The organism is Helicobacter sp. MIT 05-5294 (genome assembly GCF_000765675.1).
GTDB lineage: Bacteria > Campylobacterota > Campylobacteria > Campylobacterales > Helicobacteraceae > Helicobacter_D.
The window spans coordinates 57672-105625 of sequence record NZ_JRPA02000007.1; the positions used below are offsets into that span (position 1 = coordinate 57672).

Here is a 47954-nt window from a genome sequence, read left to right on the forward strand (position 1 = left end):
TGCCCTTTACTCACCGCGTCATTGACATCTACCAACACTTCAAGCACGATTCCTGAAATAACAGAACCGATAGAAACTTCGTGCGTTGGCGAAAGTGTGCCATTGGCACTAATGCTTGTGGAAATATCTCCTTTGGTTGCTTCTTGTGTGGTATAAGTATAGCTTGGCTCTCGTGTTTGCCACCAAAAAATCAACAAAGCACATACAATCACGAATCCTAAGATCCCACCCCAAATCACAAAAAGTTTCCGATAATTTTGCTTGGGATTTAGGTTTTTTAAAATTTCTTTGGTAGATTGCATAGTATTCCTTATGGTTTAGATGTATCTTGCGCCAATGTGAGATTCAAATCTCCCCCAAAAGCCTTATAAAGTAAAATAAAAGATTTTAGATTCTCTGTTTTGGCGGTATTAAGCGATTTTTTGGAGTTATTCAAAGACGCGGAATTAAGCGCGTGTTCTAAATCATCAATCAATCCAACCAAATGGCGACTAGCAGAAAATTCAAAATATTCTTGCGCATTATCCGTTCTTTGTTGGCTGTTTTGGAGTTGCAAATCCGTGCTTTTGACATTGAAACTTGTATTTTCAATCTCGCTTAAAGCGGTTTTAAGCGACTTTTGAAGCGTCAGATAGGATTCTTGTAAAATTGCGTCTTGCAAAAAATAATTTTGTGTGAGTTGTGTGCGATTGAGAATTGGTGCACTAAGAGAACTTGCAAACTGCCACGCGAGATTGCCACTTGCTTGTGCGTTAGAATCCAAAATATCATTGAGATTCGCGCTAATGGAGAGAATCGGAAACAAACTTGCCTTTGCGTTGGCTTTGGTATAGGCTTGAGCATACAAGCTAAAAAGTGCGGCTTTAATATCAGGGCGCGAGAGTAAAACATCTGCAGGCATAGAATCCAAATGCAATTCTTTGGCAATATTGGGAGTAACTTGCGATTCTATTTCAAAAGGAATCTCTAAAGTATCCAACAAAACCAAAAGCGCGTTTTTGTTCTCTTCTAAAAGGCTTTTTAGGGATTCTAGGGTGTTTTGCTCATTGGTTAGCATATCTTGCTTTTCAAAAAGCTCCGTGCTATCTAGCAAACCATTTTCTACTTTGAAGCGTGTAAGCTCTAAAGCATTTTGGTAATGCACGACATTTTCTTGCGTTAAAAGAATGTTTTGTGTAATCTCCAAAAGACTTAAATAAGTCGTGGCAATCTCCCCTAAAAGCGTGATTTTCGCATTTTCTAAATCTTGCAAGGATTTTTCATAAAGCGATTCTCTGGCATTTTTGCTGTGTTGCAATCTACCAAATAAATCAATCTCCCACGAAAGCGTCGCACCCACGCTTGAAGTGTAGCTTTGGGTTTTTTGCATTGGCGTTGTGTTAGTGCGTGTATGCGATTCATTGGCGTTTAGATTCCCATCTACACTTGGAAAAAGCGCACCCCAAGCACTTTTAAGTTGCGCTTTGGCTTGTAGAATCCTTGTATTCATAATTTGCAAATCCAAATTTTGATTTAATGCAATATCAAAAAGCTCGTTCAAAGTAGAATCTTCAAACAGGGCTTTGATTTGCTCTGTGGGGTCAAGTTTGGTTTCAGTTTGGGATTCGCTTTTAATGCTAATTAAGGGAGTATTTTGAAAAGTCTGTGGCAAGTCTTGCGTGATTTCTGCCTCTTTTGGTAGATTCGCAGCACACCCCAAAAATATCCAACCCATTAAGAAAACAATAAAACCTCTTAATGGAATCCTATGCAGAATCTTTTGCGCCAAAATATCTCCTTAAAAATAAAGTTGGTATTTTATACAAGATTTCTAAAATGAATGTGAATTTTTACCCGCGATACAAAAATACTTAAGGATTCTGCAAAATTTGCTGGGTATTAATCTTAAAATCAAAATATTTAGAACGCAATTTGGATTCGGCAATCGTCGTGAATTGTGAAGCGGCGGCGTTAAAGTTCTTTTCTTGCAAAAATAAGATTCCATTGGCGATTCTTGTTTCGTAATTTGTCGGTGCTTCTAGTTTGGAAAGCTGCAAAAGCGTCGCAGCATTTTCAATATGCCCCGCACCAATTGCCGCTACTGCACCCAAAAAGAGTGTTTGCGTATCTTGCTCTTGAAAATCATCAATCAAGCTATTATAAAGCGTGAAAGATTTTTCAAATTCTTGCAAATACAAATAAGTTAATGCCAATGCTTGAATCACGCCTCGCGCGTCCTTTTGCTCGGTGATAAGCCGCGTATCTAAATCTTGCTGGATATAGTGCAAAGTCCCGATAATATGGGCGATTTCAATATACATCTCACGCACCACAGACGCTCCATAATAAATCGGGTCTTTGTTGATTTTAGGGTCTTGGTAATAGTTTTGCAATTTCAGCGCAAGAGATTTTGGCTCATCTTGAAAATTCAGTGCAAGAAGCACTAAGAGGTTGCTAATAGGATCATTAGGATAGAGATTCTTCAATCCATTTGCGGATTTGACAAGCAAGGTTTGGTTATCCATCTGCACTCCTTGCGCGAAGTCTAGGGCATAATAAATTGCGACATTGCCTTCTTTCCCCTCCAAAGATTGCAAAGGAGTTGGAATCCCATCACGCGTGAAATTCAACAAAGCCTGAATAAACTCTTGTTCTTGCTCATTTCCTTGAAAATTCACAATCTCCTTGCCAATCTCACTCTCCAATCTCCCTGTATCGCGGTAAGTAAGCTTAGCAGTGATTAAAGCAAAGATTCCCGCATATAAATCTTTTGGATTGAGGTGAAAAGAACGCAAAAAATGCCGATAAGACGCGTCAAAATCACCCATTTGAGCATAATTTAATCCCAAATTATAATGCAAAATAGAATGGTTGGGATAAGCATTAACGACTTCTGTTAATAGGGCATTCGCGTTTCTAATATTGCCATTAAGTGTTTCTAAAATCGCGTTTGCGATGTTGCGATTCATTCTTGAAATCGTCTGCCCGCGCACAAGAATTTCTTTTGCTTCTTGTAGATTTTCAATGCGAATATTAATGCCACCCTCTTGAATCACACTAAAGGCTTCTTTGGCGTCAAAGACTTTATAAGAGGCAAAATAAAACAAAAGTTTGTAGGCATTAATCTTCTGTCCTGTGAAATTATCCCAAAAACGCCTCTGTGCCACATTAATATCAAAAAAATCGTCCCGAAGCGCAATTTTAATCGGATAAGGATTCCGCTCTAACGCTTCTTGATTTTGGGAATATTTATTGGCAAGACGCGCAGCTTGGCTATATTCTGCTAGTTGGAGCTTGATAAGCATAAGGGCGATGTCGGATTCTAAAGTGCTACCAAAAGTATCTATGCTTTGCATTAAAAGCTTATTTGCCTCGTTATAATCCCCAATACGCGCATAAAGCAAAGCAAGGTTAAACCAAGTCTTAGGATCAGTGGAATTTTTGCTCAAAGATTCAATGGCTTTGTAGTTGTTGTTAAAATACACATACATTGCCGCAAGAAGCTGATTTGTCTCCTCTTGAAAATAATCAGAAGAGCTATGTGTCAAAGAAGAAAAAGCCTCCAAATAATTACCCAAATAGAAGTTTGTCAAAGCATAAAGATGAGAATAAATCGGTAGATTCCCCGTTCTTGGCAGATAAGTTTGCGCAAGTTGCAAGTAATATTGGTATTTCAAAGGTTCTTGCAGATACAACGAACAAATCGCAGCATTTAACGCACTAATCACTCGATCTTCTCCCAAATCAATCGCTTTTTGGAAAGACTCCAAAGCCTCTGCGTAGGATTTTTCTTCCATTTGCGCGACACCTAAATTATAGTTAGAAAGCCCTTCAGAATAGTTAGAAATCTTGCCATACAAATCCAATGCTGCTTGTTTATTGCCACTTGTATAGAGGAAGTTTGCTTTTTTTATCAATGCTTCTAAATTTTCCGCGTCTGTGATAATGTCTGCCCCTTTGTTAATGACAAATTCCATAGGAGGCAAGGCGTTGGTTTGTGTTTGTGGTGGTTTCACATCGTGGGTTAGAATCCAACCAATCAAGAAAATAAATCCAAGAATTAAGAATCCAAACAGAATCGCCAAAACAACACTTAGCTTTTTGTGTTGATTAAAAAACTCTAAAAGTTTTTCAAACTTGCCTTGTGGCTTAGATTCTTGTGGTTCTTTTTTTAGAATGTCATCTAAAACACTAAAATTAGCGTCTAGCTGAATGACTTGGTTGTTTTCTTGGTTTTCTGGCATTTTATTACCTCAAATAAGATTCTAAAACTAAAGGAATCTTAATGCTTCCATCTTTTTGTTGATAGTTTTCCATAATCGCTACTAATGTGCGCCCAACAGCCAAACTAGAACCATTTAGAGTATGCACTAAGCAATTCTTTTTGTTGGAATCTTTATAACGAATCTTCGCGCGTCTTGCTTGGAAATCACGCGTATTAGAGATGGAGCTAATCTCACGATAGCAATTTTGTCCGGGTAACCATACTTCAATATCCACCGTATTACTTGCACTAAACCCCAAATCTCCACCGCAAAGCTGAACCAAACGATGAGGCAATCCAAGCGAAGTTAAAAGCTCCGAAGCACACGCAATCATACGCTCTTGCATTGTATCGCTTTCTTCTGGCGTGGTTAAAGCGACTAATTCCACCTTGTCAAATTGGTGTTGGCGGATAATCCCACGCGTATCGCGCCCTGCACTTCCTGCTTCTTTTCTAAAGCAGGGCGTATAGGCGGTTAGCATTAAAGGCAAATCCTCTTCATCTAAAATCTCATCGCGATAGAGATTCGTAAGCGTTACTTCCGCTGTGGGTATCAAATAGAGTTCGTGTCCTTTTTTGGCGTTTTTATCGCAAGATTCCTCTTCTTCAAATTCTGATATTTTAAACAAATCATTTTCAAACTTCGGCAGTTGTCCTGTGCCAAAAAGCGTTTGTGCATTGGCGATTGCTGGAGTGCCAACCTCGCTAAAGCCTCTTTTGGTATTAAAATCAAGCATATAACTAATCAATGCACGCTCTAGCTTCGCACCCATTCCCATAAATACGCTAAAGCGACTTTTTGCGAGTTTTACGCCGCGCTCAAAGTCAATCCAACCATTTTGCTCGGCTAATTCCCAATGTTCTTTAGGCTTAAAGTCAAACAAAGTAGGTTCTCCGACCTTTTTAATCTCCACATTTTCGCTTTCATCTTTGCCAAAAGGCGTTTTAGAATCCGGAATATTAGGGATATTATGCGAGAGTTCTTGAAGTTTGCCTTCCCACAATTCTACTTCTTTGGCATAAAGTGCAATCTGCGCCTTAAGCAAATCACATTCGGCTTTAAGAGCCTCAATATCGCCCCCTTCTTGCTTGATTTTAGCAAACGACTTTGTCTTTGCATTTTGCGCCGCTTGTAATTCTTCTAAAGCAGACTTTTTTTGCTTGAAATTTAAGCTACTCTCTCTTAAAGTATTTAAAAAAACCGCGTCAATACTGCGTTTAGATAGCTTTTCCATCACTTCATCAAAGTTGTGAATGAGAAGTTTTAAATCAATCATAACAGAATCCCAAAATTAAAATTAAATGCTTAGATTCTACACTAAGGCTCGTTAAAACACACTAAAATTTTACAAAAATCATCAAAAATTCCACAATAATAATGTATAATAAAAAATTATGCGTAAGGTTTCTAGGTTGGGTTTTAACCTTGTTAATTTTATAAATATTTTGGAGTAATGCTTGAATTCAGTTGGAAATTTTGCAATGGTTCTTGGGATTTTAGGTTTCGTGTCAATCGTAATTTTAGCAATCACTGCCTTTTCGGTAAGTAAAAGTGGAGACAAACTCACATCGTTTGAAAAAAAGATTCTATTCTTCGTCGCACTTTTGCTCTGTCTTGGAATCAATTTGCTTTATATTTTTTCCAATTTAGAATTATTTTTTGCATTATTTTAGACTTTTTGGCTTTTCCAAATACCACTTTGAAAGATTTTCCAATACACAAAGCCACGCACAAAAGTTTCTAAGCTAATGCAAATATAAATATAAATTGCGGGATAACCCATTGTGGCAATCACATAACAAGGCAACACGCGGAATCCCCAAATCATTATGGCATTAATTACAAGGGTGATTTTCGTAATCCCCGCCCCGCGCAATGCGCCATCAAGAATACAAATAAATGCAAAGGCAATCTGTGAGATTCCAATAGGAATTAGATAGTTGATACTTGCGCGGATTGTCGCCAAATCCTCACTAAAGAATCCCGACCAAAAGGGCGCAAAAACACTCATAAAAAACCCAACAATCCCCATAAAGATTCCACCAAGTAGCAAAGTATTTAAGGTAGAATATTTTGCTTCTAATGGCTTTTTAGCTCCGAGATTCTGCCCCATTAATGCCATTGCGGCAATCATAAAGCCAAATCCGGGCATAAAGGCAAACCCCTCAATCCTTGTCGCAATCTGATAACCTGCCAAATCATAAGTCCCATAAAGCGCCACAAACTTCGTCATTACAATGATTGCAAACAAGGTAAAAAGACGCTCACAACCGCTAGGAATCCCAATAACAAAGGCGCGTTTGATATAATCTAAATTGATTCTGCCTCTAAGCGAAATGGGGCTGTTTTGATAAAACAACAGACAAACAAATAAAGCCGAAGTCTCAAAAAATCCGATGACTAAGCTTCCAAATGCCGCTCCAAGCACACCCAAAGACGGGATAAAAAAGAATCCAAAAATCAACACATATTTCACAATGGGATTCAACATTGTAATGAAAATTTTAATATAAAAAGGTAACTTCGTCGCCCCTGCTGCCGAAAAAGAAGAAATGCTCACTTGCTTGAGCAACAACAAAGGCAAACTAAAAAGCAAAACTTCTAAATATTCGCTTCCGATTTTATGCGCGTGTGCGTCGATTCCAATCCATGCGAAAAACAAATCAAAGCTAAAAAACGCCAATAAAGTCAGGGGAAGCGAGAGACAAAAAGCGGCGAAGCTCAAACTCACAATCACTTCATTTGCGGCTTTTTTGTCATTTGCCCCTAAAAATCTTGAAACCAAAGCACTATTGCCGACAAAAATAATCGTCGTGAAAGCATAGATGAGCATAATGAAGTTTAAACTCACTCCAACCGCAACAATCGCACTTGCTCCAAGTGTGCCAATCATCAACAAATCAATTGAAAGATTAATAATATCCAAAAGCGAATTTAATCCAGAGGGAATCGCGATATTTAGGATTCTACGACTACGCGCTTTGGAAACAAAACGGATTTTATCTCGCATTTTCCTCCTTTGATAAATGTTTTGGGACGCAAGATTTACCTATGCAAACCAATCTCCCTATAAATTTCGCTTTAAAAGGAATCCTACACAGAAATATTTAAATGCGCAATCGTGCCATCTTCCTTAGTTTGTATGGAATCTGATTCCTGCGATTCTTCAGAATCCTTTTCCTTTTTTCTCTCTTTTTCTTCTTTGGGTTCTTTGCCATCGCCCTCACGCTCATCGCTAGTTTCTAGTGTTTCTTCTGTCGGGCGCACTTCTTTGATTTCATCTTGCTTATCTTGCATTTCTTGCAGATTCACCATTGCCTGAAAATCCAACTTCACTTGTGAATTTGCGTGTTGCACAGACCCTACTTGCGCATTTTGGTGGATATGAGTGATATTTCCAATAGGTGAGACTGCCATGGCTAATCCTTTTTAAGCCCAATCGTCTGCTCTTTGGCATAAACGACATTCGCGCCTGAAGTGATTTTGACAAATTTTCGCTTTGTGAAATCTATTGCATAGTTTTCGCCAATATCTTTTGTAAAACCTATCAAAATTTGCGCGGCTTTTTGTAGGATTATATCAGAAATTTTAGCCTTTCCGCAATGGATTATGCAATGCGAACTTGGAATCCCGCGAATATGCAGCCAAATATCCTCTGCTTTTGCCGCTTTTAGCAATGCGATATTTTCTTTTTCATTCTTGCCAATAGAAACTTTAATGCCATGAATAAAAAAACTTTCAAACTGCTTTAATTGCGCTTTGGATTCTTTGGCATTGGAATTTTTTTGCGCATTAGAATCTAGAATCTGCAAATCACTCAAATTCGTTACATTTTGTATCATTTTAAGCAAATTTTCATAGAATACAATTTTTTCTTTAAGATTCTGCGATTGTAGATGAATATTTTTCGCCTTTTTGGAGAGTTTTTTGGAGTTTTCAAAGAAAATTTGCGCACAATGGCTTAAGCAATAAGTTTTAGGAGGAAATGTGATTTTTTCATTCTCTAGCACAATCTCCCTGCCTTTAAAATTTGGATAAAGATAGAGATTTTGCAAAATCAACTGCCCAAAATGCGCTTCTTTTTGGGCATTACTCTCCAATGCTTCTTTGTCTTCTAAAGATTCTAAATGCTTTTGGAGTTGGGTGATTTTTTGCATAATTTGCGCACTAGATTTTGTAATCCTTGCTTGAAGCTCTTTTGTCTTTTGCTTTTTGAAATTCTCTTCAAGCGCGTTCCATAACTCTCCCTCGTCCTTTAAAATAGGCGTTTGTGTGGGCTGTGGCAATGCCAAAAGAGGCTTTGCGATTCTCACTTCGCGGAATGATTGCTCTTTGGTAATATGGCGCAACGCATCTAGCACGATTTGGTTAGAATCTAGCAAAATCAGATTCGTATTGCGTCCTGTAAATTCGGCTTGTAAGATGATTTGCGAGGTTTTATAGCTATTTTGGGTTTGTAAAAAAAGTTGCAAAATGCGATTATTGCCATCGGTTTTTGCTTTCAAGATGAGGGCGTTAAAGCAATATTTTTGCAAACTTGTATCAAAAGGGGCTTGATAGTTTTTTGAAGCGATGAGATTTTCATGAGTAGTAAAAATCGTGCTTTTGCCCTTGCTTAAATCCATAAAAAACAAATCGCCATTAATGTCAAGCTTAAACAAATTATCCGCGATTCTGTAAATGGAGCGCAATTTCAAAGGGGGAGTTTGGCTTAAGAAATTGGCAAATTTTCGTAAAGTAGAGAGATTCATACTCTTATCTTGCTGTGATGAGTTTTAGAAAAAAGCGCATTTATTTTCCCTTGACGCGTTTTGTGGCAAACTCCAATGCCTCTTTGGTGATTTCATTGCCGCTAATCATTCGGGCAATTTCGCGAATCCTGCCCTCCTCATCAAGCGGAATTACCTGTGAACCTTGCACACCTTTTTGCACCAAAAAATGCGTATCTGCGAGACTTGGCATATGGGATTGGTGCGAGATTGCAAACACTTGATAATGGCTTGATAGCTTTTTAAGAGCTTCTGCGACGCCTTGCGATTCTTCTCCGCTTAAATTCGCATCTACCTCATCTAAGATGATAATGGCTTGATTTTTTTCTTGCACACTTTGGGTAAGCAAAAGTGCAAGACGGAATCGGTTAAACTCCCCAGCACTTAGGTTTTTTAGTCCTGTATTTAGAGAAATCTCCAAAGATTCTTTGCCACAAATCGTCCAAGATTCCACTTCTTGGATTGGAGAAAACACCACTTTAGCCTTAGGCATTTTAAGAGAATTTAAAGCCAAACTTAAAGTCTCGCTAAAACTTGCCAAATGCTTTTCTCTCGCCCTAGCCAACGCATTTGCGTTTTTTTCTAAAGATTCTTTGGTGGCTTGAAACTGCACTTTGGAATCTTTTAGCAGAGAATCCAAGTTTTCGTATTTTTCTAATTCTTTTTTCTTGGATTCCAAATACTCCAACGCCTCTTCTATGCCGCCATATCTGTTCTTTAGCGCACTTAATGCTTCAATGCGATTCAAAACTTCTTCTACATTTGCATTTTCTAGCTCCCCTAACCTCTCGTTTTCTTGTGCACACAATTCTTCTAATTCATTTAAGGCATTGGTGATAAAATCATTTTCCTTGCCAATGAGATTCAAAAAATGTGCAACACAATGGCTTTGATTCAAAAACCCCTGCACTTCTTGCAAACTCTCGCTGATTTTTTCTTTTTTGGAAATTTCTTTTTTAAAAGCCAAAAGTTGCTCGTATTCGTCTTTTTTGGGATTTAGGGATTCTATCTTGCCAATTTCAAAACGCACAAATTCTTTAAGTTCTGCGACCTTTAGCGCTTCATCTTGTAGCTTTTTTAATGCAATTTTTGAATTTTGAAATTGCACAAAAGATTCTTTATAGCTTTGGAGAAGCGAAGGATATTTGGAATCCCTAAAAGCGCAAAAGCTATCAAAAACTACAAACAAACTCTCTTCGCTAATAACTTCAGACTTGGTGCTTAGGTGTTTTAAAAAAGGGGCGAAGATTTCTTGAATGCGCTTTTTGGGGATATTTTGCGCATTTAAAAAAAAGCGAATCTTATCTTTTTTGGTGAGCGTTAAAATCACTTCTCCCTCTTCTACTAACCCTTCAAACTCTGGCGAGATTCCTTGTAGCTCCAAAGTCGCCTCTAATACTTGCGCATTGCACTCACGCAAACCAAAAAGTGCTAAAATGGATTCCATTAGCACAGATTTTCCTGCGCCACTCGCCCCACTAAAGACATTGAAATGCTCACTTGGGACAAAACGCGTCTCTAGGAAAGCAGGAGAATTTTTGATAGCAATTTGACGAATCAGCAATTTTTGCATCATTCAAAATCTCCCCAATGGAATTTTTCTTTGAGAATCTTAAAATAATCCCAATGCGCATTATGAATCAATTTAACGCCATTGCTAGGCACACGAATAGAGATTTTTTGACCGAATTTTAAAGGCTTACTTTCTTGCCCATCAATAATCACATTACAACGACCCTCTTCGCCAAGCTCCACTTGCACTTCAAAACTACTTGGTAAAATCAGCGGACGCTGTGTCAGAGAGTGCGCACAAATAGGCGTCAAAAGAAGATTGTGAGAAAAAGGATAAACCACCGCACCCCCCGCGCTAATGTTATACGCGGTAGAACCTGTGGGAGTTGCAACAATCAATCCATCACCATAATATGCGTTAAAGTATTCCCCATCAATGTAGGCTTTGAGATAAATCATGGAGGTTTCATCAAGACGCGTCAAAATAATATCATTCAACGCAAAAAAACTCGCACTAGAATTTGTCTCATCTTGTATTTTGCCCTCTAGCATAATATGGTTTGCAATACGATAATCTCCGCTTTTTAAATGGGGCAGAAAGGAAGCGACTTCATCTCTTTGCAAATCTGTAAGAAATCCTAAATGCCCCATATTAATCCCTAAAATAGGCTTACCGAATGCGAAAGACCTTCGCGCAGTAGAAATTAATGTGCCATCTCCACCAATAGAAATGAGCGCATCGCATTGTTCGCATAATTCATTGAAATTCAATCCGCGCATACCAATCATTCCCGCACTTAAGGAATCCAAAATAACACGGAATCCCAAATCCAAAGCGAGACTTTGAAATTCTAAGAAATAGGCTTTTAGTTCCGGTGTGGAGGGGCGCAAAAAAACGCCCAAAGTGTGAATGGAGGGATTGCAGCTCATTTTATTCCACAAAATAAGCTTTGATACTATAACCGCGTTTGTTTTCTAGCTGTAAGCTTGGACCCTCAAAAACAACCGCATTAGGAAGTTTATCATTAATCGCACGAATCGCATTCCAAGCACGGAAACTTGCCAACCCTTCTTGTTTAAGCTCTGGAGATAATCCACGATAAGGATTCGTATCTACGATTCCTTGCACTTCAAAGGCGACCACGCGTTTGTCTGCTTGTAGCTCTTTATCTACTTTTGTCGCGATAGAAAGTAAGCAGCTTTGCGGAATCTCCCACGACCCAATATTCATAGAAAAGCATTCCGTGATGATTTGCTTTTTAGGTTTAATCGTATAACGCAATCTTGTAGTCGTGCTAGATTCCACACTACGCGCATTTTGCATTTCTTTGACAGAGAGGCTTAAGCCATCTACGGATTGTGCGAGAGAGGCGAGTTCTTTTTCTTTTTGATAAAGTGCCTCTTGAAGCCGCGCAATCTCCTCATCTTTTGCGGTTTGCACTGCTTGGGTTGTAAAGTCCCCCTGCGATTCTATGATAGGTGCTTGAGTTGGCTTTGTTTGGAATCCCAAAAGATTCTGCACTTTGTTTAGCAACGCTTCCCCGCTAGGCTGTGTTAAAAAATAATATCCGCCTCCAAAAATCAAGGCGACAAGCACGATTAGTAAAAACAAATAAGCCAAAAAACGACCTTTGCTACTAGATTCTTCAATATCTCCTAAAGAATATTCAATCGGCTTACTTTGCTCGGATTTTGGTGTTGTTTGGGATTCTGCTTTGGGTTCTTCTTTAAACTCTTCAAAGGTATCAAAAATATCTTCGGGAATCGTGGCAGAAAAACTATCAAGATTGGAATCAGTTTGGTTTTGTGTTGTATTAGACATTTGCACTCCTTATGCCACGCGTTTGAAATTAGACTTTATATTTTCATACGCTTCGTTGATTAAGCGGAATTTCTCCGCATAGCCATCAATGATTTTTTTATCCTGCCCATAGACATTATCAGGGTGATAGATTTTAGCAAGTTCTATGTAGCGATTCTTCACGCATTCAAAATCATCATTATAACCACAACCAAGAATCTTATAACTCTTTTTTAAGATTTTTTCTTCTTTGGTTAAATACTCATCAAAGCATTCAAAGGTATTGTGTGTTTTGAATGTTTCATAATCAAAATCTAGCACGATATTATGAATGACTTTCACCGAAAGTGCGCCAATGAGCTTTTCCCAAAAGTAAGGGCTACTAGAATCCAAAAAAACTTCTTGCTTTGTGAAGCTTAGCACAAAATCTTGAAACAAAGAAGTTAAATAGCGTCTTGCCAAACGGCTAGGACGATTGAGTTTCAAACAAACTTGAGAATTATCAAACGAACTTTGAATAATTTGCAAAGAAACGATGATATGCTCTAGCATTGCGCGGTGTTCAATCATCTTAATACGAATCGGAAGATAGCTACTATCAATAATGGTTTGAAAATCCTCACTGCTTTCTTTGGCTTCCTCTTGCATTGCGACATGGTATGCCCAATTCAAAAAGTAGTCCTTTTTATAACGCTCCCCATCATCAAGAATAAGCACCGAGCTTGAGAGACGATAGGCTTTGGAAAAATGCTTATAAGCAAAATCCACCGCGCGTTTTAGAAATTGCGATTCTTTTTCAATGCTGATTTGAATGTATGGCTCTAGGAGCTCTACTTTCATAAACCTTCCTTAAATCTTTCCTAATTTACGCCTTTTTTAGGCTTTCAAAACACACTAAGCAATTCCGATTCCACTTTTTAATTCTGAAGCATTAATGCGCTTTAATTCGTGTTTAATCGCTTCAAGATTCTTTGTAATTTTAGCCATTTCTTGCTTAAGTTCAAAGGAAACTTGCGCAATAAGCTGGATTTTTTCTTGCGTGGTTTGTTCGTTTTGATTTAAAAACTGCGCGTAAGTTTTTTTGAGACAATTCATCGGACCAAAAAGCCTTGCTTGGAATTGTTCAAAGCAAAACGACTCATTCAAACTCTCACGCACATTTCCCAAAGTCGGATTAAACAAAGCAAATTCTTCTTGATTTTCGCTATGCTTAGCAATCGCGTTTTTAATCTTCAAATCCAAAGATTTAAGCGTCAAATCAATCGCATTATTGTAGTTTAGTGAGAGGAAATTGCTTAGCACATTTAATTCACTGCGCAAATAAGAAGTTGCCACCAAAGCATTTTTATTAAAATCATCAAGCAGATTCTCATAACAATTCTGCGCAAACTCGTGCATTGCGCTTAAAGCCTCACTTTGTGGTGCGACAAGATAGAGTTCAATCCTCTTGGGTGCTTCGTGTTGCCAATGCGCCAATTCTGACTTTAGAGATTCTGTGTTTTGCGCGATAGATTGGACAAACAAATCCAAGAAGTTCTTAATTTGCACACTTAATGCCTTGTAATTTTTCACCAACTGCGTATCTTGGTTTTGCAACTCTATGCGGATTTTCTCTAAGGGCAAAACCACGACTTCTTTGGCGATTGCAACCGATTTGCTTCCCAAAAGACGCTTTTGCGTTTGAGTGAAATGTAACGCGTTTTTCTCCAAAGCATTAAAGATTCTCTGCGCCAAAGTATCCAACCACAAATCCAATCCAATATACAAATCATTGAATCTTTTTTGTTCTTTTTCTTGTGAAATAGCGCAATTTGTAATGTATTTTTTAAGATTCTCTTCCAAAACCTTTTGGAGATTCCAATAACATCGGTTAATCTTATGGTATTGCAAATGCAACAAAATGTGCATTTCGCGCAACTTTTTAAGTGTGCTATAAGATTTTGCAAAACTCGCCTTAGGCTTAATGGTTTGGTTTAGAAAATCAAAAATCAAAGGCATATTAGAATCCTGCATCAGCTTAGCGGAATTTTGAGAATTTAGGGATTCCAACGCATCTTTGATTTTATCTTGCGTAGCTTGATAAGCTAAATTTAGGGATTCTAAAGTCTCTTGTGTATTTTGAGATTCCTTTGCCTCATCAGAAGCTTGAAGTGCTAAGCCTTGAATCCCTTGTGCAAACTCTAAAAGCTTTGTTTCAAGGAGTTTTTGTGGGGTGTTTAATCGCGCATTTAATGCGAGTTTTGCAGAAATTGGAATCACCGCAGAAAAAATCCCTTCAAAGGCGACTTTTGCATATTCTAAACTCGTTTGCACTTCTTTTTCGTCTTTTAATCTATCCTTTTGATTCAGCACACAAAGGCTTTTTTGGGCAAAATGCGTGATAAATTCCTTAAGTAATGCTTTTTCGCTATTTTTTCCCGCATTATCAATCAAAGTCAGCCAAATAATCCCATCTACATCTTCTAGGATTTTCATCGTCGTATGCGTATCATCGGAATTTTGGGAGTTAAAGCCCGGCGTATCTAGGAAATTAATTTCTTTTAGCGACAAAATCGGCGCATAAAGGCAAAAATGATGAATGTTTTGGGAGTTTTCGCGTGAGAGCTTATGCAAGAAATCCACATTTTGCAGAACCTTGCGCCCGTCTTTATAAAGAATCTCTAAAATATAATCCTCTCCATAGCAGATTTTGCAAACCTTTGAAGTAATAGGCGTAATGCCTGTTGGTAAAATATCTTGCCCCAAAAGCGCGTTTAAAAAGGTGCTTTTACCACTTGAAAATTGCCCAATCACTGCGATTTGCATTGGCTCATTTTCTTTTTGTTCCAAATTTTCAAAAAAGCTTAACGAATAATCGTTGGGATTAAGATGATTGAGACATTCTAAAATCAGCTTTTGTGTTGGAGATTTTTGCGCGATTTTTGCTTGTAAGTGTTCGCATTCTTGAATATATTGTTTAAGCATTTTCATCTCCTTGTATCGCGCTTTGCGTCGCATAAACTTGCAAGGCTTTAAAACATTGCAAAGATTCTTCTATCGCGCCTTGGGCTTGTGCTAAAAGTTCTTCTTTTTGAGTTTTTTCTTGTGTGCTTTGCTTGGAGTTTTGCAAGGCATTTTCCAAAATCTTCGCTTTATTATCCAAATCCGCCTTTAAACTCGCTTCTAACGCTTCAAGGTTGCTTTGGAAATTTTCTATCAGTTTGGATTCTAGTGCTTTGCTTTGCTTGATGATGAGTTCAAAAAACTCTACAAATCCTACTTCAAAATCCGCATTCAAAGCGACTTGAAGCTCGTTTTTTTGATTTTTGCCATATTTTTGCGCGGATTTGGCAATACGCCAAAAAAGCTTTAATGAAGTCTTTTTCAAGAAACTTTCATCAAAATGCAAATGAAAATTTCCTAGAAGATTGGAATCTTTCTCGCAAGATTGCATCGCGCTTTCAAATTGGCTTTGGAGTTGGGTGATTTTCTTGTCCAAACTCTGTGTGCAAAAGCGCAAAACATCACTCAAAGCATCCTTTAATCCCAAATCTAAAATATTCTGCAACCGCTCATTACTCGGCGTTTTGCCCTTATCATAATCATAGACAATATCCGCGAAAATTCTCTCATTTAAGACGCTTTTCGAAACTTCTAGTTTTTGATTCAACTCTTTTTGCAAAGTAATCAAATAATCTTGTAGTTGTGTGGTTGCATTTTCTAGGGATTCTTTGGTTTGCTGCAGAGTTTTTAAGCTTTGTTCTTGTTCTATTTTGGCTTCTTGGATTAGATTTTGAATCTCACTTTCTTTAGCAAAAAGCAAACTTTTTTCTAAAATACACGCGGATTTAATGCTTTCAAAAACGCGTGAAAAACCTTGCGCACTTAGATAAACCAAGTCTTTTGCTTTGGTGCTATTGCTTCCTAATAAAGTTTGATTCAAATAAGCAAGGAGTGCATTAAAGTTAGAGGATTCCAAACTAAAGCCCAATTCTTTTGCTTTTTGTGGATTGGTTTGCACGAGCAGCGCAGGATAACTTGCAAGTGCGATAAAATCTAGCCTTTGGAGCAAAATTTGCGCGTTTTGTTGGGACATATTTTGACTTAAACGCGCCCTAATGCTTTCTTTAGTGTAGTTTAGCGCGGATTCTAACTCTTTGGGTTCTAGCAGATCCGCGTGTGTTAGCAAAATCAAGATTCTTGAAATATTGGCATTTTGCAGAGTTTGCAAGATAAACTCCACATCAATTTGCGTCGCGCTTTGTGCGGCATTCATCGCGTGGATTAGCAAATCACAACCCAAAATGTAGCCTTTCGTGATTTCCTCTCTTTGGACGATAGGATCATCAAGCCCGGGCGTATCTACGATTTCCACTTTGTTTTCTAAAAACTTCAAAGGCGTAAAAAGCGTCGTTTCTTTGATGAGATTGCACAAGCGGCTTGAATGGTTTGCCGATGTGTATTTGGGCAACTCTTCTAAGCTGATTTCAAGACTTTGTGTGGAATCTCGCACATATTTTTCCAAAAACTCCTTAAACTCTGTATTCGCTAACAACTCATCAAGCGCGGAATCTCCGATTGTGGATTGCAAATCCTCCCATTCTGCCTTATTCCAAAACTTCACACACGCACTTGGATTCTTCGCGTATTTTAAAAGCGTCAAACTCGCAGTTTCTGGAATCGTAGAACTGCCTAAAATCTCTTGACCCAAAAGCGCGTTTAAAAGTGTGCTTTTGCCCGAGCTTAACACGCCTGTAACTCCGATAGAAAAATGTTGGTTTTTAAGCTTCTCCAAAAGAGATTCCAACTCTTCTAAGCTTGAAGCGAAGTTTGGCAAATCTTGCAAATTTATCCCGCCTAACTCCTCGCGCTTTTGCTCCAACAACCTTAAGCTATTTCCTAAAAAGTCTTGTAAAAACTCGCCTTGTAAAAAATTCTCCCAAGAGGTAGAATCTTGTTTGGATTCTTGATTAGAATCCTCGCTTTCTTCTTGGATTTCTTGCTTTATAATTTCTTCTAAATGGGCTTTTACTTGCTCCACAAATGCACCTTTTGCGATTTCTTTGGATTCTAATACATTTAAATTTTCTAGCACTTTTGCTAAAAGACTTTGGGTTGCTTTGGGTTGCTTTACAAAGGCTTTGTGGATACTTAAAAGCAAGGTATATTGCACTTGCAAGATTCCTTTAAAACTTAGAGTTTTACAATACTTTTCACAGAGATTTTGAAGTGTGGAGCTTTGCCAAAAGCTATTAAAGCTTTGACTATCAAGACTTAAGAAAATCGCGATAATCTCACTTGCTTGTTCGTTTTCTAAAATATGCAAATTCCCCAATGGCACGATTTCTTTAAATAGAGATTCAAAAAATTCTCCTAACGCATTTTTTTCTTGATTCATACTCGCTCCTTAAAAATCAAACGCATTTTATAAAACACCAATGCACTCAAAAACAAAATCCCGCTCAAAAACACACAAAGCACTTCCCAACCAAAATGATGATAAATAAAGCTTGGCATAGTCGTCCCAATCGTGCCTCCGGTATAATAAAACGCGAGATACAAGCCATTTGTGATTCCTTTTTTGTCGCTGATAGAATTTACAACAGCTGATAAAACCGAATGCACGATAAACATTCCGATACAAATCACAAAAACCGCGAAAAATAGCCACCAAAAGCTTCTTAAAAGCATAATCAAAGGCGCGATTCCAAAAATCACAAAGCCAAAAACAATTGCGCGTAAATCCCCACCAAGCAATCGTTTAATGCGCCCTGCCAAAAGCGCGGTGATAATGCCAATAAGATAACCAAGATATAAGAATCCAATTTGCGCAGGGGTTATATCGGGATTTAAGGCTTTGATTTCAAAAGGCATAAAATTCAATGCGCCTTGAAAGCAAAACAACACCAAAAAAGCCCCCATATAGAGGATTGCATACCGCTTGTCTTTAAGCAATTCTAAAACAATCTTTGGCGTGATTTTAGCATTTGCCATTTGAGAGCTTTGCGGGAGTTTATAGGAAAGAATCGCAACGATTAGCGTGGTGATTCCTAATGCGCCAAAAGTAAATTGCCACGAAGAAATAGAAGTGATAAACCCACCACCAACGCGCGAAAGCACACCACCAAAAACCGTGGAAGCGACATAAACGCTGACATATTTTTGTATGTTTTGCGTCTTTACGCGCGTTAAAGTCGTTAAAGTCGCAGTTAGAGCCGCTGGAATCGCAAGAGCCTCAAACAAACGCAGAGATAAAAAGGTCTGATAATCTTGTGCGAAACACAGCCAACATTGCAAGATTCCAATCAAGCCCAAAGAAACAAACAAGACTTTGCGCGTATCAAATTTTTCTAGCAAATAACCATACACAATGGGCGCAAAAGCAAGTGCAAACAAAACCACAGAAGTAAAAAGCGTAACTTGCGCGATAGAGATTCCAAACTCCTCCATAAAAAGAGGCTGCATGGGTTGCGTAATATAAAGGCTAGAAATCGTTACCATAGCACTTAACATTACGACAAACAAAATGTAATTTTTCACAATTTTTCCTAATTTTCCCAAATGGTTAAATATTCTTAGAACTTTTATAAAATTTTAAAGCAAATTTGCTAAAGATTTTTTGAAATATGCGTTCTTGCGCGGATTTCACTCGCGGAATCCATAATTTAAACAGCCCGCAATTCTACTATTTTCGTCATTGCGAACGAAGACGCAGCAATCCACAACTTCAACAACCATTCGCTTACTAGCCTACAATTCCACTACTTTGCCCTTGCAATCCTCACAATAACGCCCTAGCACAATCCTTTTGTTATTGTCAATAACAGATAAAAATCTTAAGCCTATAATTCTTAAAAATTCAAATTAATAATTTTATAAATTCAACTTGTATTTATAATTTTTTGCTAAAATTTCCGCTTGATATTTAATCTATTTTATCATCTAAAGTTAGGAATCTCTATGCAAAATTCTTTTAAAGCATCAAAATCTTACACGCAAGATTCTTTTTCAAGTGCACAAATAGAATCGTTTATAGAAAAATTATTAGGCAAAGAAAAATGCTTCACCTACGAGTTCTCCGCCCCTGCGAGTTTCAATCTCCAACCGCTTTTTGACAATCTTAAAAGCGAACATTTCATCGCTAAACTAGACGCATTTGTCTGCACAGATTCTCCATTGGGCAAACTCAAGCACAGCGCGATTCTTGCAAGTCTTAAGATTCAAAATACTTTCAAAATTCCAAGCATTACAACCATTTCTATGCGGGACAAAAACACCCTCGCCCTACAAAGCGACCTTTTGGGTATGAATAGTTTGGATTTGCGCCTTATACTAGCACTCACAGGCGATCCTTTAAGATTGGGCAACCAACCCCAAGCGAAAGGAGTTTTTGAAGGAAATAGTCTTTTGCTTCTTAGAATCATCAATGCACTCAACCAACAAAAAGATATTAATAGCGAAAATATCCACGGGGATTCCAAGCCCATTTATCCCTTTTGCGTTTTAAATTCTTATGCCAACAAAAAAGAAAATCTCTATCGCAAAATGCAAGAAAAAATCCAAAATGGCGCACAAGCGATTTTCACCCAACCCATTTATGACCCAAATATCGCGCAAGAGTTGTTGCAATGGTGCGAAGAAATCAACGCACAATGCCAAACAAAATGCGTTTTAGTCTTTGGATTTTTCCCGATTTTTTCTTATAAGACCGCACTTTTTTTGCACCACAAATTACCCGGCGTTTTCGTCCCTCAAGATTGGCTTATACAAATGCAAGAAGCAAGTCTAAAAGGCACGGAATCTCAAGTGGGCTTAGAAAAAAACAAAATGCTTTTCCAAACACTCTATAAATTGCACCAAAAATTTCATTTTATGAGTGCCAATAAACCGGATTTGATTGAAAAAATCATTTGCTAGAGAATAAAAATTTGTAAAAATTATTTAATTTTTCAAAGAGAATTTGCTACACTTCAGTTTTATTTTGATACCAAAACCCAACAAATCTTTAAGGTGAGAAATGAAGCAATCGTTAAAAAATCCGATAAAATCCTTTCTTAATGAATGGTTTTATGGCTTTGCATTGGTGCTTTTAGTGAGCTTATTTAGCTTTTTTCTCGCTTCTTTGCTCACGCAGTTTTTTTTATCTCCTTTGATTATTGGCGTCGTGTTTGGAATCCTCGCTTCCCCGATTTTTAGAAAAACCCAAAACAAATGCGAAAAAGCTGTTGTATTTAGCGCGAAAAAGCTTCTTAGGGCTGGAATTATTCTCTATGGCTTTAATGTAACCCTGCAAAGTATCGCATTTGTTGGCTTTAATGGAATCCTGCTAAGCCTCTTTGTTGTAGTTTTCATCTTAAGTGTTGGCTATTTTTTGGGGGTTAAGATTCTAAAGTTAGACAAAGAAATTGCGATTTTAGTGAGCGGTGGTAGCGCGATTTGTGGAGCGGCTGCGGTTTTGGCATTAGAATCCTCACTCAAATCCCAACCTTATAAAGGAATCATCGCCGTAGGAACGGTGGTTGTTTTTGGGCTTTTGGGAATGTTTTTATATCCGATTCTTTACTCGCTTGATTGGATTCCTCTTAGCCTCACGCAGGAGGGATATTATATTGGACTTACCTTGCACGAACTAGCCAATGTCGTAGGTGCGGGAGGGACAATCTCACAAGAAACGCAAGAAATTGCCTTGATTGTCAAAATGATTCGCGTTTTGTTGCTCGTCCCTGTTTTGCTCGTGATTCCTTATTTTCTACGCAAAAAAAAGGAATCCGAAAAACTACATATTCCTTGGTTTGCCTTTTGGTTTTTAGCAGTTGTCCTCACGCATTCTTTCTTCGCATTTCCCGATGAATGGGTTAGTTTTTTCCGATTTTTATCGGGATTCTTTTTGGTTATGGCGATGAGTGCCTTAGGGCTTCAAGTAGATTTGAAGAAATTTTTAGAATCCGGAGGCAAAGCCTTTGGATTGGCGTTTGTTTTGTTTGGCATTCTTATGGTTGGAGGATTTTTCCTTGTTTATTGTTTTGTTCCATTTATTTAGCACACAAGAAGTCAAAAAGGATTCCAATGGCTGATCGCCCTTTGTTTGTGCTTAGTGTAGCCTTGATTACTATTAGCATTATTTTTTCTTATTCGCTTTCTTCTTTTGCGGTTTTGTATTATGATTATGGAGAGTTTCATTTCGTTTTGCGCCAACTCACCGCTGGATTGCTCGGGATTCTGCTAATGTGGGGAATCTCGCGCTGCAATCCTGATAATTTTATTCTGTGGTTTGGCTTTACTTTGTTTTTTGGCGGAATCTTTTTAATGTTTATTATGCACTTCTTGCCCGAAAGCCTTGCAACAAGTGCTGGTGGAGCTAAGCGTTGGATTCGTTTGCCCTTTTTCTCACTCGCGCCTGTGGAGTTTTTTAAAATCGGATTCGTAACCTTTTTGGCTTGGAGCTTCGCGCGTAAATTTTCCCTTTTAGAGCGAAAAACACTCAAAGAAGAGTTTATTACTTTTTTACCTTATGTTGGCGTTTTTTTGGTTGCGGTTTATTTGATTGCTATTTTGCAAAACGACTTAGGACAAATCGTGCTTTTAGGAGCAACTCTAGCCTTAATGATGATTTTTGCGGGTTCATCTTTTAAGCTTTTTTTGTATCTTTTAAGTGGAGCTTTTGTGCTTTTTATCCTTGTCATTATTACAAGCACACACCGCATAATGCGTATTAAGGCTTGGTGGGCTGGAGCGCAAGACTTGATTTTATCTATCTTCCCGCAATCCATTGCGAACTCTTTGCGCGTTGAAAACTTGCCCGAACCTTATCAGATTCAGCATTCCCTTAATGCCATTGCCAATGGAGGAATCCTAGGCGAAGGATTGGGCAATGGCTTGATTAAACTAGGATTCTTAAGCGAAGTGCATACCGATGTGATTTTAGCAGGAATCACCGAAGAAGTCGGCTTCATAGGTTTATCTTGCATTAGTTTGATTTTTGTCGCACTGATTTTTAGAATCCTAAAAATCGCCAATCGTTGCGAAAACATTATGTATTATCTTTTTTGTTCGGGAGTTGCGGTGATTTTGGGATTCTCTTTCCTTATTAACGCCTTTGGAATCTCTGGATTGATTCCTATCAAAGGAATCGCTGTTCCATTTTTAAGCTATGGCGGAAGCTCTATTTTAGCTACAAGCATTATGGTAGGAATGGTGCTTTCTATCAGTAAAACTGCGAAAATGATATAAGAGATTTGGGATTGCGAGGATTCAACATTGCCAAAGCATTACGATAAACTTCTCGCAAGATTGCAAAAACAGCCCTTAAGCCAAAATGAATTTTTATCCCTGCTTTCCGAAGCTACGGGTTTGTTTGGCGACACAGAAAGTGAGCTTGAAATCATCAAAGGCAGCGGAATCCCATTACATTTCGCACACGATAAAGTCTATTACCGCCCTAATCTCACGCCCATAGAATCAGAAACCTTTTGTATCGTAGATATTGAAACCAATGGACATAATCCTCAAATCCACTCCCCCATTGAAATTGGCGCGGTAAAATTTAGCAATGGCAAGATTATAGATTCTTTTGAATCACTCATTTTTTGCGAAGAGATTCCCGAATACATCACCCAAATAACAGGCATTAATGCGCCAATGCTTGTTGATGCGCCCAAGATTCCAAAGGTTTTAGAATCCTTTAAATTGTTTTTAGGGGATTCTATTTTTGTGGCACACAATGTGAATTTTGATTACAACTTTTTAAGCCATTCTCTTTATCGTTATGGCTTTGGATACCTTTATAATACAAGGCTTTGCACGATAAAACTCGCTCAAAAAACCCTACAAGCCCCTCGCTATTCTTTAGGATTTTTAAATGAATTTTTAGGCATTAATAATCAAAATCTTCACCGTGCTTTGCAGGATTCCAAAACCGCTTTGGAAGTTTTTAAAATTTGCCTTACAAACTTGCCAACAAATCTCTATACAAGCAAGGATTTGCTAGAATTTATCAAAAAGGAGCCATCATTATGTCAGAAAAACAAAAGACAAAACAGCCTAAAACAAGATTCCTAACCCGTGATTATCCTGCGAATTTCGCCTCACTTCCAAGCCCGTGCTATGTGCTAGAAGAAGCCAAATTCAAACAAAACTTGCAACTTCTGCAATCTGTGCAACAAAAAAGTGGGGCTAAAATCCTACTAGCCCTCAAAGGCTACGCACTTTGGAGAAGCTTCCCCTTGGCAAAAGAATATTTAAGCGGAATCACGGCGAGTGGAATCTATGAAGCGCGTTTAGGCTATGAGGAGTTTGGCAAGGAAATCACGACCTTTAGCCCCTCTTACAAATCAGAAGAAATGCAAGAGCTTGTGCAAATCTCCGATCATATTATTTTTAACTCCTTTACGCAATGGCAGACTTTCAAAGGAATCATAGAATCCCAAAATGAGCTTAGAGTGCGCGAAGGAAGGGCAAAAATTGAAGTAGGTTTGCGTGTCAATCCACAATACAGCGAAGTAAGCCCGGAAATCTACAATCCTTGCGTTGAGGGTTCAAGACTTGGAATTCCGCCAAAAGAATTTAAAAAAGGCGTGAAAAAGTTTGGCTTAGAGGGCGTGAGTGGATTGCATTTCCATACACATTGCGAACAAAATAGCGATGCGCTTAAACGCACATTGACGCATTTTATTGCTCATTTCAAGGATTATATCCCGCAAATGCGTTGGATTAACTTCGGCGGGGGACATCATATTACGCGCAAAGATTATGATGTGGATTTGCTAATTAAGCTGATTTGCGACTTCAAAGCGAGATTCCAAACAGAAGTTTATTTAGAGCCCGGCGAAGCGGTGGGTTGGCAATGCGGATTCCTCATTGGTAGTGTCGTAGATATTGTGCGCAATGGCATTGAGATTGCAATCTTAGATGTGAGTGCCGCAGCGCATATGCCAGATTGCCTAGAAATGCCTTATCGCCCGATGATTCGCAATAGTTTTAAAGCAAAGGCACACAAAAAGCACAACAAACTTAAACTTAAAGGCGATAAACCCTATGCTTATCGTTTGGGCGGTCCTACTTGTCTTGCGGGAGATGTTATTGGGGATTATAGTTTCAAAGAACCGCTAAAAATTGGCGACCGTTTGATTTTTGAAGATATGGTGCATTATACTATCGTCAAAAACAATACTTTCAATGGGATTCCACTACCTTGCATTGGAATGTTGCGCGAAAATGGAGAATTTGAATTGTTTAAAGAATTTTCCTATCAAGACTACAAACATCGCAATAGCTAAGATTCAGCACTTAGCATAGAATCCGCTGAACCATTATTTTAAGAATCGCGAAAGATTCCCACAAAGCGGATTCTACCTCACCTCTTACAAACACCATTTGCAGACCTATAAGGATTCTGCCACCAAAGCACAAAATCGCCCTTGCACATTTATCAACAAATCCAACCCAAAATAAGCCTAGAAAGATTCTCCAATGCGCAATTACAGGCACAATACAAAAATTTACCATACTTAAACTACGGATTCTCAAAAAAGAAAGTTACTTAAAAAGCTTTAAATTAAGAAGTTACTCGCACTCATCTCGCCCTTTGCAATCACGAGGGCGAGATTTCACAATGCAAAATAAAGAGGAAAGAATCTTGGAGAATCTTAAATTATGCTTGTGCGAAAAGCCGTTTAGGATTCTTAAATAGCAAAAGCACAAACCAAGCAATCAAGCCACAAAGCACGACAACCGCACCAAGTGCCGCATCATCGCCACTAAGGTCCAAAAACGGCTCTCCCTCACTTAATGCGAAGATACAATCCACAATCCACATTAACCCCGCACCCCAATACATAAGGCTTAAAGTTCCTAGTTGGAGATTCTTTTGTGGATTACTCACAAACCAAGTAATGCTTGAAATTACCGCTGCAAACAAAGTAATGAGCAAACACATTATGGTCCCTTTTAAGCCATTTGTGCTTTAGAAGTGAGATTGGCATACATTTTGTCTGCGCAAACTACCATAATAGCCCAAATCGCGACAATCAACGCAACTTGCGCACTTCCAATCGTTAGGATTTCGTGAATCATTGCTTGTGTATCTTCTGGAGAACTCATTGCGGTCAAAAACGGCGGATAAGCGACAATCTCGCCATGCCATATATGCTCAATACAAAGCAAAAAAGCACCGCCCCACAACATATTAACAAGCCAACCTAGTTTGCGACTCCAAGAGATTTTGTGAGCAGTGTTTTGCACACTTCCACAAGCTTCTTCTTTTTTGGCAACGCCTTTTTTAACGACGCTTAAAACACCTGCAACAACGATGGATTCAACAAAACATGCCATATCAGCACCTCCGATTTTTAAAAAAAGTTAAAAAATAATAAACTAAAATATCTTAAGATTCCATTATATCGCAGAATCTTATTCTACACCGCCCAACCAAAACAAAGCCTCTAAAGCACACTTAAAGCACCCACCACAAGGCTAACCACAACACCCACTAGAATCGTAACAATTTGACTTTTACGATTCTTTTTAATATTAAACAGAGTAATCATCAATCCCGAAATATAAAGCAGAATTAAAGTTAATCCAAAGCTAATCGCCAAAACATCAAAATACCATTTTGCTTTGGATTTATGCAACATAATCATATCGCCAATCAAGCTACGCTCAATCGTAGTAATCGTCCAAGAAGAATCCGGATTCTGCTTGATACTTGCTGCATAATGCACACTGCCAACCTCTAACGCCCCGCTTTTTCTATTGACTTTTGGTTCAAGGTTTGTTGGGATACTTAGATGATTGCTTTTAAGATATTCCACGAGTGCTTGCGCTTCTTGTCCCTTTTCTATCTCTTGCTCCAAAGTATAGGTTTGCTTCGTTGCCCCAAAATCTTGATTGATTCCACAAATATACAAAACCCCGCTTAAGGCATACATTAACGCCAAAGGCAAGAAAAACAAACTAAGATAAATGTGAATATTGCGAAATTGTTTCGTCATTAAAGACTCCTTTTAAAAAATAATCGCAAGTATATTGTCAAAATGTGAAGAAAATGTGAAGTATTCTTAACTTTAATTTGCTAGAATACTTGAATTTAAATTTCTAAGGAAACTTATGCGCATTTCTCCTTTTGCTTTTTGTTTGGTTGGCTTTCTTACTCTCTCTGTTTGGCTCAATGCGCAAACTTATAGCGATTCTGCTTTTAGTGCCAATGGTGAGGTAAAATACAAGAATTTTACACATTTTGATTATGTCAATCCCAACGCACCAAAGGGCGGACATATCAAGCAATACGCGTTGGGAAGCTTTGATAGCTTTTATGATTTTTTACTCAAAGGCACAAGTGCCAAAGGGCTTTCTTTGTTATATGATACTTTAATGGTTCGTTCTTTTGATGAGCCTAGCAGTCAATATGGCTTGATTGCTAAGCAAGTTCAAAGAGCGCGTGATAATTCGTTTGTGATTTTTCATTTGGACGAAAATGCGCGTTTTAACGATGGCGCAGAAGTAACTGCCTTTGATGTGGAGTTTAGCTTCCAAACCATCGCGCGAGGAGAGAATCCCTCTATGGTGCGCTACTACGCAGATGTCAAAGAAGCCATTGTCGTAGATAAATACACGATTCGCTTTAATTTCAAAAATCCAGAGAATCGCGAATTAGCCTTAATCCTTGGAGATTTGCCTGTTTTGCCAAAGCATTATTACAAAGACGCGAATCTTAGCGAAAATCCTCTCAAACTCCCGCTAGGAAGCGGTCCTTATACTTTGGATTCTTTTGACGCAGGAAGAAGCCTTACCTATAAACGCGCCAAAAACTATTGGGCGCACAATCATAAAACGCGCATAGGAAGTTTTAATTTTGACAAAATTACTTTTGATTATTACAAAGACGACGCGGTCGCGCTAGAAGCTTTTAAATCCGGTAGATACGATTACAGAGAAGAATCTAGTGCTAAAAATTGGGCATTGGATTATCAAGGAGTTGCCCTCAAAAATGGAGATATTCAAAAGCTAGAATTACTCCATTCTTTGCCAAGTGGAATGCAAGGATTCGTCTTTAATTTGCGCAAACAACTCTTTCAAGATAGGCGTGTGCGTGAGGCTTTGGGACTCGCATTTGACTTTGAATGGAGCAATAAGAATCTGTTTTTTAGCCAATATCATCGCACAAAAAGTTTTTTTGATAATTCCGAATTTGCAAGTGTTGGGATTCCATTAGGCGCGGAATTAGAGATTTTGGAATCTTACCGCTCCAAACTTCCACCAGAGATTTTCACACAAAGCTTTTCTTTGCCCAAAAGCAAGGGAGATGGCAATAATCGTGAAAATCTCAAAAAAGCACAAACACTTTTAAAAGAAGCCGGATTTGTCTTTAAAAATGGCAAACTCTATCCGCCTAAAGCAGAGGATTCTACTGCGGAATCCTATGAGAAAGGACAACCCTTCACCTTTGAATTATTGCTCGTCAGCCCTGCAATGGAGCGTGTGGCGATTCCATTTCAGAAAAACTTACAGACTTTGGGCATTACAATGAAAATTCGTGTCGTAGATATGAGCCAATACATCAACCAACTCCGACAATTTGACTATGATATGATTGTAAGCGTTTTCCCACAAAGTCTTTCTCCGGGCAATGAACAAGCATTTTTTTGGGGTTCAAGTGCCGCAGATTCCGCAGGAAGCTATAACTATATCGGAATCAAAAATGAAGTTGTGGATTCCTTGATTGATAGAATCATTCAAGCCAAAAGCTACCAAGAACTTCTTGTAAGCACACGCGCGCTTGATAGGGTTTTGCTGTGGGAATATTATGTGATTCCACATTATCACGCAAAATCCTTTAGGGTTGCGTTTTGGGATTTTTTAGAACACCCTGCCATTGCCCCAATCTACAATATCGGCTTTGAAACTTGGTGGGCGAATCCCGAAAAGCTCAACAAACTACAGGCAAAATATCCAAATTTCAGACGCTAAAGGGCAAATTTGAAACAATATATCCTAAAAAGGCTTTTGTTGATTCTCCCAACTTTGCTTGGCATTATGACTTTAAACTTTTTCATTATTCAAGCAGCTCCCGGAGGTCCCGTAGAACAGATGATTGCGCGTTTGGAGGGAGTGGGTATGCAAGGAGAAGTAAGCCAAAATAGCCTTTATAAAAATCAAGGCTTAGATGAAGAAATGATTGCACAGATTCAAGCTCTTTATGGCTTTGATAAACCGCTTTTGGAGCGATATTTCTTAATGCTCAAAAACTATTTGTGTTTTGAATTTGGCAAGAGTTTTTATAAAAACACCGCAGTCGTGGATTTGCTCTTAGAAAAACTCCCTGTTTCCATTAGTTTAGGGCTTTGGAGCACTTTGTTAATTTACCTCATCTCCATTCCACTAGGAATCCAAAAAGCACTCAAAGAGGGAAGTGCGTTTGATCATCTCACAAGCACTTTAATTATCGTTGGCAATGCGATTCCAACCTTTTTATTTGCCCTGATTTTGATTATTTTCTTCGCAGGAGGAACTTATTTTAATCTCTTTCCTTTGCGCGGAATCGTAGGCGATGATTTTGGGGATTTAAGCTTATTTGGCAAAATCAAAGACTATTTTTGGCATATTACCTTGCCTGTTATCTCGCTTAGTATTAGCGGGTTTGCAACTTTGACTTTGCTGTCTAAAAATTCCTTTTTGGAGGAAATTCACAAACAATATGTCAAACTCGCTTACGCTAAGGGATTAAAGGAATCCCAAGTGCTTTACCGCCATATTTTTCGCAATGCAATGTTGCTCATCATCGCTTCTATTCCCTCTGCATTGCTTGGGATTCTACTAAGTGGCTCTTTGCTGATTGAAATCATCTTTTCGCTAGATGGTTTGGGGCTTTTGGGTTATGAATCCATTATCACGCGGGATTATCCTGTGATTTTTGGTTCTCTTTATATTTTTACGCTTTTTGGTTTGATTATCGGGCTTATCAGTGATTTACTCTACACAATCACAGACCCAAGAATCCATTTTGGGAAGGCGTAAATATGCGGCACAGAATCCCAAACCGAAGATTCCTAACTTTCAAGCAAAACAAACGCGCGTATGTCTCGCTGTGGATTTTTGCAGTGCTGTTTGTGCTTTGTATGAGCGCAGAATTTATCGCAAATGACAAACCACTTTTTGTGCGCTATGATGGGGCAAATTACTTTCCTTTATTTAAAGACTATCCCGAAACGACTTTTGGCGGAGACTTTGAAAGCCTTGCAAATTATAATGATCCTTATTTACAAAACAAAATCCACGAAAAAGGGTTTTTTATAATGCCTCTAATTCCTTATGCTTACGATTCTGTGATTTATGATTTACCCTCACCCGCTCCCTCTCCACCGAGTTTTAGGAATCCTCTTGGCACAGATGATTTGGGCAGAGATGTGCTTTCAAGATTGCTTTATGGACTAAAAACCTCTATTTTGTTTGGCTTGATTCTTACCTTTTTTAGCTCCATCATCGGACTTTTGGTTGGGGCAATCTGCGGGTATTTTGGTGGCAAAATAGATTTACTCGGACAACGATTGATTGAAATTTGGAGCGGTATGCCAATCCTCTTTGTTTTAATTATTTTTGCAAGTCTCTTAGAACCAAATTTTTGGAGTATTTTATGCGTGGTTTTGCTGTTTTCTTGGATTGCGCTTGTGCCTTTTGTGCGTGCAGAGTTTCTAAAAGTGCGAAATCTTGATTATATCAAAGCTGCCAAAATGCTAGGCGTTAGCCACTTTCGCATTATGTTGCATCATATTTTGCCAAATGCCCTTGTAGCCACGCTTACTTATTTGCCTTTTATTCTTTGTGGCAGCATTACAACCCTTGCTTCTTTGGATTTTTTAGGGCTTGGATTGCCTCCGCCAAGTGCGAGTTTGGGAGAACTCCTCTCGCAGGGTAAAAACAACTTAAACGCCCCTTGGCTTGGACTTAGCGGATTCTTTGCGCTAAGCATATTACTTTGTTTGCTTGTATTTATCGGAGAGGGTTTGCGGGATTCTTTGCGCAGTGAAAATATCCTTATTAAAGACAACAAAGGCAACCTCCAATGAATCCTCTTTTACAAATCCAATCCCTCCATGCCTCTATTCAAGGATTCCAACTTGAAAGCATTGATTTTAGCCTCCAAGCAGGGGAAACTTTGGGGATTGTTGGCGAATCTGGAAGCGGCAAAACCTTGCTTAGCCATTTGATTTTAAGACTTATCAAAGATTATCAAGTGCAAGGAGGAAAGATTTTATTTGTAGGAGAAGATTTACTCCAATTCAAAGAATCCCAAATGCAAAGTTTGCGCGGAAAAGGAATCAGCTACATCTTTCAAGAGCCTCTAAGCGCACTTAATCCTCTGCAAAAAGTCAAAAAACAACTTGGTGAAGCAATTTGGATTCACAATCCAAATATCGCAAAAACAGCATTGCAAGAGAAGATTTTAGAACTCTTAACTAATGTTAATCTACCCACAAAAGTTTTAGAATCCTATCCTTATGAGCTTAGTGGCGGACAAAGACAACGCGTGTGCATTGCGATTGCACTTGCAAATTCCCCTAAAATTCTAATTGCCGATGAGCCAACTACTGCTTTGGATTCTACAACACAAGCGCAAATTCTAAATCTCTTAAAAGATTTACAAAAAAAATTCAATCTTAGCATTCTGTTTATTAGCCATAATCTCGCTGTTGTCGCGAAACTTTGCCCCAAACTCATCGTGCTTCATCAAGGCAAAATTATAGAAAGTGGAGCGACACAAGAAATACTCCAAAACCCAAAAAATCCTTACACAAAGTTGCTTATTCAATCGTTAGGATTCCATTACAATCAAGAATCTTATGACACACAAACACTTCTAAAAGTCAAAAATCTAAGCGTCCAATATCCGATTAAAAAAAGCTTTTGGGGTAAAACCCTAGAATCTTTCACTGCCTTGCAACCCCTTAGCTTTGAACTAAAAGAGGGAGAAAGCTTAGGGATTATTGGAGAATCAGGAAGTGGCAAAAGTAGCCTAGCGCATGGGCTTTGTCGTTTGCTAGATTCCCAAATCATACAAGGCGAAGTGAATCTTTTGGGCAAAAACTTCTTTGCACTTAAAGGCGAGGAATTGCGCAAGGCTAGGAAAGAGATTCAAATCATTTTCCAAGACCCCTTTAGCTCTCTAAATCCTAAAATGAATATTTCTCAAATCCTACGAGAAGGAGTCAAAGCGCACCAAAAAGAACTGCATTGGGATTTTAAAAATTTGCAAGAAAAAATTACACAAAGCCTCTTTGATGTAGGCTTAGACGAAAGCTATCTCAAACGCTATCCCAATGAGCTTAGTGGCGGACAAAGACAGAGAATCAGTATCGCTAGAAGTTTGATTTTGCGCCCAAAAGTGTTGATTTTAGACGAACCTACAAGCGCGTTAGACCGCGCAACGCAAAGCCAAATTTTAGCTTTATTATTAAACCTTAGCAAACAATATCATCTAAGCTATCTTTGCATTAGCCACGATTTAAGCGTGATTGCAAGTTTATGCCAAAATGTATTTGTCCTCAAAGAGGGAAAAATGCTTGAATATGGCGCAACACAAGAAGTTTTTAAATCTCCCAAACACCCTTATGTTAAGACTTTATTAGAAGCAGCCCATTAACGTAAAGCCTTTTTGTTATTGTCTTACACTTTGTTATTGCAAGGCGCACGAAATACAACAAAGCACACACTGCTCACGAAGTTGCATTTAGTAATTTCTCGCAATAACGAAAGGTAACACAAAATGCAAGGTGGAATCTCGCAATGACACACGGCGAGGCAAAGGCTAATGCAAGACGAACAGGCAATAAGGAAAGATTTTCTTTGAAGCGTTAGCGAAAGAGAAAAATCAAGGTTGCCTTTTCTTGTCTGTGAGTTTGCATTAATCTTTGGCTAGGATTGTGATTGAATGCGGAATCTCAAACAATAAAGTGAAATCCTTTAAGGCGAGATTTTGGGCGCGGATTTGCAAGTGTGGGCAAACTGCGTTAGCAATGTGCGCCACGAAAACCTAACGGTTTTCTTGCAATGATGCAGTGGCGGATTCTTTGCAATGACGGCGGATTACTCACATTACGGATTGACAAGACAAGTCAAACTACTCTACAAAAATCCTAACTTGTGTTAATGTATCCACACGAGATTCCACTACGCCAATCATTTGCGCGGATTCTATCCCTGCTTCTTTTAATCTCTCCAAAAGCATTTTAACCTGTCCTTGTGGCAAGGCAAAGACCAATCCACCCGAAGTTTGCGCATCAAAAAGTAAAATCTCTAAGTCCCTAAATTTAGAATCACTTTTCAAACGAAACTCACACAAATGCTTAATTGCTCGTTCATTTCCACAGCTTCCACCAGGAATAATGCCCATTTTGGCAAACTCTATGGCTTCTTCCACCAAAGGAATAGATTGCGAATCTAAATGAATGTTAATTTTTGGATTCAACATTTCGCTCAAATGCCCTAAAAGCCCGAATCCCGTAATATCTGTGCAAGCGTGAATATCAAAGTCTTTTGCGATTTCACAGGCTTTGCGATTCAAAGCCGCCATAATCCGCGAAATCTTATCTGCTACTTTAGAATCTAGCATATTTGCCTTCAACGCCGTCGTTAGCACACCCATGCCAATGGGCTTCGTCAAGACCAAAACATCGCCAACTTGCGCCCCATTATTGCGCCAAATCCTTTGTGGGTTAATAATTCCACTCACACTCAAACCATATTTTTGCTCACTATCAGATACCGTATGTCCGCCAACTAGCACTCCTCCAGCTTCTTTAATCTTAGATAATCCACCCTCTAAGATTGCACTTGCATATTCTTGTGGAATCCTACAAGAATCCCACATCATCAGGTTTAATGCGCATTTTACGATTCCGCCCATTGCATAAACATCACTAAGCGCATTCGCCGCTGCAATCTGCCCATAAACATAAGGATCATTTACCACAGGAGTGATAAAGTCTGCAGTCTGCACGAGTGCGATTTCAGGTGTTAGCCGATAGACGCCTGCATCTTCATTACCTCTAAAATCCACCAGAATATTATCATTTGCTAAGTTTTTTAAGGGAGTGGCGATTTGTGAAAGGTCTTCCAGACCTATTTTACCAGCTCAACCTGCGACTTTAACAAATTGTGTAATTTTAATCTCTTCTTTATTTTCTTGCATAAAATCTCCAAATTTTTTAGCATAAACTTAAGTTTTACCTTATTTTAATATTTTTTTCTGCAAAATTATACAAAAAATTTTGAACTTTAAGGCTTGGTGTGGAAATTTTATCCTTAGACCCTTTGTATCTTGTCGCACTTTTGGCAATCGGGATTCCAACAGGAATCTTATCGGGATTATTTGGAATCGGTGGTGGGGCGATTATCGTGCCTTTTATGATTCTACTAGGCAATGACATTAAAATAGCCGTTGGAATCTCCATTATGCAAATGATTTTTTCTTCCATTTATGGCTCTTATATCAACTACAAACAGCACAATCTTGACTTTAGAGACGGGATTTACGCAGGTTTTGGCGGATTAATTGGCGCGGCATTTAGCGGTATGGTAGTAGATACGATTCCTTCACGCATTTTAGAGGGGGTTTTTACGCTTTTTATCGCTTATTCCTTAGTCAAATTTTTCAAAGCAAATGCCGAGGGCGGAGAAAGTAGATTAGGGAATGGAATTGGCGCAAGGCTTTTTTTAATAGGCGGAAGTTGTGTAGTAGGAGTGTTTGCCATCTCACTTGGAGTCGGCGGAGGAATGATGCTAGCACCCTTGTTGGCTTATTATCTAGGATATAGCAGCAAGAGAATCGTTCCCATTTCCCTTTTCTTTATTATTTTTTCCTCCATTTCGGGCTTCACTTCACTTGCGCTGCATGGCTATACAGACTACAAACAAGGCTTTTTAGTTGGAATCTCCTCAATTATTGGTGTGCGGATTGGGATTTGGCTACTTGGCAAAATCAATGCCAAAAAGCACAAATACGCCCTGCTTGTTTTGTATTGCTTGATTCTTGTCTTTATGCTTAAAAAAATATTTTTGGGCTAATGGGTGGTAAGCCAATTATCATCACAAAATTGTGTAGAATCCCCATTGCATCATTGAAAGACAACACCGAAGCAATTCATAACCCAAATCACTCACAATTCACCACCTCGTCATTGCGAGAAATTGCTAGACTTCGTGGCAATCTATGATGTTAGCTTTAAGGAAAATAATACAATGGAATCTTTAAAGCAAAATTCTAAATTATGGATTGCTTCACTGCGTTCGCAATGACGACAAGTTGTGCTACTGCGTCATTGCGAGATGACGGAATCGCGGGTGGATTTGCTGTTATAAATTGTCTTTGAATGTAAATTCTTCTGGGGGCGGACAAACAAAATTATATCCCAAAAGTGCAATGGAATACGCGTGGAGCAAAATACGATTAGCAGGTTTTGCTCCATAGAGTGTATCCCCGATGATAGGGTGTTTGAGGTGCGCTAAATGCACACGGATTTGATGGGTTTTGCCTGTTTTGATTTCTATGTCTAGTTTGGTTTTTTTTCCTGAAATTTCTAAGGGGCGAATTTTCGTAATTGCTTTTTGCCCCTCGCCGTTTTTGCTGATTTCTACTTTGGCGGATTTGCCCTTTTTAATGAGGAGCGGCGCGGTGATTTCGCATTCCTCTTCCAAGATTCCCTCTACAATTGCAATATAGTGTTTTTTGACTTGCATTTGCTTGAAAGCTTCTTTTGCCTTGAGATGAAACTCGCTTTGGTCTTTGACGAGCAATAAGATTCCGCTTGTTTCCTTATCCAACCTATGGAGCAAAACCCACTGCGGATAGGACTTCGCGACTTCTTCGCTTGTGAGAAATGCGGGTTTTGCGAGGGCTAGGATTTGCGAATCCCTAAAAATTTCAGTGATTGCGTTGGGTTTTTGAATCTGAAACTTCGTTTGCGGCGAAAGCAGTGCGCGTGCGATTTGGAGTTTCTTCCCATTGACGCTTACCAATCCCCTATCAATGAGACTTTTTGCCTCATTGTTGGAACAATTTTCTTGCAAACTTAAAAGCTTGTAGGCTTTTTGGGCATCTTTTAGAATCTTTTGCATTAGAGTTTTGGCATTAGAATCTTGAGCTTTAGGGCTTAAATTGGATTTGTGATTCTGTTTTTGCAGATGAGAAGAAATTTTAGAATCGCGTCTAGTTTTTTGGGGTTTTAGGCTTTTCATTTTCAGAATCCTTGCAACAAATAGCTTGAATGATTTTTGTTAATTTAAGTTTTTTAGTGATTTTCGCACCCTTTAATACTTCGCGTTTTTGCAGTGCTTTGGGCAAATTTTGAATCTTGCATAAGGTGTAGTTTTGGATACTTGCAAAGAGTGCTTTTTGGTTGAAAATATAAGGTCCGCTGATAAGTTTAGTGTGGAAAAACGCCGCCTCTATCGGATTATGCCCACCGATTCCCTGAAGAAAACTACCACCCAAAATAACGCCTTGCGCAATCTTGTAAAGATTATGGAGTTCTCCTAGTGAATCTAGCAAAATAAAAGGCGCATTCAAGGAATCTTGCACACCTACTTCGGAGGTTTTAATAAGATGCGGGAGGGCGTGGGATTCTAAGATAGCATTCAATTGGGATTCCACTTCTAAGAAGCGTTCAGGGTGGCGCGGGGCAAACAAGAATCTTGGCATAGATTCCAAACACTCACTAAAAGAATCACAAGAGCTAAAAAAGGTCTCTATAATAGCTTGTAAAATCCAAACTTCCTCGCTTTCTTTTGCTTTACTATGTGTGCTAGCGACTATCCACAAAGGCTGTTTGGGAGCTGTATAATCTGTGCTAATTTGTGGAATCTCGGCTAGTTTGAGATTGCCAAGAACAACCACATTTCGCGCACCTAATGCTTCAAGGCACATTTTATCTGCAGGTGTTTGACAGAAAATTTTTGTGATAAGGCTAAAGATTCTGCGGTAAAAAAAATCAAATTTTTGATATTTTGGAAAAGAGCGTTTTGAGATTCTTGCATTGATAAGCAAAGTTTTCGCACCCTTTGCTTTGGCGCAAAAAAGGGGCATTAGCCAAAGTTCCGCTTCTACTAGCGTGAGACTTTTAAGGCGAATATTGTGCAGCCAAAAAGGCAGTAAGGTTTCAAAAGGCAAATAGCGCACAATGCAGTTTGGATAAAGCTTGTTTGCGAGATTAAATCCTGTTTGCGTTGTGGTAGTAAGCAAGATTTTCTCATTTTCTCTAAGCTGTTGTTGCAGAGATTCTATAATGCTTTGCAAGGATTTCACTTCTCCAAACGAACAAGCATGTAGCCAATGCAGTTGAAATCCCGTCGCCTCTTGCTCTATGGAATCTGGCAGTAAAAAACGCTTTTTAAGAGAAACACGATACTTTTGCTTAAAGCTTAAAATAAAAAGAAAAGGCATAGCACAAGCATGTGCTATGATAATCAACACATAATAAAGGCCAACAAAGCATTTCATTAGGGATTTGTGTTTTCTTCTTGGAAATAAAGGATTCTGCCACAATGAGGGCAAGTAATAATATCATCAGAACGGATAATATCAGAATAGATTTTATCATTAATGCGGATAAAACAACCTCCACACGCTTGGCGCGTAACAGGGACAACGCTTGAATTTTTTGCCCATTTGCGAATCTTCTCATAAAATGAAATGATTTTTTGGTCCATTTTGCCAACAAGCTCTTCTTTTTGCGCGAAAATCTTGTTTTGCTCGTCTTTGATTTCTTGGACTTCTACTTCTACCTTTTGCGCGACTTCTTTTTGTTTGACTTGGAGAGAATCAATTTGCTCTTTAAGTGCATTAATGGAATCTTTCTTAGAGTCTATTAGTGTATTGAGGCGCGTAATTTCTTCATTGGCAAAGGTGATTTGCTCTTTTGCTAATTCTTCTTCTAGGCTTAAAGCTCTGCTTTCTTTCTCTGTTCTAATGAGTTTTGTTTTGTTGGCGATTTCTTCAAGTTTGAGCGATAAATCCTCCAAATGATTCTCGTTTTTTTGGATAGATAATGAAAGGTCGCGTGAGGCACTTTCAAGATCTTCTATTTCGCGATTTAGCGAATTTTCTTCTTCTTCAATTAGATTTAATTCTTTTTTGACTTCGCCAATACGCGGTTCAAAAGAATCAATTTCTTTATCCAAATTCGCAATTTCAATTAATTGACTTAAATGCTTGTTCATAAACAGCTCCAAAGATTAAAATATTTAGACAAAATTAAAGGGATTTTGTGAATCTAAAATTATAGCTTTATAGCCTTGATTTGTCAAAAAAGGCAAGAGAATTTCGCCAAAATAGCTTTCTAACTCATAATGTCCGCAGTCTATTAAATGGAGATTCCGCGCTTTTGCTTCCATTGCCTCGTGATATTTTATATCCCCTGTAATCAGACAATCTATTGCTTCCAAAGAACGCACGAATCCCCCGCCACTTCCCGTAACAAGGGCGATGTTTTGGCAATGCGGATTAGAAGATTTTGTGATTTTAAGCCATGATAAAGCAAATTTTTCTTTAAGCAATTTACATAAGGATTCTAAAGTATCATGCCATTTCAAATAAACAACAAAGTCCTTTTGTTCAAATTCTGAAATCTTTAAAATCTCTTGAACGATATATTTACCAAAATGCGTTTTGTCAAAATTCGTGTGCATTGCGATGAGTTGGATATTTTTGTGGATTGCTAATTGCAATAATTTAGCGGGATAGTGATCAAAAACCAATGTTTTAAGAGGGCTAAAAATCAATGGGTGGTGCGTAATTAACAAAGAGTCTTTGTCCATTTGTTCTAACACTTCGCAAGTTACTTCTAAACTCAAATAAACCTTGTCAAATTCTTGATTAGGTGAGCCTAGAATCAATCCCGAATTATCCCAAGATTCTTGCAATTCAAAGGGACTTAAAGAATCCAAAAAGCTTAGAATTTCGGCGATTCTATGCTTTGACTTTTGGGATTTAGTGGCGGAATCTTGTAGGGGTTTAATGTTTTTGTTTGGCATTTGCTAATCGCTCTTCGCGCAGAGGCTCTTGCTCTTTGTATAGAGTTGCACAAGCCTTAGAGAGTTCACGGATTTTTAAAATATAATTTTGTCGCTCGGTTGATGAAATCGCTTTTCTCGCGTCTAGCACATTAAACAAATGGCTTGCAAGCATTGCGCAATCATAAGCAGGTAGAGGCAATCCCGCCTTTAAAGCCGCATTCCCTTCTTCTTGCATTTTGGCAAAAAATTCAAACAGCATAGAAGTATCCGCGACTTCAAAGTTGTATTTTGAAAACTCATATTCTCCCTCTAAATGCACATCGGCATAAGTATAATGTGGATTCCAAGCAATATCAAAGACATTTTCTACGCCTTGCAAATACATCGCCAATCTTTCTGTCCCATAAGTGATTTCAACCGCCACAGGATCGCAAGGAATCCCACCTACTTGTTGGAAATAAGTAAATTGTGTTACTTCCATACCATCAAGCCAAACTTCCCAGCCCAAGCCCCAAGCCCCAAGTGTCGGGGATTCCCAATTATCTTCTACAAAACGCACATCGTGATTTTTGAGATTCAAACCCAAATATTCTAAGCTTTTTAAATACAATTCTTGAATATTGCTCGGACTTGGTTTAATAAGAACTTGAAATTGATAATAGCTTCCTAAACGATTAGGATTCTCTCCATAGCGTCCATCTGTGGGGCGACGCGAAGGAGCGACATAAGCCACGCTCCAAGGCTTAGAATCCAAACTTCTAAGCAATGTCGCAGGGTGAAAAGTGCCTGCACCTGCGGGAATATCATAGGGTTGAATAATTAAACAATCTTGTTCGCGCCAAAATTGTTGTAATTTCAAAAGTAAATCAGAAAAATAAAGCATTAAGAATCCTTATAGCCATTCTAAGATTTTTTGACCCAATTCTTCTTTGTCAAAAACTTCATTATGGATTTCTGGATTATGGAACAACTCTGCAATTTGCTTTGGAATCGCGACTTTATGAGTTTTAGAGATTTGCTCCAATGCTTCTTTGTCGCTTAAATCTCCCAAATCCAATGCTTTGGCAATCGTTGGAGCAAATTTCGTCCATTCAGCCGTTGAGCAAAGCACACAAGGCGTGTTAGGGAATTTTGTTTTGATTTCTTCATACGCTTTGAATCCACAAGCAGTATGTGGGTCTATGAGATAGCCTTTTTTGGCGTAAGTTTTGATGATGTTAAGACAATAATTATCATCGCAACTTGTCGCACTGAAATACATTTTAATCCAAGCAAGTTCTTCTTTGGTGAGGCTGTATTTTTTGGTTTGTTCAAGGGATTCCATTAATTCTCGTGTGCGTTGGGCGTCAAATAATGTAAAAAGCACGCGTTCAATGTTGGAGCTTTTTAAAATATCCATCGCAGGGGAATAAGTCTTGTGCAGAGATTTTTCTGAAATATCGTAGATTCCGGTATTAATAAACTCACTTAAGACATTGTTGGTGTTTGTCGCAATCCAAATGCGTTCAATCGGGAATCCTATGAGTTTCGCATAAAATGCGCCAAGAGCATTGCCGAAGTTTCCACTTGGCACGATGATATGGATTTTTCTACGATTGATCTTGAAAATTTGCAAACTAGAATAGGCATGATAAACAATTTGAAACGCAATTCTACCGAAATTCACGCTATTTGCTGCGCTTAAAGCAATATTTTTCGTCCTTAAAACCGCATTGAATTTCGGGTCTTTTAGCAGGTCTTTTAGCAAAGTTTGCGCATCGTCAAAATCTCCGTCAATCCCAAAAACCTTTACATTTTCTGCATTTACTGTCGTCATTTGTAGGCGTTGAACATCACTTGTGCCACCTTTGGGATAAATGCACACAACTTTGGTATGGGGTTTGTTGGCAAAACTCTGCAAAGTCGCAGGTCCTGTATCTCCACTAGTTGCTACCAAAATCAGATAATCCACTTCTCTTTTGGATTCGTTTAAAAATCCGCTAAAGAGCGTCCCAAAAGGCTGTAACGCCATATCTTTGAAAGCGCGTGTAGGTCCGCAATAAAGTTTTTGTAGATTAAGATAAGGATGCACCGAGCAAAGCGGCGCGGGATTAGCGGGGCTATCGAAGTTTTGATAAAGCTTTAACGCGTCTTTCAATAAGTCTTTGGAAACATTCAAATTTAGACGATGAAAAATCTCGTGCGCTAATTCTTCATAATTTAATTGACTAAGCTCTTTGATAGCATCTTCATCAAACTTCGGTAGTTTTTTTGCGGTATAAAGCCCTCCAAATGCTGCATTGGGATTCAAAACTACATCGTGAAAATTTAAAGCCGTATCTTGTCCCCCCCGAGTGCCGATAAAATGTTGTGTTTGCACGCAAATCCTTTATAAAAAATTTGCGTATTTTACCAAAAGGAATCCAAAATTTGCCTAAAAGGGCCAAACGGATTCAATAAGTTTTGTTCCCCAACCTTTTTCTGTGCTTTTCTTTAACTCACCTTGTGTGTCATACATAATTTTCGCGTCCGCGATATATTGGGATTCTATGGTATTATTACGCGCAATATCTGTTGGACGCACGACACCGCTTAGATGAATCACTTGCTTTTCGCCATTGATTAGCACTTCGCGACTTCCTTCAATGAAATAATTCCCATTTTGCATAATCTTAATAATCCGCGCTGCAATCGTTGTTGTAAAAGTTTCTTGGCGATTCTGTGAGCCATTGCCTTGATAGGTTGAAGTGTTATCACCTGTTGTGATTCCAAATCCTGTGAGATTGTTAAGTTTGCCCGTAAGTCTGCCGATACTGCTACTAGGTCCGCCAAAGGTAATGCCCGGTCCTGTGAGGTTGCCACTAGAAGATTCGTTGAGATTTTTGTTAGCTGTGGAACTCGCTTGAGCAGTTTGATTAATAATCACAGTTACTAGGTCGTTAAGCTGCATTGCGCGGCGGTCGGAGAAAAGGAGATTATCCCCTTGTCCGAAAATACTGCCCGGATTCCCGAAATTATCCTCATCTTCTTTAGGCGGTAATTCCTCTACATAGGCAGGAGGACGAAAAGATATTTGTGGTTCTGTGGTCGCACAACCGCTAAAGTATAGCCCACAAGCACAAGCAATAATGATGAATCCTATCTCTATTAGGTTGTAAGTTTTTGCCGATTCCATGGCTTCTCCTTGAAATTTTGGATATAATTTTAAAAGCTTTAAGCAAAGCGTATTCCAAAATCAGATTTCAATCAAAAGGAATTTTTATGTCAAGTCAAATCAAAGAAAGAATCCTAAACGATATTAAACAAGCAATGAAAGAGAATCACAAAGAAAAGCGAGACGCTTTAAGAATGTTAAGCAGTGCGCTAAAACAAATTGAAGTTGATGAGCGCAAAATCCTAGAAGATAAAGATGTGATTGGCATTCTTAAAAAAGCCTACAAACAGCGCGTAGAAGCGGCGGAAGCTTACAAAAACGCAGGGCGCGAGGATTTGTATGAGAAAGAAAGCTTTGAAATGCAAGTGATTTTGGAGTATTTGCCCAAACAACTAAACGATGAGGAATTAAAAGTCGCGTTGGAGGGAATCCTAAATGAGATTGGAACAAAATCCAAAAAAGATATGGGTAAGATTATGGGAATGGCAAGTAAGAATCTAGGAGAAGTTGCCGATGGTAAACGCATTAGTGAGACACTTAAGAGTATGCTAGAATAGAGTAAAGGGTGATTTTGCGATTGCTGTTTTCTTAGGATTTGCGTCCTAGCTTTGTAATGCAGAATCCGCCTTGCGTCTTTAAAGAATTCTATTTATAGGATTGTAGTGTAAATCTGCAATCCAAGCCATCTAAGATTCCACCGCCTCGTCATTGCAAACATTGCAACACAATTCGTAGTAATCCATAATCCAAAATCTCACCTTAAAGATTCCGTTGGATATTTGCTTAAGTTCCTTATTTATAGATTGCCGCGAAGTCTTAACGACTTCTCGCAATGACGCAGTAGGCATATTTTCTTAAAGTCAACATTATAGATTTGCAAGTGTGGGCAAACCGCTATGTGATGTGCGCTTCGTCCTTGCAATGACGCAGTAGCAAAATCACGGGTTAGCAAGGCGTCATTGGGAGAAGCGGCAAATAACTTCACTGAAAGCTATAATAGCCTACGATTCCACTAGTGTGCAGACTCCATTTGTGGAATCCCACATTTTAAAAACCCTTAACGATAGGCAATTTCACCATGCAAAGACTGATCCAAGCCATTTTCTTCTTGCATTTCTTCCACGCGTAAAGGCACGAAAATACTTATCACCTTAAGCACCACAAAACTAATCGCCCCAGAGAGGATAAAACACGCAATAATCGCGACAATCTGCACGAATAGCAAACTAAAATCCCCTCCATAAAACAACCCCTCCCCTGCAGCTTCTTTGCTCACGATTTCATTAACAGAACTTGTCGCAAAAAGCCCTGTTGCGATTCCGCCCCAAATTCCACCCACACCATGCAAACCAAATGCGTCTAGCGTATCATCATAGCCCAATTTGAACTTCAAATAACTAATGGCAAAAAAACAAATCGGCGAAACTAAAAAACCAATCACGATTGCCGAAAATGGAGTTACGAACCCAGCAGAAGGAGTAATCGCCACAAGCCCCGCTACGATTCCTGTAATGCTACCTAGCAATGTCGGTTTGCCATATTTTGTCCATTCTATAATCATCCATGAAATCATCGCCCCAGCGACTGCGAAATTCGTGCTTAAAAACGCATTGACTGCGACAGAATTTACACTCAACGCACTTCCGGTGTTGAATCCAAGCCAACCCAACCACAAAAAAATCGCCCCCGCAAAAGAAAGTGGCAAACTATGCGGGAGAATTCCTTGTTTGAACTTTCGCTTCCCAAGCATCAAACAGCCGACAAGCCCAGCCACTCCAGCGGCAATATGAACCACGCCACCACCGGCAAAATCAAGAGAACCAATCTCCATAAGCCAACCTCCGCCCCACACCCAATGCGCCAACACATCATAGGCAAAAGTGCTCCAACAAAGAACGAAAATCAACAAAACGCCAAATCGCATACGCTCCACGAAAGAACCCGTAATAATTGCCGCCCCAATCACTGCAAAAAGCATTTGAAAAAACACAAAGAGATTCTCTGAAACTAAGCCAATCATAGAATCCTGAATGTTGCCTAAAAAAATATGGTTTAGATTCCCGATAAAATGCCCTATATCATCTCCAAATGCGAGAGTATAGCCCAAAATCACCCATTGAATGCAAATTAGAGCAAACAGCATAATACAATTTATCATCGTGCTTAGCACATTGCCGCGATTCACCATTCCACCATAAAACATTCCAAGTGCAGGGGTCATCAAAAGCACCAAACTAGAACACACAATTAAAAACAAAGTATCCACAGCAGAAACTTCTAAATCCGCCCCAAAAGCTATTCCAAACAGCCCAAAAAGCAACAAAACCATTTTCATTTTCTAGCCTTATTTTAAAATTTTATAAAAATCAAACTTTAAATTCTAAATTTTAGAATCTATCCTTAAATCGCGTCTTCTCCCTCTTGCCCTGTGCGGATTCTAATCACATTGCTAACAGGCAAAATAATAATCTTGCCATCACCTGCACTTCCGGTTTTTAGGATAGTTTTTGCAACCTCAATGATTGCTTGAAGTGAGCTTTCTTTCGTAAGAATCTCTACGCGAATTTTTGGCAACAAATCAATCGTAGTTTCATTGCCACGATACACTTCGGTTTTGCCTTTTTGGTTTCCCGCGCCCATTACATTACTGACTGTCATACCCTTGATTCCCTTTTGCGCTAAGGAATCCTTTAGCACATTTAGCTTTTCTGAACGCGTGATAATCTCAACTTTGTAGATTTTGTTCATTTTTTCTCCTCTTTTATTTTTGAAATTTCAAGGGATTATACAAAAATTAATATTAAATTTAATAATTAAATATATTTTTTAAGAAAATAAAAGAAATGTTTTAAAACTATCCATAAACAAAATTTCTAGTCATCATTGCAGGGCATAATTGAAACATTCTATAACCCAAGCTATCTACGATTCCACCACCGCATCATTACACATGGCAGAGCGACAAAGCAATTTATAATCTTATATGAAGTAGATTCTACATTATAGATTGCTTCAGCATTGCCTTGCAATGACGCAATAGTAGAATCGTAAGCAACCCAGCCGTCATTGAGAAGAACGAACGAAGTGGGAGACGCGACAATCTATCATGTTGGGCTTAAAAAATATGCCTACTGCGTCATTGCGCGAAGCGAACGAAGTGAGAGACATGAATCTATAATGTAGGATTAAAGGAAATATGCAATGGAATCTTTAAAGGCGAGATTCTACAATGACGCAAGTAGTCCACATTGCAAAGCCACAATGCAGAATCTCCCAAACTTCATCATACCGGAAATACGCGAATGCTAGAATCCAAGCTTTCTTGCAAGACGGATTCAATCGCGAAAAGTGTGCCTGTCGCTCCACTAGCACAACCACTACAAGCACCTAAATAGCGAATATAAACATCAGTATAGCCATCATTTGCGTTTTTTAAATCAATGATTTCCATATTGCCCCCGTCCATCATCAACATCGGGCGGATTTTCTCATCAATCACAGATTCAATCGCTTTGATTTTCTGAACGATTGTCATAGAAGTGAAGCCAAGCTCTCCTTTAGAAGATTCTTCCGCCCTATTCTGCAACGCCTCTTGCTCCATTTCGCTACGCACTTCGCGCAAAATATCTACCAAATAATGCTCCCTTTCCTCGTGTCCTCCGGGCTTGATACAGCTTTTACAAAACGCACCTGCCTTAGTGTATTCTGTGATTTCTTCAATCGTTTTAAGGTCGTTGATTCTAATCACTTCTTTTAGCGTTCCTAAACTCACTCTCGCGCATTCACACACAATAATATCGTCTTCAAAATCTTCTGGATTCTTGCCTAAATACAGCGCGGCGGCTTTTTTGATTACATCATACGCCATAACCGAGCAGTGCATTTTCTGCCCCGGGACTGCCGGAATCTCTGGGTCATCACGCAAAGCTTTTTCCACATCAATATTTGTGATTTTTACCGCTTCTTGCACCTTTTTGCCTAGACATAGCTCAACCATCATATCACTACTTGCAATCGCAGTCCCACAGCCAAAGCTTTTGAATTTCGCATCTACAATTTTATCCTCGCTATCAACTAGCCAATACAGCCTTACTGCATCACCACAAGCTTCCGCACCATAATCTGCGACGATGAGTTTCAAGCCTCTTTTGTCTGCTTCTTCTTGTGTGATAACACCCAAATGCGTTGGATTATCCATTCTTTGGCTTACTTTTTTGCTATATGCGTCCCATAATGCGCCACCTAATAATTCGTTTTTTGCCATTATTTATCCTTTTTAAATCTTAATAACTGCTTGAAATAGAGCGCAAACGCTCAATAGATTTTTTGAAAATTTCAATCGCATAATCAATTTCTTCGCTTGTCGTGAAGCGACTAAGTGAGATTCTAATTGCTGTATGTGCTAACTCCTTATCCGCTCCAATCGCACTCATTACAGGGTTTGCTTCCAAATCCTCACTCGCACACGCACTTCCTGTGGAACAAGCAATTCCATATTTGTTTAAATCCCAAAGCATTGCTTCGCCCTCAACCCCACGAATGCTAACTAGAATCGTATTTGGCACACGCAAAGCACGATTCCCTACGACAAAAACATCAGGAATCTCCAACAATGCGTCCTCTAGTTTGTCGCGCAAATGGCGGACATTGTTTCGTTCAAAATCCAAATATAAACTTGCTTGTCGCATTGCTTCTCCTAATGCCACAATATAGGGGGCATTAAGTGTGCCACTGCGTCTTCCGCCCATATGTTCTCCTCCGTGAAATAAAGGAGTGAGTTTGACGCCTTTACGGATATATAACCCACCGATTCCTTTAGGCGCGTGGAATTTATGTCCGCTAAAGCTTAGAAAATCCACTTGCGCTTTTTGCACATTAACAGGAATCTTACCGATTGCCTGCACCGCATCTGTGTGGAATAGCACCTTGTGTTTTTTGCAGATTGCGCCAATTTCTTCTATTGGGAAAATGATTCCCGTTTCGTTGTTTGCCCACATTACGCTTACTAATGCAGTTTTATCGGTGATTGCGGCTTCTAGTGCGTTAGGGTTGAGTGTGCCATTTTCGCCAACAGGTAGGTAGGTTACCTCCACACCCAAAGTCTCTAAAAAGCGACAGGTAGAGAGAATCGCGGGGTGTTCTACTTGCGTTGTGATGATATGGTTTTTTTCACCAAAACGCAAAATATCAAAATAGACACCTTTTAATACCCAGTTGTTGCTTTCTGTCGCGCAAGAAGTGATGATAATATCGTCCTCATCGTTCGCGCCAATCCCCTCGTAGAGATGATTAAAAGCTTCGCGAATCGCAGTATGCGTCTCTGTGCCAAAACTATGCAATGAGTTTGGATTGCCATACTTTTGACAAAAGTAAGATTCCATTAACTCTTTGGCGTGTGGGTCTAACATTGTTGTTGCATTGTTATCTAAATAAACTCTTTTAGATTCCATATTACTCCTTAAATAATGATATTCTTTGATTTATTTAAATTGGTTTTGCTTTAGGCAAAACAATCTTTGGCTTTTACCCTAAAAAAGCTTAATGTAATCTTACATATTGCCACTTGTTGCAACATTCTTTTGATTGCTAGAAAATGCGCTTTAGGATTGCTTTTATTATGTATGAATTGCCTTATTATGATGAGGTGATAGGTAAATACAAGATAGTAGAATCGTAAGCTACCAGCCGTCATTGCGAGCGAGTGTGGTAGTTCGCGATTATACTACTGCGTCATCGCGAGAAGTCGTTAAGATTTTGCCTTTTTATCATTGCGAGAGATTCGTTAGAATCTCGTGGCAATCTATGATATTGCATAAAGTAGATTCCACAATGGCGAAATATAAGATTAGGGATTTACGCTGAAGCGGGTGAAATTTGTTTCACAAATTGCACACCACGAAAATTTTAAATTTTCTTGCAATGACGAAGTAGTGAGATTGCCGCGTTCGTTTCACTCACTTGCAATGACGGATAAGGTGGGATTTTGCAATAAAGAAGTGTTGGAATCCCAAAAGGGATTCCAAGATAAGCTAGAAGTAAGTTGTTCTAGCTTGTGAAGCGATGACTAGAAGCTGTATTTAACTTCAATTCTTGCTCTTGCTCTGTCTTCATCTTCAGTCAAACCGATATTATCCGCATCTGTCATTAGATACGCATAGTAGCCAGAGATTGTAAGCTGTTTGTTGTGTTTCCAGCTGATTCTTGGAGTGATTTCTTGGAAATCTCTATCCCAAGTTGTTGTGCCACCTCTTGTAACTTCGTTGTTACCCCAAACATAATCTAGTCCAATTCTTAGTCTGTTATCAATCATAGTATAACCGATTGCACCATAGAATACACTGATTTCTTGTTCAGTTCCGAAGCCATGCACACCACGATTTAGCAATGCAGAAGTGCTAACGCCTGTTGCGTTGTTTTGCCACCAGATTGCTCCAGCTACAGTATTTGTAAAGAAGTTACCATCATCATTTAGTGTAACTGCTGTGCCATCTTGGAAGTTTGTAACATAACCG

At 38.9% G+C, this 47954-nt stretch carries 45 protein-coding genes (1 of these 45 only partly in view); 13 read left to right on the forward strand and 32 right to left on the reverse strand.

From position 1 onward, the window contains the following. The 14 genes from LS69_RS04985 to LS69_RS05055 all read right to left on the reverse strand — a co-directional run. Positions 1 to 302: the 5' portion of an efflux RND transporter periplasmic adaptor subunit gene (locus LS69_RS04985; RefSeq protein ID WP_138122757.1), read on the reverse strand. 961 nt of this gene lie to the left of the window's left edge; only the first 302 of its 1263 coding nucleotides appear in the window; the start codon lies at positions 300 to 302; its stop codon lies off the left edge, out of view. 8 nt (positions 303 to 310) lie between these two features. Continuing rightward, positions 311 to 1768, reverse strand: a complete 1458-nt coding sequence (locus tag LS69_RS04990) for a TolC family protein (protein ID WP_238699155.1) — start codon at positions 1766 to 1768, stop codon at positions 311 to 313. 82 nt (positions 1769 to 1850) lie between these two features. Beyond that, entirely contained in the window at positions 1851 to 4223 is a 2373-nt protein-coding gene (locus LS69_RS04995; RefSeq protein ID WP_138122759.1) for a hypothetical protein, read from the reverse strand. A 4-nt stretch (positions 4224 to 4227) separates the two neighbouring features. Next, the gene (gene serS / locus LS69_RS05000; protein WP_138122761.1) at positions 4228 to 5520 is read right to left on the reverse strand and encodes a serine--tRNA ligase; all 1293 of its coding nucleotides are present in this window, start codon (positions 5518 to 5520) and stop codon (positions 4228 to 4230) included. A gap of 393 nt (positions 5521 to 5913) precedes the next feature. Beyond that, positions 5914 to 7254 (reverse strand): MATE family efflux transporter, encoded by a 1341-nt coding sequence (locus tag LS69_RS05010; protein ID WP_138122765.1) that lies wholly within the window; start codon positions 7252 to 7254, stop codon positions 5914 to 5916. A gap of 83 nt (positions 7255 to 7337) precedes the next feature. After that, positions 7338 to 7661 carry a hypothetical protein gene (locus LS69_RS05015; protein ID WP_138122767.1) on the reverse strand — a complete coding sequence of 108 codons (324 nt, stop codon included), beginning with the start codon at positions 7659 to 7661 and terminating at the stop codon, positions 7338 to 7340. 2 nt (positions 7662 to 7663) lie between these two features. Further along, positions 7664 to 8995 (reverse strand): NFACT family protein, encoded by a 1332-nt coding sequence (locus LS69_RS05020; protein WP_138122769.1) that lies wholly within the window; start codon positions 8993 to 8995, stop codon positions 7664 to 7666. Positions 8996 to 9035: 40 nt separating this feature from the next. Then, entirely contained in the window at positions 9036 to 10589 is a 1554-nt protein-coding gene (locus tag LS69_RS05025) for a DNA repair protein (protein ID WP_238699156.1), read from the reverse strand. Next, the gene (locus LS69_RS05030) at positions 10586 to 11455 is read right to left on the reverse strand and encodes an NAD(+)/NADH kinase (protein ID WP_138122771.1); all 870 of its coding nucleotides are present in this window, start codon (positions 11453 to 11455) and stop codon (positions 10586 to 10588) included. The genes LS69_RS05025 and LS69_RS05030 overlap by 4 nt, the downstream gene beginning before the upstream one ends. A gap of 1 nt (position 11456) precedes the next feature. Beyond that, positions 11457 to 12347, reverse strand: coding sequence for a hypothetical protein (locus tag LS69_RS05035; protein WP_238699158.1), 891 nt, complete (start codon positions 12345 to 12347; stop codon positions 11457 to 11459). Between the two features lie 9 nt (positions 12348 to 12356). After that, positions 12357 to 13166, reverse strand: a complete 810-nt coding sequence (locus LS69_RS05040) for a J domain-containing protein (RefSeq protein WP_138122773.1) — start codon at positions 13164 to 13166, stop codon at positions 12357 to 12359. 54 nt (positions 13167 to 13220) lie between these two features. Continuing rightward, positions 13221 to 15290: a dynamin family protein gene (locus LS69_RS05045; protein ID WP_138122776.1), complete on the reverse strand. Its 2070-nt coding sequence runs from the start codon at positions 15288 to 15290 to the stop codon at positions 13221 to 13223. Next, positions 15283 to 17703 carry a dynamin family protein gene (locus tag LS69_RS05050; RefSeq protein WP_138122778.1) on the reverse strand — a complete coding sequence of 807 codons (2421 nt, stop codon included), beginning with the start codon at positions 17701 to 17703 and terminating at the stop codon, positions 15283 to 15285. The genes LS69_RS05045 and LS69_RS05050 overlap by 8 nt, the downstream gene beginning before the upstream one ends. After that, a complete protein-coding gene (locus tag LS69_RS05055) occupies positions 17700 to 18845 on the reverse strand; it encodes an MFS transporter (RefSeq protein WP_238699159.1) in 1146 nt (381 codons plus the stop codon). The genes LS69_RS05050 and LS69_RS05055 overlap by 4 nt, the downstream gene beginning before the upstream one ends. A 420-nt stretch (positions 18846 to 19265) precedes the next feature. Here LS69_RS05055 and LS69_RS05060 point away from each other — a divergent pair, with 420 nt between their 5' ends. The 5 genes from LS69_RS05060 to nspC all read left to right on the forward strand — a co-directional run bounded on the left by LS69_RS05060 (position 19266) and on the right by nspC (position 24580). Next, on the forward strand, positions 19266 to 20222 hold the full coding sequence (locus LS69_RS05060) for a methylenetetrahydrofolate reductase (RefSeq protein WP_138122780.1): 957 nt from the start codon (positions 19266 to 19268) through the stop codon (positions 20220 to 20222). Between the two features lie 100 nt (positions 20223 to 20322). Continuing rightward, positions 20323 to 21345 (forward strand): YeiH family protein, encoded by a 1023-nt coding sequence (locus LS69_RS05065; protein ID WP_138122782.1) that lies wholly within the window; start codon positions 20323 to 20325, stop codon positions 21343 to 21345. Between the two features lie 26 nt (positions 21346 to 21371). Then, complete coding sequence (locus LS69_RS05070) at positions 21372 to 22535, forward strand: FtsW/RodA/SpoVE family cell cycle protein (protein WP_138122784.1); 1164 nt, start codon at positions 21372 to 21374, stop codon at positions 22533 to 22535. Between the two features lie 27 nt (positions 22536 to 22562). Then, complete coding sequence (locus LS69_RS05075; RefSeq protein WP_138122786.1) at positions 22563 to 23363, forward strand: 3'-5' exonuclease; 801 nt, start codon at positions 22563 to 22565, stop codon at positions 23361 to 23363. Further along, complete coding sequence (gene nspC / locus LS69_RS05080) at positions 23318 to 24580, forward strand: carboxynorspermidine decarboxylase (protein ID WP_138122788.1); 1263 nt, start codon at positions 23318 to 23320, stop codon at positions 24578 to 24580. Before LS69_RS05075 ends, nspC begins: the two co-directional genes overlap by 46 nt. A gap of 10 nt (positions 24581 to 24590) precedes the next feature. Here nspC and LS69_RS05085 read toward each other — a convergent pair whose 3' ends face one another. From LS69_RS05085 to LS69_RS05100, 4 genes are all read right to left on the reverse strand, one after another. Beyond that, positions 24591 to 24830, reverse strand: coding sequence for a hypothetical protein (locus tag LS69_RS05085; protein WP_138122790.1), 240 nt, complete (start codon positions 24828 to 24830; stop codon positions 24591 to 24593). Positions 24831 to 24954: 124 nt separating this feature from the next. After that, on the reverse strand, positions 24955 to 25239 hold the full coding sequence (locus LS69_RS05090) for a hypothetical protein (RefSeq protein ID WP_138122792.1): 285 nt from the start codon (positions 25237 to 25239) through the stop codon (positions 24955 to 24957). Between the two features lie 11 nt (positions 25240 to 25250). Next, entirely contained in the window at positions 25251 to 25634 is a 384-nt protein-coding gene (locus LS69_RS05095; RefSeq protein WP_138122794.1) for a hypothetical protein, read from the reverse strand. 110 nt (positions 25635 to 25744) lie between these two features. After that, positions 25745 to 26296, reverse strand: coding sequence for a hypothetical protein (locus LS69_RS05100; protein ID WP_138122796.1), 552 nt, complete (start codon positions 26294 to 26296; stop codon positions 25745 to 25747). A gap of 115 nt (positions 26297 to 26411) precedes the next feature. Between LS69_RS05100 and LS69_RS05105 the strand changes: the two genes are divergently transcribed. From LS69_RS05105 to LS69_RS05120, 4 genes are read left to right on the forward strand one after another with little or no spacing between them, the layout of a single operon-like run. Then, positions 26412 to 28271 carry an extracellular solute-binding protein gene (locus LS69_RS05105; protein ID WP_138122798.1) on the forward strand — a complete coding sequence of 620 codons (1860 nt, stop codon included), beginning with the start codon at positions 26412 to 26414 and terminating at the stop codon, positions 28269 to 28271. Positions 28272 to 28280: 9 nt separating this feature from the next. Next, the gene (gene yejB, locus LS69_RS05110; RefSeq protein WP_138122800.1) at positions 28281 to 29318 is read left to right on the forward strand and encodes a microcin C ABC transporter permease YejB; all 1038 of its coding nucleotides are present in this window, start codon (positions 28281 to 28283) and stop codon (positions 29316 to 29318) included. Between the two features lie 2 nt (positions 29319 to 29320). Beyond that, entirely contained in the window at positions 29321 to 30367 is a 1047-nt protein-coding gene (locus tag LS69_RS05115; protein WP_138122802.1) for an ABC transporter permease, read from the forward strand. Continuing rightward, positions 30364 to 31941: a dipeptide ABC transporter ATP-binding protein gene (locus LS69_RS05120; protein ID WP_138122804.1), complete on the forward strand. Its 1578-nt coding sequence runs from the start codon at positions 30364 to 30366 to the stop codon at positions 31939 to 31941. The genes LS69_RS05115 and LS69_RS05120 overlap by 4 nt, the downstream gene beginning before the upstream one ends. Before the next feature lie 261 nt (positions 31942 to 32202). Here the strand turns inward: LS69_RS05120 and LS69_RS11080 are convergent, their stop codons facing one another. Further along, entirely contained in the window at positions 32203 to 32325 is a 123-nt protein-coding gene (locus LS69_RS11080; RefSeq protein ID WP_275050961.1) for a hypothetical protein, read from the reverse strand. Between the two features lie 93 nt (positions 32326 to 32418). After that, positions 32419 to 33423 carry a selenide, water dikinase SelD gene (gene selD / locus LS69_RS05125; protein ID WP_138122805.1) on the reverse strand — a complete coding sequence of 335 codons (1005 nt, stop codon included), beginning with the start codon at positions 33421 to 33423 and terminating at the stop codon, positions 32419 to 32421. Positions 33424 to 33587: 164 nt separating this feature from the next. Between selD and LS69_RS05130 the strand changes: the two genes are divergently transcribed. Continuing rightward, positions 33588 to 34364 (forward strand): sulfite exporter TauE/SafE family protein, encoded by a 777-nt coding sequence (locus tag LS69_RS05130; RefSeq protein ID WP_138122807.1) that lies wholly within the window; start codon positions 33588 to 33590, stop codon positions 34362 to 34364. A 288-nt stretch (positions 34365 to 34652) separates the two neighbouring features. On the opposite strand, the gene LS69_RS05135 is transcribed toward LS69_RS05130, so the two are convergent. From LS69_RS05135 to flgH, 7 genes are all read right to left on the reverse strand, one after another. Beyond that, on the reverse strand, positions 34653 to 35414 hold the full coding sequence (locus tag LS69_RS05135; protein ID WP_238699167.1) for an RluA family pseudouridine synthase: 762 nt from the start codon (positions 35412 to 35414) through the stop codon (positions 34653 to 34655). A 91-nt stretch (positions 35415 to 35505) separates the two neighbouring features. Continuing rightward, the gene (waaA, locus tag LS69_RS05140; protein WP_138122811.1) at positions 35506 to 36795 is read right to left on the reverse strand and encodes a lipid IV(A) 3-deoxy-D-manno-octulosonic acid transferase; all 1290 of its coding nucleotides are present in this window, start codon (positions 36793 to 36795) and stop codon (positions 35506 to 35508) included. Continuing rightward, complete coding sequence (locus LS69_RS05145) at positions 36795 to 37514, reverse strand: zinc ribbon domain-containing protein (RefSeq protein WP_138122813.1); 720 nt, start codon at positions 37512 to 37514, stop codon at positions 36795 to 36797. Before LS69_RS05145 ends, waaA begins: the two co-directional genes overlap by 1 nt. Positions 37515 to 37538: 24 nt before the next feature. Then, positions 37539 to 38327, reverse strand: coding sequence for a Nif3-like dinuclear metal center hexameric protein (locus tag LS69_RS05150; RefSeq protein WP_138122815.1), 789 nt, complete (start codon positions 38325 to 38327; stop codon positions 37539 to 37541). Further along, positions 38308 to 39192, reverse strand: coding sequence for a glycine--tRNA ligase subunit alpha (gene glyQ, locus LS69_RS05155; RefSeq protein ID WP_138122817.1), 885 nt, complete (start codon positions 39190 to 39192; stop codon positions 38308 to 38310). Before glyQ ends, LS69_RS05150 begins: the two co-directional genes overlap by 20 nt. A gap of 9 nt (positions 39193 to 39201) precedes the next feature. After that, entirely contained in the window at positions 39202 to 40668 is a 1467-nt protein-coding gene (thrC, locus tag LS69_RS05160) for a threonine synthase (protein ID WP_138122819.1), read from the reverse strand. Positions 40669 to 40722: 54 nt separating this feature from the next. Beyond that, positions 40723 to 41463: a flagellar basal body L-ring protein FlgH gene (flgH, locus tag LS69_RS05165; protein ID WP_138122821.1), complete on the reverse strand. Its 741-nt coding sequence runs from the start codon at positions 41461 to 41463 to the stop codon at positions 40723 to 40725. A gap of 86 nt (positions 41464 to 41549) precedes the next feature. On the opposite strand from flgH, the gene LS69_RS05170 reads away from it, so the two are divergent. Beyond that, entirely contained in the window at positions 41550 to 41999 is a 450-nt protein-coding gene (locus tag LS69_RS05170; RefSeq protein WP_138122823.1) for a GatB/YqeY domain-containing protein, read from the forward strand. Between the two features lie 500 nt (positions 42000 to 42499). On the opposite strand, the gene LS69_RS05175 is transcribed toward LS69_RS05170, so the two are convergent. The 4 genes from LS69_RS05175 to LS69_RS05190 form a co-directional block, all read right to left on the reverse strand. After that, on the reverse strand, positions 42500 to 43777 hold the full coding sequence (locus tag LS69_RS05175) for an ammonium transporter (protein WP_138122825.1): 1278 nt from the start codon (positions 43775 to 43777) through the stop codon (positions 42500 to 42502). A gap of 65 nt (positions 43778 to 43842) precedes the next feature. Beyond that, a complete protein-coding gene (locus tag LS69_RS05180; protein ID WP_138122827.1) occupies positions 43843 to 44190 on the reverse strand; it encodes a P-II family nitrogen regulator in 348 nt (115 codons plus the stop codon). A 535-nt stretch (positions 44191 to 44725) separates the two neighbouring features. Then, positions 44726 to 45706 carry an iron-sulfur cluster assembly scaffold protein gene (locus tag LS69_RS05185; RefSeq protein WP_138122829.1) on the reverse strand — a complete coding sequence of 327 codons (981 nt, stop codon included), beginning with the start codon at positions 45704 to 45706 and terminating at the stop codon, positions 44726 to 44728. Between the two features lie 19 nt (positions 45707 to 45725). Continuing rightward, entirely contained in the window at positions 45726 to 46892 is a 1167-nt protein-coding gene (locus tag LS69_RS05190) for a NifS family cysteine desulfurase (RefSeq protein WP_138122831.1), read from the reverse strand. Positions 46893 to 47145: 253 nt separating this feature from the next. Here LS69_RS05190 and LS69_RS10385 point away from each other — a divergent pair, with 253 nt between their 5' ends. Together LS69_RS10385 and LS69_RS05195 are read left to right on the forward strand one after the other, a co-directional pair. Then, a complete protein-coding gene (locus LS69_RS10385; RefSeq protein WP_194145416.1) occupies positions 47146 to 47304 on the forward strand; it encodes a hypothetical protein in 159 nt (52 codons plus the stop codon). A gap of 5 nt (positions 47305 to 47309) precedes the next feature. Beyond that, positions 47310 to 47498 carry a hypothetical protein gene (locus tag LS69_RS05195; protein WP_138122833.1) on the forward strand — a complete coding sequence of 63 codons (189 nt, stop codon included), beginning with the start codon at positions 47310 to 47312 and terminating at the stop codon, positions 47496 to 47498. Between the two features lie 8 nt (positions 47499 to 47506). Here the strand turns inward: LS69_RS05195 and LS69_RS05200 are convergent. Next, positions 47507 to 47954 (reverse strand): major outer membrane protein (locus tag LS69_RS05200; RefSeq protein ID WP_138122835.1); only part of this gene is annotated, 448 nt, incomplete at its 5' end.

Bases quoted from the DNA above. Each gene is read 5' to 3' on its own strand.
- LS69_RS05065 (WP_138122782.1), top strand. From the start codon at position 20,323: ATGAAGCAATCGTTAAAAAATCCGATAAAATCCTTTCTTAATGAATGG.
- nspC (WP_138122788.1), top strand. From the start codon at position 23,318: ATGTCAGAAAAACAAAAGACAAAACAGCCTAAAACAAGATTCCTAACC.
- LS69_RS05095 (WP_138122794.1), bottom strand. From the start codon at position 25,634: ATGGCATGTTTTGTTGAATCCATCGTTGTTGCAGGTGTTTTAAGCGTC.
- LS69_RS05135 (WP_238699167.1), bottom strand. From the start codon at position 35,414: ATGCAAAAGATTCTAAAAGATGCCCAAAAAGCCTACAAGCTTTTAAGT.
- LS69_RS05185 (WP_138122829.1), bottom strand. From the start codon at position 45,706: ATGGCAAAAAACGAATTATTAGGTGGCGCATTATGGGACGCATATAGC.
- LS69_RS05060 (WP_138122780.1), top strand. From the start codon at position 19,266: ATGCAAAATTCTTTTAAAGCATCAAAATCTTACACGCAAGATTCTTTT.
- LS69_RS05150 (WP_138122815.1), bottom strand. From the start codon at position 38,327: ATGCCAAACAAAAACATTAAACCCCTACAAGATTCCGCCACTAAATCC.
- waaA (WP_138122811.1), bottom strand. From the start codon at position 36,795: ATGAAATGCTTTGTTGGCCTTTATTATGTGTTGATTATCATAGCACAT.
- LS69_RS05145 (WP_138122813.1), bottom strand. From the start codon at position 37,514: ATGAACAAGCATTTAAGTCAATTAATTGAAATTGCGAATTTGGATAAA.
- LS69_RS05175 (WP_138122825.1), bottom strand. From the start codon at position 43,777: ATGAAAATGGTTTTGTTGCTTTTTGGGCTGTTTGGAATAGCTTTTGGG.
- LS69_RS05190 (WP_138122831.1), bottom strand. From the start codon at position 46,892: ATGGAATCTAAAAGAGTTTATTTAGATAACAATGCAACAACAATGTTA.
- LS69_RS05120 (WP_138122804.1), top strand. From the start codon at position 30,364: ATGAATCCTCTTTTACAAATCCAATCCCTCCATGCCTCTATTCAAGGA.
- LS69_RS05030 (WP_138122771.1), bottom strand. From the start codon at position 11,455: ATGAGCTGCAATCCCTCCATTCACACTTTGGGCGTTTTTTTGCGCCCC.
- LS69_RS05090 (WP_138122792.1), bottom strand. From the start codon at position 25,239: ATGTGTTTGCTCATTACTTTGTTTGCAGCGGTAATTTCAAGCATTACT.
- LS69_RS05045 (WP_138122776.1), bottom strand. From the start codon at position 15,290: ATGCTTAAACAATATATTCAAGAATGCGAACACTTACAAGCAAAAATC.
- LS69_RS05025 (WP_238699156.1), bottom strand. From the start codon at position 10,589: ATGATGCAAAAATTGCTGATTCGTCAAATTGCTATCAAAAATTCTCCT.
- glyQ (WP_138122817.1), bottom strand. From the start codon at position 39,192: ATGCTTTATTTTTCTGATTTACTTTTGAAATTACAACAATTTTGGCGC.
- LS69_RS05010 (WP_138122765.1), bottom strand. From the start codon at position 7,254: ATGCGAGATAAAATCCGTTTTGTTTCCAAAGCGCGTAGTCGTAGAATC.
- flgH (WP_138122821.1), bottom strand. From the start codon at position 41,463: ATGGAATCGGCAAAAACTTACAACCTAATAGAGATAGGATTCATCATT.
- LS69_RS05105 (WP_138122798.1), top strand. From the start codon at position 26,412: ATGCGCATTTCTCCTTTTGCTTTTTGTTTGGTTGGCTTTCTTACTCTC.
- LS69_RS05115 (WP_138122802.1), top strand. From the start codon at position 29,321: ATGCGGCACAGAATCCCAAACCGAAGATTCCTAACTTTCAAGCAAAAC.
- LS69_RS05170 (WP_138122823.1), top strand. From the start codon at position 41,550: ATGTCAAGTCAAATCAAAGAAAGAATCCTAAACGATATTAAACAAGCA.
- LS69_RS05040 (WP_138122773.1), bottom strand. From the start codon at position 13,166: ATGAAAGTAGAGCTCCTAGAGCCATACATTCAAATCAGCATTGAAAAA.
- LS69_RS05015 (WP_138122767.1), bottom strand. From the start codon at position 7,661: ATGGCAGTCTCACCTATTGGAAATATCACTCATATCCACCAAAATGCG.
- LS69_RS05050 (WP_138122778.1), bottom strand. From the start codon at position 17,703: ATGAATCAAGAAAAAAATGCGTTAGGAGAATTTTTTGAATCTCTATTT.
- LS69_RS05070 (WP_138122784.1), top strand. From the start codon at position 21,372: ATGGCTGATCGCCCTTTGTTTGTGCTTAGTGTAGCCTTGATTACTATT.
- LS69_RS05035 (WP_238699158.1), bottom strand. From the start codon at position 12,347: ATGTCTAATACAACACAAAACCAAACTGATTCCAATCTTGATAGTTTT.
- LS69_RS05180 (WP_138122827.1), bottom strand. From the start codon at position 44,190: ATGAACAAAATCTACAAAGTTGAGATTATCACGCGTTCAGAAAAGCTA.
- LS69_RS05020 (WP_138122769.1), bottom strand. From the start codon at position 8,995: ATGAATCTCTCTACTTTACGAAAATTTGCCAATTTCTTAAGCCAAACT.
- serS (WP_138122761.1), bottom strand. From the start codon at position 5,520: ATGATTGATTTAAAACTTCTCATTCACAACTTTGATGAAGTGATGGAA.
- LS69_RS05100 (WP_138122796.1), bottom strand. From the start codon at position 26,296: ATGACGAAACAATTTCGCAATATTCACATTTATCTTAGTTTGTTTTTC.
- LS69_RS04995 (WP_138122759.1), bottom strand. From the start codon at position 4,223: ATGCCAGAAAACCAAGAAAACAACCAAGTCATTCAGCTAGACGCTAAT.